The following is a 56745-nucleotide window of genomic DNA, read 5'->3' as shown; positions in this document are numbered from 1 at the left end:
TCCGGCTGCGCCGCGTCGGGTGCCCCGAGCCACGCGGTGAACCGCGGGGTCGGCGAGACCAGCCCGGACAGCTCGTCGACCCGGGTCGCCGTCGCCGGGTCGGGAGCGGCGGCACGGGCGGCGGCCAGGTCGACGGTCCCGGTGTAGCGCACCGCGGGCACGCCCTCGACGTCCTCGGCGCCGGGCTGCGCGACGACGTCACGCAGGCCCGCGGTCGCGTGCAGCGCCCCGGTCACGGCACCGACCGGGAGCAGTCCGGTGGACAGCGCCTGCCAGCCCGGCGATCCGCCGAAGCGCACCCAGGCGTCGTCACCGAGGACCCGCACCTGCGCCCCGCGGGTGCCGAGATCGACGGTGAGGTCGGCGGCGAAGGGCTCGAAGCGCGCGGGCCCGGTGGCCCGCAACGGCCCGGTCGGCCCGTCCAGCCCGACGGTGGCCCGGGCCGAGCCGGCGTCGGCGAGTGCCCGCGCCGCCGCCGTCACGGTGTCCTGCGGCGACGGCGCGGGTGCCGCGGACGGTCCGGGCGCGGTGGGACCGCCACCGGTGCACGCGGTCAGTGCCAGTGACAGTGCCAGGACGAACCCGAGCAGGGCGGCGAGCGGCCGTCCACGGCCGCGCCGCGCGGTCACGCCCGTCACGCCTCGTCGGCCTGCTGGCGGCGCCAGCGGATCCCGGCCTCGATGAAGTCGTCGATCTCGCCGTCGAGCACCTGGGAGGGGTTGCCCTCCTCGTGCTCGGTGCGGAGGTCCTTCACCAGCTGGTACGGGTGCAGGACGTAGTTGCGCATCTGGTTGCCCCAGGACGAGCCGGAGTCCTTGAAGGAGTCCATGAGCTCGCGCTCCTCCTGTCGCCGCCGGTCCAGCAGCTTGGCCTGCAGCACGACCATCGCGGACGCCTTGTTCTGCAGCTGCGAGCGCTCGTTCTGGCAGGCCACCACGATCCCGGTGGGGATGTGGGTCAGCCGGACCGCCGAGTCCGTCGTGTTGACGCCCTGGCCGCCCGGCCCCGACGCGCGGAACACGTCGGCGCGCAGGTCCTTCTCGTCGATCTCGACATGGTCGGACGACTCCACGACGGGCGCCACCTCGACCCCGGCGAACGACGTCTGGCGGCGGCCCTGGTTGTCGAACGGCGAGATCCGCACGAGCCGGTGGGTGCCCGCCTCGACCGAGAGCGTGCCGAACGCGTACGGCGCGTGGACGGCGAAGGTGGCCGACTTGATGCCAGCCTCCTCGGCGTAGGACGTCTCGAAGACGTCGGTGCCGTAGCCGTGCCGCTCGGCCCAGCGCAGGTACATGCGCAGCAGCATCTCGGCGAAGTCGGCGGCGTCGATGCCCCCGGCCTCCGAGCGGATGGTCACCAGCGCCTCGCGCTCGTCGTACTCGCCGGACAGCAGGGTCCGGACCTCGAGCGACGCGATCTCGCTGCGCAGCCGGGCGCGGTCGGCGTCGGCGACGGCGACGGCGGCCTGGTCGCCCTCGTCCTCGGCGAGCTCGTAGAGCACCGGGAGGTCGTCGAGCCTGCGGCGCAGGTCGTCGAGCCGGCGCAGGTCACCCTGCGCGTAGGCGAGCCGGCTGGTGATCTTCTGGGCCGCCTCGACGTCGTCCCAGAGGTCCGGCCGGCCCGCCTGCTCGGAGAGCTCCTCGATCTCCTGGCGCAGCCGGGGCACGTCGGCGACGGCCTCGATGCTGGACAGCGTGGTGTCGAGGTCCTTCAGGTCGGCCTGGACGTCGGGGTTCACGTCGACCGAGGGTACGCGGGGTGTGACGCGCACCCGGCGGCTCCCCCGCCGACCCGCACCGGGGCCTCAGTCCACCGGGACGGCGTCGATCAGCTTGATCATCGCCCGGGTGTGCGCGACGGCGAAGTCGGCGACCGGACGTTCGTAGGGGTCGTCGGTCGCGCGGGCGGCGGCGCGCGCCTCGGCCAGGCGCTCGGTGTAGGCCTCCCGGGCCGACCGCAGGAGCTCGGTGCGCTGCTTCACCGTCAGCGACCCGGCGTGCAGCAGGCGCAGCACCATCGGGCTGCGCACCGCGTCGGCTTCGCCGCCGGACGCGAGCCAGCCCTTGAACGCACGCTTGCCCGCCGCCGTGATGACGTACTGCTGGCTGGCCCGCGGCCCCTGCTTGCCCAGCCGGAGCAGGCCCTCCTCGGTGAGCACGGGGAGCTCCCGGTAGACCTGGCTGCGGGTGACCGAGAAGTACAGCCCGAAACGCTCGCCGGCGGCCGCGACGAGCTGCCCGCCGGTCATCGGGCCACCGTGGAGGAGGCCGAGCAGGGCGGCGGCGGTCGCGTTGACCGCTGTGACGGGGGCCATCGTGCGACGGTCCCACGCGCGGGCCCCGCGCGCGAGTCCACTCAGCACATCTGTGCAGGGCACGCGGCGTCCGGGGGATCCACTGTGCGCAGTTCGGCCCCCCCCCGGGCCGCGCCGCCGGACGCCGCCTGCGCTCAGACCGTCAGCGTCGCGATCCGCTCGCGGTGGACGGCGACGTCGCCGTACTGCCCGGCGAGCCGCTTGGCGCGCTTGTAGAAGAAGTGCGCCTCGTGCTCCCAGGTGTAGCCGATGCCGCCGTGGTACTGGATCATCGCCGCGGTCGCCTGCAGCGCCACCTCGCTCGCCTTCGCCTTCGCGACGGAGACCGCGAGATCGGCCTCGGCGGGATCCAGCACGCCGGCCGCGGCGCTGTCGGCCGCGTGTGCGGCGTAGAGCGACGCGTGCTCGGCCATCGTCACGCCGACGTGCAGGTCGGCCAGCGCGTGCTTGATCGCCTGGAACGACCCGACCGGCACGCCGAACTGCTCGCGGTCGCGGTCGTAGGCGACCGTGCGGGTCAGCGCCTCCCGGGCGATCCCGACGAGATCGGCGGCGACCAGCACGGTGGCCCGGTCGGTCAGCTGCTTCTGCAGCTCGACCGTCGCGCCGGGCAGCGCCTCGGCGGTCCCGCCGGACAGCGCCGCGAGCCGGGTGGTGCCGTCGTAGCTGCCCACCGGCGTCGCGGTCGCGCCGGTCAGCAGGGACAGGCCGGCCAGGTCCGGATCGGACGGCCCGACGACGACGTCGGCCTCGGCCCCGTACTCGACGGCGGGCAGCCCGCCGGCGACGTCCCCGCGGTGGGAGACGGCGCCGACCGCCTCGCCCGCCGCGAGCTTCGGCAGCCAGGCGCGGCGCTGCTCGTCGGACCCGGCGAGCCGGATCGCCTCGGCGGCGAGCACGGTGCCCCGCCACGGCCCCGGCGCGACGCCTGCGCCGAGCGCACGGGCGATGACCTGGGCCTCGACCAGGCCGAGCCCGAGCCCGTCGTGCTCCTCGCCGACGGTGACGGCGAGCCAGCCCTGCTCGCCGGCGGCCGCCCACAGCGACGCCGGGTTGCCGTCGGCCACGCCGCCCTCGACGACCTCCCGGACGGCGGCCAGGTCGAACCGCTCGGCCAGGTAGTCGCGGACGGCCTTGCCGAACTCCTGCTGGTCCTCGGTGAGTGCGAAGAACATGCCGGTGCCCCCTACCGCGGCAGGCCGAGCACGCGCTCGGCGGTGATGTTGCGCTGGACCTGGGACGAGCCGCCCCAGATGGTGACCGACCGGGACCACATCGCCTGGCCGTGCAGCGGCCGCAGGTCGGTGCCGTCCGGCAGGGTGTCGAGCGTCGCGTGCTCGCCGAGGATCCGGTCGTAGACCTCCCAGAGGTCCTGGAACGCCTCCGACCACTGCAACTTGGTCATCGACGCCTCGAACCCGAGGTCACGGCCCTGCTCGACCTGCGTGAGCACGTGCATCGAGTGGAGCTTCAGGCACTCCAGCTCGGTGAGGACGCGTGCGAGGTCGTCGCGGACGACCGGGTCCGTGTCGCGGCCGAGCGTGCGGGCGACGGCGGCGATCTCGTCGTACTGCCTGCGGAACTCGGTGTACTGCGAGATGCCCGACGCCCCGCGCTCGAACGACAGCAGCAGCATCGCCGTGCGCCAGCCGTCGCCGATCTCGCCGAGACAGTCGGCGGCCGCCACCCGGGCGTCGTCGAAGAAGACCTCGCCGAACTCGCTGGCGCCGCTCATCTGGCGCAGCGGGCGGGCGGTCACGCCCGGCTGGTCCATGTCGATCAGCAGCATCGAGATGCCGCGGTGCTTCTCCGAGCCGGCCTCGGTGCGCACCATGGTGAAGATCTTGTCGCCGTGCACGGCGTTGGTCGTCCACACCTTCTGCCCGTTGACGACGAAGTCGTCGCCGTCGCGGACGCCCTTGGTGGACAGCGCCGCGAGGTCGGACCCGGCGCCGGGCTCGGAGAAGCCCTGGCACCACACGACCTCGTTGCGCAGCAGCGGGCCGATGATCTCCTTCTTCTGCGCGTCGGTGCCGATCGCCATGACGGTCGGCGCGAGGAAGGTCAGGCCCAGCGGGTTGACGGTGCGCGGTGCGTGGGCGCGGACCATCTCCTCGTCGTAGATGGCCTTCATGCCGGGCGTCCCGCCGCGGCCGCCGTACTCGGTGGGCCACTGGATGCCGGCGAAGCCCGCGTCGGCCTTGTCGCGTTCCCAGTCACGGCGCAGCCGGAAGCTCTCGTCGTCGTCGAGGGACTCCCAGAACCCGGGCCGGGTCCATTCCTGCGGGATGTTCGCCGAGAGCCAGGAGCGCAGCTCCGAACGGAACTCCTCCTCGGCCGCGGTGAAGGTCAGGTCCATGCGTTGCACCCGTTCTGCGTGAGGTCGGCACTGTCCCTCTCCGCAGCCTTGCATACTGGCCGGTAACCTGCCTACCCGGCGTGGCGCGTGGCCGGACCGGTATGCAGGGAGTAGCATTCGGGTATGCGCAGCGAGCGAGTCACGGTGACGCTGCCGGCCGAGCTGGTAGCGGAAGCACGGGACGCGGTGTCCCGCGGATCGGCGGCGAGCCTGTCCGCCTATGTGGCGGAGGCCGTCCAGGCCAGACAGGACAGGGACCGTTCCCTGTCCGCACTGGCCGACCTCTACGGCGGCCCACCCCCGGCCGACGAGCTGGACGCGGCCCGGCGCTCCCTGCGCCCGGGCACGCCCGTGGCCGTCGGCGCACGATGATCGGCGGGCGGGTCCTCGACTCCTCGGCCCTGGCGGCGTTCGCCACCGGCCGCCCCGTCTACATGCGCGCCCTGGTCTGGGCCGCGGTGGAGGAGCACATCGTGCTCGCGGTGCCCAGCGCCGCCCTCGGCCGCGCCTGGTCGATGGTCGAGCCCGAGCACCACGCGGCACTCCAGGTGCTGCTCGGCCTGCCGAACACGGTCATCCAGGAACTGTCGCCCGAGGGCGCCCAGGAGGCTGGGCTGCTGCTCGCCTCGCAGGGTCTCGACGACATCGTCACCGGCCAGGTCGTCACGACCGCACGGCGCCGGGGCTGGCCCGCGGTGACCGGCGACCCCGGCACCCTGCGCAAGCTCGACCCGATGGTGCCGATCGAGGAACTTCCCTGATCAGGACCCGTTCTCGTCACGCAGGCGGGAACGAAGGCGGGTCAGCTCGCCGTCGGTGAGACCGTGCGCCTGCAGCCAGGCGACGGGGCCGCCGTGGCGCTCGTCGAGCATCCGCAGGAACGTCTCCATCACCTCGGGCCGGGGCCGGTGCCGGTCCAGCTCGTCGGCCGGCGGCATCTCCTCACCACTGACGGAGGTCCAGCGCCGGAACAGGGCGTCGATCCGGGTCGCCGAGAGCACGTAGTCGGCCACCACGTCGGCGCGGGCGACCCCGACCGCCGAGGCGATCAGCGCGACCAGCACCCCGGTGCGGTCCTTGCCCGCCGCGCAGTGCACGACGGTCGCGCCGGCCTCCCGCTCGGCGACCCGGCGGACCCCCGACACCACGTTGGCCGCGCAGTCGCCCAGGTACGCGAGATAGTTGGCGACCATCGGGTCGGCGTCGTCGCCGAGCTCGGGGAGCCCGCGGCCGGTCTCGGGGATGAAACTCAGCCGGTGCACCTCCACCCCCGCACCCGCGAGCGCGCCCGCCCCGAAGACGAGGAGCTCCTCGTCCTTGCGCAGGTCCAGTACCTGGACGACGCCGTACTCGCCGGTGAGGCGGGCGACGTCGGCCTCGCTGAGCCCTTCCAGGGATTCGGTCCGGAGCAGGACCCCGGACCGCACCCGGCCACCGCCGTCCAGCGGGAGCCCACCCACGTCCCGGGCATTGGCGAGGCCGTCGAAGGTCAACCAGCGGTCCGGCACGAGATCCGTCACGCCCGTCAGCCTAGGTCGCCCCGCCCGACGACCGGACCGGCCGCGACGAGATTCACCGGGTGTGCACCGGAGGTCTGCGCAGGGCCGGGGGCAGGCGACGGGCGCCGTCGCCCTGGACCGAGGCCGCGTCGCCGGGGTTGACCAGCCGGCACGACGTCATGGACAGGCATCCGCAGCCGATGCAGCCGTCGAGCCCGTCGCGCAGCGCCGTCAGGGCCTCGATCTGCTCGTCGAGGCGGCTGCGCCAGGCCCGGGACAACCGCGACCAGTCGTGCTTGGTGGGCGTCCGCTCGGCGGGCAGCGCGTCGAGCGCCGACCGCACCTCGTCGAGCCCGACGCCGATCGACCGGGCCGCCCGGACGAACGCCAGCCTGCGGAGCACGCTGCGCCGGTAGCGGCGCTGCCCGCCGGAGGTCCGGCTCGCCGAGATCAGGCCCTCGCGTTCGTAGTAGCGCAGCGCGGAGTGCGGGAACCCGCTCCGCTCGACGATCTCGCCGATCGTCAGGAGATCGCTCGACTCCATCCCCTCCGCCACCTCTCCGGCCCCGTCGCGGCGCCGCCGGACGTCCCGGCGGCCGTCCTCCGACACTGAAGCTCGCTTCAGTATCAGCCGTTCGTCGCGGGTCCGCCACCTGCGGCGACCGCCGTCCGCCGTTGTGGATCAGCCGTTGATCGGGTTGCCTCCCCCCGGCCCTTCAAGATCGATTTCTCGGTGAGCGGTGCCTGCCGCGCGCCGACCGACACCCCCGGGGCTGGACCCGTCCGGCGGGGCCCTCTACGGTGCTTCACAAGTCATCACGGCCCGATCACGAGCGGGCCAGGAGCCGGAATCCCCGACCGGCTCGCCCGGGACCCCCGACCCGGCCGCTCGTACCGGAGCCGTCCGTTGATCGCGAAAGGGCCATACCCTTGTCAGGACACCGCTCCCCCGGTGGCCGCCGCGTGTTCCCCCGACCCGTGGCGACCGCACCCGCAGCGAAGGCCGCTGCCCGAGCCACCCGTCCGACGGCGCACGCCGTGGACGGCGCCCGCGGCAGTGCCGCGCGGCGCGCCGGAACCCGCACCGCGGCGGCCGGCGCGACCTTCGGCGTCCTCGCCTCCGGCGCGTTCGCCGCCGTCGTCCCGACCACGCTGGACGGGACGAACACCGCGGCCGACGCCGAGGAGACCACCCAGCCGACCACGCTGGCCGCCTTCGAGACCGGCATCCCGTCGTCGGCCCCCGCGGTCGACGGCAGCCCCTCGGGCTACTTCAGCCCGGTGTCCTTCGAGCACTCCGGTGCCGCCACGGGCGCCCTCCAGGCCGCGGCCCCCGCCGACGACGCCGACCTGGCCTCGCTGGGCAAGGCCCACGAGATCGCCGGGAAGATCGCCGAGGAGCACCGCAAGGCGGCCGAGGCCGAGGCGAAGAAGAAGGCCGAGCGCGCCGAGATCGAGAAGCTCATCTCGAAGGGCGGCCTCGACAGCTGGATCGCCGAGGCCCTCGACCACATGGGGATGTCCCAGTCGTACGCGACGGGGCTGAAGCAGATCATCCTCAAGGAGTCGAACGGCAACCCCGACGCCATCAACAACTGGGACTCGAACGCTCTGGCGGGCAACCCGTCCGAGGGCCTGATGCAGGTCATCCCCTCGACCTTCGAGGCGTACGTGCACCCCGACTTCGCCGACCGCTCGGTCACCGACCCGGTCGCGAACATCACCGCGGGCGTCCGCTACATGATCGACCGCTACGGCCTGGACACCCTCGACGCCGGGGGCCGGACCGGCTCGCACGGCGGCTACATCGGATACTGACTCCGGTCATCCACGACACGGCGACGGCGGTCGGCAGGTGAACCTGCCGGCCGCCGTCGTCGTCGTGGTACTGCCGGGAAAGTAATATCGGCCTTTACTTTCCCGCCCGAGAGGAGCGCGTAGCTCGTGACGTCCCCCGGTGGAGCCGGCCCCGCCCGTACCGAGACGGCCACGCGGTCCCGCTTCCGGCCCGAACTGCAGGGCCTGCGGGCACTCGCGGTGGTGCTGGTGGTCGTCTACCACGTGTGGGTCGGCCGTGTCTCCGGTGGCGTCGACGTGTTCTTCCTGATCACGGGCTTCCTGATCGTCGGCGGGCTGTACCGGGCGGGCCTGCGCGGCGGGGTCGACGTCCTGGCCACCTGGAAACGCCAGCTCTCCCGGCTGCTGCCCGCGATCACCGTGGTACTCGCGGCGGGCGCGTTCCTGCTGCCGGAGAGCCGGTGGATCCCGACGGTCCGCGAGACCGTCGCCTCGCTGCTGTTCGTCCAGAACTGGGAACTGGCCGCGAACGCGGTCGACTACGCGGCCCGCAACGACGCCGCGAGCATCGTCCAGCACTTCTGGTCGCTGTCGATCCAGGGGCAGTTCTACCTGGTCGCACCGCTGCTCGTGGCCGGCGTCGTGATCGCCTCGCAGCGGGACCGCGCGGACCTGCACACCCGGCTCACCGGCACGTTGCTGGTGGTCGGCGGCGCGTCGCTGGCGTACTCGGTGTACCTGACCGTGGTGAACCAGCCGCTCGCTTACTTCCACTCCCTGACCCGGGTGTGGGAGTTCGCGCTCGGCGGCCTGCTCGCGCTGTGGATCTCCCGGATCGAGGGGCGTCCCGAGCTCACCGCCGGGGCCCGGATGGCGCTGGGCTGGCTCGGCGTCCTGGCGCTCGTGTCGTGCGGGGTGCTGCTGCAGGTCGACCGGGCGTTCCCCGGCTGGGCCGCGCTCTGGCCCACGGTCGCGGCCGCGCTGGTGATCGTCGCCGGACGGTCGGGGCACCCGCTGGGCGCCGACCGCCTCCTGGCCGGCCCGCTGCTGCGCTCGATCGGGGACCTGTCGTTCCCGCTGTACCTGTGGCACTGGCCGATCCTGGTGCTGGCGCTGGTGTACACCGGCGACGAGCGGCTCTCGCTCGGTGCCGGGGCCGTCGTGATCGGTGTGTCGTTCGTGCTGGCCTGGCTCACGCACCGGTTCGTCAAGCGGCCGATCGCGGCCCTCGACGTCCGGCACTCGCTGCGCACCGGCCTGGCGCTGGCGCTGGTCGTGCTGGTCGGTGCGGCCGGCTAGTTCGGCGTCGCCACCGCGCGGGCGTCGGTGCAGGTGGAGGCGGGCTCGCCCACCCATCCCGGGGCGGCCGCACTCGCTCCGGGCTTCGAGTACGCCGGCCTGGCCGACACCGATCCAGCCACCGCCCCGGCCGCCGAGGTCGACCTCGCACCGTCGCTGGTCGGCGCCCCGGACGACTGGAGCTACCACCGCGGCACCTGGGACTGCGGCCCGCTCCAGCGCGACGGCGTCGAGATGCAGTTCTGCACGATCCCGCCGCCCGGTGACGCACCCCCCGAGCGCCGGATCGTGGTGATCGGCGACTCGCACATCCAGCAGTACGTGGCCTCGCTGATGCCGGTCGCCGCACAGCGGCACTGGGAGATCATCGGGATGTTCCGCGGGGCCTGCCCGTTCTCGACCGGCTCCGAGACCGATCCCGCGGACGAGGGCTGCACCGCCTTCAACGCCGCGGCCGCCGCGGAGACGGCGGAGCTGAGGCCGGACGCCCTACTGACGCTGGCCACCCGCGACGTCCGCCCGGGGCTCACCGAGTCGACGCCGCACGGGTTCGTCGACGCCTGGTGGCGGATGCACGACGCCGGGGTGCCGGTCGTCGCGGTCCGGGACAACCCGCGCCCGCCGTTCTTCGTCCCGGAGTGCATCAGCACCCAGGGCCGGCACGCGGAGGGCTGCGCCCTCGACCGGCACGACGTCTACCCGACGCTGCCGCCCTACGCCGCGCTGCCGGACGTCCCGCCGAACGTGTCCTTCATCGACACCGCTCCCGCGATCTGCGAGCAGGACCGGTGTCCCGCCGAGATCGGCAACGTGCTGGTCTACATGGACGACAACCACCTGACGGCGACCTACGCCGAGACGATGGCCCCGGTGTTCGCCGACCACTTCGAGAGCAGGCTGGGCTGGTGACCCGCGGCTAGGACGGCCGTGCGCGGTGCCCGTCGACGGAGACGACGTCGCCGCGCTGCAACTGCGCGCCGCGACGGTACTCGGGTTCGCCGTTCACGGTGACGAGGCCGGCCTCGAGCAGCTCGCGCGCGTGCCCGCCGTCCTCGGCCAGGTTCGCGAGCTTGAGGAACTGCCCGATGCGGATCGGCTCCTCACGGATCGGCACGTCCTGCGGGGTGGTCATGGGCCCATTCTGCGCGCCGTAGCATCCTGCGGCGTGGGTGACCACTACTTCAGCGCCACGCCGTCCGTCGCGAGCCGTCCCGGTTCGGTCCGGCTGCACACCGCCGGTGTCGATCTCGAACTGTCGACCGACACCGGCGTGTTCTCGCACGGCCGCATCGACCGGGGGACGAAGGTGCTGCTCGACGCGGCCCCCATGCCCGAGGTCCGCGGACCGCTGCTGGACGTCGGGTGCGGGTACGGCCCCGTCGCCCTCACGATCGCCGCACGGCGCCGCAGGCTGCCGGTGTGGGCCGTGGACCTCAACGAGCGCGCGCTGGGCCTCACACGGGCCAATGCGGGCGCCGCGGGGCTGGGGAACGTGACGGCCTGCGTGCCCGACGACGTCCCCGGCGACCTGTCGTTCGCCGGCATCTACTCGAACCCGCCGATCCGCTCGGGGAAGCCCGCCCTGCACGAGCTGCTGCTGCGGTGGCTGCCACGGCTGATGCCGGGCGGCCGCGCGTACCTCGTGGTCGCGAAGAACCTCGGCTCGGACTCGCTGCACCGGTGGCTGGAGGCCGAGCAGGGGTTCCCGACGACCCGGCTGGTCTCTGACAGGGGCTACCGGGTGCTGGAGGTCGCGCCGCGCGAGGCATGAGCGCCACGGCCGATCCGGCCCGCACACGACGAAGGGCCCCGGGAGATCCCGGGGCCCTTCGCCTGCGTAGTAGCGGGGGCAGGATTCGAACCTGCGACCTCTGGGTTATGAGCCCAGCGAGCTACCGAGCTGCTCCACCCCGCGCCGTCCGGAACCTCAGCGGCTCCGTCTGTGTTGTAGGAACAACTCTACCCCGACCCCCGAACGCCCCCGCAGGCACCCCCTCCGGGCCGGCGCACCCCGCCGAGATGCGGCTCAGCGCGAATCGTCGATCTCCGGAGAACGCTCGGCTGCATCTCGGCGAGGTCCGCCCGGGCACGACCGGGGCCGGACACGACGATGGCCCCCGGGATCTCCCGGGGGCCATCGTCTGCGTGGTAGCGGGGGCAGGATTCGAACCTGCGACCTCTGGGTTATGAGCCCAGCGAGCTACCGAGCTGCTCCACCCCGCGCCGTCCGGAACCTCAGCGGTTCCGTCTGTGTTGTGTCACCACAGTACCCCTGCGGTTCCGGCACCCCGCGAGGGGGGTGCCGGAACCGGACCGGTCAGCCGCCGGCGTTCTGGAACGCCGACACCGCGCGGTCGAGCTCGGCCAGTGCCTCGCCCTGCTTGGCGAAGTCACCGCTCTGCTGGGCCGCCTTGAGTTCGTTCAGCGCCGTGCGGATCTCCTGCGCCGCGCCGGCCTGGGCCGCGTTCGGCGCTCCCGGGGTGGCGGGAGTACCGGGCGTCGCACCCTGTGCCGGTGTCTGCGGAGCCGGCTGGCCCGGTGTGGCCGCCGCACCACCGGCGCCCGCACCGGCACCGGCACCGAACACCTGGTCCAGTGCGGCGGACAGGCTGGCGTCGTAGCCGACCCGGCCGCCGTAGCTCACCAGCACGCGGGCCAGCTGCGGGTAGGACGAGTCCTGCCCGGCCCGCTCGATGTAGACCGGCTCGACGTAGAGCAGGCCACCGGCCACCGGGAGGGTGAGCAGGTTGCCGTAGTCGATCGTGGTCTGGTTCTGCCGGAGCAGGTTCAGCTCCTGCGAGACCTCGGGCGACCCGAGGAACTGCGCCTGGACCTGCTGCGGGCCGAGCGTCTGTGTCTCGTTCGGCAGCTGGAGCACGGTGATCTGGCCGTAGGTGTCCGGATCCGAGCTGGCGGAGACGTAGGACGCCAGAAACTGCCGTCGCAGGCTCACCAGCGCGCTGGTGAGCTGGAACGACGCGCCGTCCTGACCGGGCAGCCCCGCGTAGAGGTAGTACGGCGGTTGCGCGTCCTGCGCCCCACCGTTGCCGCCGCCCTGCACGGTCGGGTCGGACGGGACGTCCCAGAACGAGACCGTCGAGAAGAACTCGCCAGGGTTGTCGACGTGGTAGCGGGTCAGCAGCTCACGCTGGACCTTGAACTGGTCCTCCGGGTACCGCAGGTGCGCCTGCAGGTCCGGGGTGATCGCCGACCGCGGCTCGACGGTGCCGGGGAACGCCTTCTGCCAGGTCTGCAGGACCGGGTCCTGCTCGTCGAAGGCGTAGAGCTTCACGGTGCCGTCGTAGGCGTCGACCGTGGCCTTCACCGAGTTCCGCAGGTAGCTGACCGTCTCGTTCGGCAGCTGCTGGCCGCCCGGGCCGATCCGCGAGTCGGACGTCGCGTCGCCCAGCTGGACGCGCTCGGCGTACGGGTAGTCCTGCAGCGTGGTGTAGCCGTCGACGATCCACTGGATCCGGCCGTCGACGACGGCCGGGTACGGGTCGTTGTCCAGCTTCAGCCACGGCGCCACGGCCTGGACGCGGTCCCGCGGGTTCCGGACGTACATGATCTTCGACTGGTCGTTGATCGAGCTGTTGAACAGGATGTTCCGCTCGCCGTAGGCCAGTGCGAACACCACCCGGTCGAAGATCCCGCCGATCGGGACGCCGCCCGCGCCGGTGTAGGTGTACTGCGCCTCGTCGGAGTCGTACTCGCGCGGTGCGGTGCCCTGCTCGGCGCCGACGATCGAGTACTGGTTGTCGAGCAGCTCGCCGTAGTAGATGCGCGGCTGGTCGACCGGGATCCGGCCCTCGGTCTGGGTGTCGCTGACGCTGAACAGCGGCAGGCCGCCCTGGCCGCCCGTGTCCTCCAGGGCCGCGTTGACCTGGTTCGCCGGCGCCGAGACGAAGCCGTTGCCGTGCGTGTAGACGAGGTGCCGGTTGATCCAGTCCTGCTGGTTGCCGACCAGGGCGTTCGCGTCCATCTCGCGGGCCGCCACGACGTAGTCGCGGGTCTCGCCGCCGACCGTGTACCGGTCGATGTCGAGGTTCGGTGCGAAGCCGTAGAAGTTCCGGCGCTGCTGCAGCTGGGTGAACGTGCGGTTCAGCTTGCCCGGGTCGAGCAGCCGGATGTTCTCGACGGTGTCGGTGTCCTGGCGGACCTGCGCGGGCGTCGCCTCCGATTCCCCGGCGTAGGGCTGGATGTCGACCTTGTCCGGCCCGATGCCGAACGCGTTCCGGGTGGCCTCGATGTTCCGCTCGATCGACGGCGCCTCGCGCTCGTTGGCGTTCGGGGCGACGACGAACTGCTGCAGGACCAGCGGGAACGCGGTGCCGACCAGGATCGACGAGATCACCAGCATCACGACGGCGACCGCCGGGATCTGCAGGTTCTGCCGGAACGCGGCGACGAAGAACGCCAGCGCACAGATCACCGCGATGATCAGCAGGATCAGCTTCGCCGGGAGCACCGCGTTGAGGTCGGTGTACGTGGCCCCGAAGAACGTCTGGGAGTTGCGGTTCGACCAGAGCAGGTCGTACCGGTCGAACCAGTAGGCGACCGCCTTGAGCAGCACGAACACACCGGCGAGGACGGCCAGCTGGGCCCGTGCCGCGGTGGAGACGAACCCGGAGCGGCCGGACAGCCGGATGCCGCCGAACACGTAGTGCGTGACCAGCGCCAGCACGAAGCAGATCGCGACGGCGACGAACAGCCAGTTCAGCGACATGCGCAGGAACGGCAGGGTGAAGGCGTAGAACGAGATGTCGTTGCCGAACTCGGGATCGGCCTGCCCGAACGGCGTCCCGTACAGGAACATCTGCACGGTCTGCCACTGCACGGGCGCCGCGAGGCCCGCCACGACGCCGATCACCACGGGCACGCCGACGGCGAACAGCCGCAGCCGCTGGATGATCGTCGTCCGGTAGCGGGCGACCGGGTCCTCCGGACCGGAGACCGGCACGAAGACCGGCCGGTACCGGTAGGCCAGCCACAGCGTCAGGGCGACGAGGCCGCCGACGACGAGACCGACGACGCCGAACAGGACGATCTGGGTGAACAGCCGGGTGAGCTGCACGCTCCGGAACCCGACCTCCCCGAACCACAGGTAGTCGACATAGAAGTTCAGCAGCCGCGAACCGCCGAGCAGAAGCACTACGAGGACGCCCGCGGCGACCAGCAGGATCCGGGTTCGGCGGGTCAACGACGGCGCTCCCACAGGGGGCCGCATGGACGACACGGGCACGCTCCACAGCTCGGTGACGACTCGGAAGACACGGCCGGCGGGGAGCGACGGCGCGGTTCTCCGCGTCCAACTCTACGGAGCGCGCGTGAGTTCCCGGTTGAGCCCCGGCGTGTCGGTCGTTTTCGTGCTGGAAACGACATATCGGGCAGACCGCCACGTCCCTCGCGGACGGCGTCGATGCAGGCCCGGGCCGGGGTCGCCCGCGCCGGACGGCGCTCCCGACCGTAGGCTGCCGCGCGTGGGCGTTCGATCTTCGACGTGGGTGACGGCACTGCTGGTGCTGCTGGGACTCACCGTCGTCGGCTCGGTGGTGCCCGCCCCCGTCGTGGCGCTCGGGCCCGGCCCGACCTTCGACACCCTCGGCGACGCCAACGGCACACCCGTCGTGTCCGCCCAGGGGCTGCCGACCTACCCCACCGAGGGCCACCTCAACATGACGACCGTCGGCGTCACCGACGGCATCTCGACGATGACCGCGCTCGGGATGTGGGCGTCGGGCACCTACCGGCTGGCCCCGCGGTCGTCGCTCTACCCGCCCGGCGAGAGCACCGAGCAGGTCACGGCACAGAACCAGCAGGAGTTCGACGGGTCGATCGCGAACGCCGAGGCCGCCGCGCTGACCCATCTCGGCCTGCCGACCCGGGTGACGGTCGGTGCGCTGACCGACGGGTCGCCGTCGTCCGGGGTGCTGGAGGCCGGCGACGAGATCCGCGCGGTGTCCGGGACGCCGATCCCGTCGGTGCAGGCGCTGCTCGACGCACTCTGTGCGGCCCGGCCCGGTGAGCCCGTGACCCTGTCGGTCGTGCGCGGGCGCGCGGCCCCGCGCGACGTGACGGTGACGCCGTCGGCCCATCCCGAGGACCCGGCCCGGGCCTTCCTCGGGATCACCCCGGCCACGTCGCCCGCGGAGGGCCAGCGGCTCTCGATCACCCTCGGCGACGTCGGGGGCCCCTCCGCCGGGCTGATGTTCAGCCTCGCCCTCGTCGACAAGCTGACCCCCGGCCCGCTCACCGGCGGCCGGTTCGTGGCCGGCACCGGCACCATCGACGCGGAGGGCCGGGTCGGCCCGATCAGCGGCATCCGATTCAAGATGATCAAGGCGCAGGAGGTCGGTGCGCAGACGTTCCTGGTACCGGCCGCGAACTGTGCGGAGGCGGCCGCCGAGGGGCCCGACGACCTGCAGCTCGTGAGGGTCGGGACCCTCGACGAGGCCGTCGGCGCACTGGAGACCCTGAACGACGGCGGAACGCCGCAGGGCTGCTCCTAGTTCCCGTCTCCGCCCGTGGCGAACTCGCCCGCGACCAGCGGCATCGGGTCCGCCGACCCGCGTACGGTAGGGCGCATGAGTGACATCCCGTTCGGATTCGGCCCCGCCGACCGCGACCGCGACAAGGACGACGCGTCCGGCCCGGGCGACGGTACGGGCGGTCAGGACGGTGGCCGCGGCGGCGAGCCCGACGGCCCGCAGGATCCGTTCGGCTTCGGCTCGCACCCGCAGTCGTCCGACCCGGCGGGCGGGCAGTCCGGGGGCCAGCAGAACCCGTTCGCGGCGTTCGGCATGCCCGGGATGCCGGGCATGCCCGGGATGCCGGGCGGGGCCGGCGGCCAGTTCGACATGAGCCAGCTCGGGCAGATGCTGTCCCAGCTCGGCCAGATGCTCAGTCACGCCGGCACCGGCTCCGGCGACGGCGGCCCGGTCAACTACGACCTCGCCGCCCAGCTGGCGACCCAGCAGCTCGCGCAGACGACGTCGTCGCTCACCGACGACCAGCGCCGCGCCGTCTCCGAGGCGGTCCGGCTCGCCGAGCTGTGGCTGGACCCGGCGACGTCGTTCCCGTCCGCGGGCGGCGAGGTGAAGGCGTGGACGCCCAGCGACTGGGTGCGCGCCGGCATGCCGACCTGGAAGCGGCTGTGCGACCCGGTCGCCAACCGGCTGTCGTCGGCGTGGGTCGAGGGGCTGCCCGACGAGGTGCGCAACGCGGCCGGTCCGATGCTCGGCATGCTCGGGCAGATGGGCGGCATGGCGTTCGGCAGCCAGCTCGGGCAGGGACTGGCCCAGCTCGGCAAGGAGGTGCTGACCTCCACCGAGCTCGGCATCCCGGTCGGCCCGGAGCGCACGACGGCGCTGCTGCCCGAGGCGATCGCGCGGTTCACCGAGGGCCTCGACCGCCCGGCCGGCGAGGTCACGCTGTACCTGGCCGCCCGCGAGGCGGCACACCAGCGACTGTTCACCCACGTGCACTGGCTGCGGGAGCGGCTGCTCGGCGCGGTGGAGGACTACGCGCGCGGCATCACCGTCGACACCTCCCGGATCGAGGAGCTGGCCCGCGGCATCGACCCGTCGAACCCGGAGTCGATCCAGGAGGCCATGCAGTCCGGCATGTTCGAGCCGGAGGACACCCCGGAGCAGAAGGCCGCGCTGGCCCGGTTGGAGACGCTGCTCGCGCTCATCGAGGGCTGGGTGGACGCCGTCGTCGCCGAGGCGCTGGCCGACCGGCTGCCCGGCGCGGAGGCGATGCGCGAGACGATGCGCCGCCGGCGCGCGTCCGGCGGGCCCGCCGAGCAGGCGTTCGCCACGATCGTCGGCCTGGAGCTGCGGCCGCGGCGGCTGCGCGCCGCCGCGGAGCTGTGGAAGCTCCTCTCCGAGGAGCGGGGCACCGAGGGCCGGGACGCCGTGTGGGCGCACCCGGACCTGATCCCGTCCGCAGACGACCTGGACGACCCGGCCGCGTTCGTCCGTGGCACCTCCGGCGAGGGCGTCCCGGACGACCCGATCGCCGAGCTGGAGCGGCAGATGGCCGCCGACGCCGAGAAGGAGTCCGGTGCCCGGGGCGACGACACCGGTACACCGGGCTCCGAGGACCCGGACGCCGACGGCCCCGGCGAGGGCCGTCGCGAGTCCTGACCCCGCCCGGCCGGCGGCTCCCGGTCGCCGCGACCTGGTCGTCCGGGATCTCCGGGGCGGGCGCCTCGTCCTCGGTGGCGGGATCGCCGTCCACCCCGCTGATGCCCAGCGCCGCCGCCGCGTTCAGGCCCTCGAGGTAGCCGATGGCCCGCTCGGTGCGGGGATAGCGGTACACCCAGGACCAGAAGACGTCGTCGTGCGCGGCGGACAGCAGGTGCGCGAGCTCGTGCACCAGGACGTAGTCGACGACCCAGCCGGGCGCGTCCCGGAGCCGTTCGCTGACCCGGATCGTGCGGTCGTCCGGCGTGCACGACGCCCACCGGGTCCGCATCGTCGGCACCCAGCGGATCGACACCGGTTCCGCGCGCCCCTCCAGCCAGCGCTTCGACAGCTCCCGGCCCCGGGTCATCAGCGCGTCGTCGCCGCTGCGGCCCGGCGACCGGCGCCGGGCCTCGCTGGCCTCTATACGCTTGACCATCTCGGCGACCCAGTCGCGTTCCTGCTCGGCCGTCATCCAGCCGGGGATGAACACGACGACGCGGTCGCCCTCGCGCCGCGCACTGACCATCCGCTTCCGGCGGGCACTGCGACGGACCTCGACCGGGGGGCTAGCCATGCCCCCAGGGTAGGCCGCCGGAGCCACCGGGGTGAGCCGCCGGTCGGGCGCGGCGCTCCCGCCGGTCACGGCGCCGCCGGTGGCTTCCGCGCACCACCGTTGCTCCTGCGAACCTCCGTGTGGATCCCGTCCGGGCGCTCGCCGGATGCGTCACCGTGACGCGATGACCGCACCGCCCGGATCACCCGGCCTGCCCGGGAGGCTCGTCCTCGCGCCGCACCTCGGGGCGGTCGCGACCGGCCCACGTACCCGACGGATCGGCTCCGGTGCCCGCGGCCGCGTCCTCGACGACCTCTCCCCCGCCGCCGTCGCCGCGCTCGACCGGCTCGCGGACGGTCCCTGCGCCACCGGCGACCTGCTGGCCGGTGCACCGCCGGGCCCGCACCGCAGCGCGCTGGCAGGGCTGCTCGGTGTGCTGTGGCGGGCCGGGCTCCTGGCCGACCCCGATGCCGCCGACCGTGTCCGGCGGCACCGCGGGACCACGCTGGTCGAGGTCCGCGGGGACTCGGCGACGGCAGTCGCCGTCGTCGCCGGGCTGACCGCGACCGGGATCGGGCAGGTGCATCCACGGGTGACGGGCCCGGTCGGGCCGGATGACGCCGCAGCCGGGTTGCCCCGGGCCGATCTCGGCCGGGCGCGCGACGAGGCGCTGCACGATCTGCTCCGGACGGCGGGGGTGCGTACCGGGCCGCCGGGCCGGGTGCCGCCGGACCTCGTCGTGCTGGCGGGCGCGCCGGAGCCCGGGCCGGACGGCGCCGTCGAACACCTCGTCGTCACGCTCCGCGACGGCCACGGCGTCGTCGGGCCGCTGGTGCTGCCCGGCCGCGGGCCCTGCCTGCGCTGCGCGGGCGCGGCCGCAGGCGTCCCCGGTCCCGGCCCGCGGACGGCCGAGCCGCACGTCGTCGCCGCGACGGGGGCGCTGGCCGTCGGGCAGGTGCTGGCCGCGCTGGACGGTCCGCTGCTCGGCGGTGCGCCGCCGGCGTCGTGGGCCGCCGAGCTCGAGATCGACCCCGCCACGGCGGCGATCACCGCCCGTGCGCTCCATCGGCAGCCGGACTGCCCGTGCGGCGGCACCACCGCGGCGTGCGAACCCCCCGCCGTGGGGTGGACAATCATGGTGTGAGCGACATTCCCCGACGCACGGCCGCACGGACCGTCAAGCTCGCCGGCCTGCCGCTCGGCGTCGCCGGCCGGGCGGCCGCCGGCTTCGGGCGCCGGCTCACCGGTGGCGACCGCGACGAGATCTCCGCCCAGCTCGCCGCGAAGAGCGCCGAGCAGCTGTTCGCCGTCCTCGGTGAGCTCAAGGGCGGCGCGATGAAGTTCGGGCAGGCACTGTCCGTGTTCGAGGCCGCCATCCCGGACGAGTACGCCGAGCCGTACCGCGAGGCGCTGACGAAGCTGCAGGCCGCCGCCCCGCCGATGCCGATGGACGACGTCGACTACATGCTGACCCAGCAGTTCGGCCGGTCCTGGCGGTCCCGCTTCTCAGAGTTCGACGAGGACCCGGCCGCCTCGGCCAGCATCGGGCAGGTGCACCGCGCGGTCTGGAAGCGCGACGGCCGCGAGGTCGCCGTCAAGGTGCAGTACCCGGGCGCGGAGGAGGCACTCCGCTCGGACCTGCGCCAGCTCGGCCGGATGAGCCGCATCCTCCAGCCACTGGTACCCGGGATGGAGATCAAGCCGCTCGTCGAGGAGCTCCGCAGCCGGATGGAGGAGGAACTCGACTACCGCGACGAGGCGACCTACCAGCGGGAGTTCGCCGCAATCTACGAGGACGACCCCGAGGTGAAGATCCCCCGGGTCGTCGGCTCGGCACCGAAGGCCGTCATCACCGAGTGGGTGCAGGGCCGTCCGCTGGCGTCGGTCATCCGCGAGGGCTCGGTCGAGGAGCGTGACCACGCCGGCGGCCGGCTGGCCCGGTTCCACTACTCCGCGCCGGACCGGGCGCACCTGCTGCACGCCGACCCGCACCCGGGCAACTTCGGCATCCTCGACGACGGCAGGCTGCTCGTCCTCGACTTCGGCGCGGTCGCCCGGATGCCCGACGGCATGCCGCCCGAGCTGGTCGCGATGACCAAGTACGCCCTGGAGGGCCGGGACGGCGACCTGATGGCGCTGATGCAGTCGGCGGGTTTCGTCCGCAGCGGTGCCCGGATCGACCAGCAGCAGGTCCTCGACTACCTGGCGCCCTTCACCGAGCCGCTGGAGACAGAGGAGTTCCACTTCAGCCGCCGCTGGATCCAGCGTCAGGCCGAGCGGGTCGGCGACCTGCGCAGCCCGGACGCCGCCATCGGCCGGGCGCTCAACCTGCCGCCGCGGTTCCTCCTGGTCCATCGGGTGACGATGGGGACGCTGGGCATCCTCTGCCAGCTCGACACCCGGGTGCGGCTGCGCGAGATCGTCGCCGAGTGGCAGCCGGAGATGTTCCGGCCGGACGCCCCGACGGGCTGACCTGCCGGGGCGCACCTCACCCGCGCCGGCGCAGGCCGTCGAGGGTCCGTTCCAGGGCCGCCCGCGCGGCGGCCCGGTCGGCGGTGGTCGTGCCCGGCCCGGCCAGCCACATCGCGAGCTCGTTCATCGCCCCCGACAGCAGGCGGGCCAGCGGCTCCACCGGCTGCGGTTCCAGCTCGCCGAGCCCGACCAGCCCGGCCAGCGCCTCGGCGAGGTGCCGGCCGGACGTGCGCTCGTCGATCTCCCGCCAGACGGGCCAGCCGAGCACGGCGGGCCCGTCGACCAGCATCACGCGCGCGGTGCCGGGCGCGGTGCTGGCATCGAGGAAGGCCCGGCACCCGGCGACGAGCCGGTCCCACGGGTCCTGTTCGGCCCGCGCCGCCTCCACCACGCGCTCGGCGACCCGGGCCTGCACCCGTTCCAGCACCGCCCCGAACAGGGCGACCTTGCCGTCGAACTGGTGGTAGAGCGCGCCCTTGGTCACCCCGGCGCCCGCCACGACCGCCGGGAGCCCGACGGCGCCATAGCCCTGCCGGGCGAACAGCCGCTCCGCCTCGTCGAGCAGAGCGTCACGCGTCCGCGCACGCTGCTCGGCCCGCACCCCCACCACACACCTCCGGTTCACGGATCCTCGATTGACGTACCGAGGGTACGCCAGCACCTTTTCGCATACCGTGAGTATGTGAACTCGAGGAGGGATCATGCTGACCAGCTGCTACCCGGTGCTCGCCACCGACGACGTCGCCACCGCCCGCGCGTTCTGGACCGGCCCGCTCGGCTTCGAGATCGTCTTCGACGCCGGGTGGTACGTCAGCCTGAGCCGGGAGGGCCACGAGCTCGCGCTCCTGCACCGCGACCACCCGACGATCCCCGCGGACTTCCGCGGACGCTCCGCGACCGGGGTGCTGGTGAACCTGGAGGTCGACGACGTCGACGCCGAATGGGATCGCCTCGCCGTCCGCGCCGGGCTGCCGGTCGCCCTGGAGCTGCGGGACGAGGACTTCGGGCAGCGCCACTTCATCCTGGCCGGGCCCGACGGGGTCCTGGTGGACGTGATCACCGAGATCCCGCCGTCGGCGGAGTTCGCCGCCGCCTTCACCGGAACGGCAACGGACTGACGCCGGTGCACACCCGCGGCTCCGGGGGCGCGGCCCCGGCCCCGGCCCCGGCGCGCCGAGGTGAGCAGAGCAAAGGGGACTCCGGACCACCTGGTCAGAACCGGTGGGTGGACGTGGTGCAGACGCGGCGGCGCCCCGCCCGGAAGGATCCGGACGGGGCACCTGTGATCGACGCGCGGCTCAGCCGGCGCGGCTCAGCCGGCGGTGCTGAAAACGCGGCTCAGCCGGCGGTGCTGAAAGCGCGGCTCAGCCGGCGCGGTGGCCCGCCCGCTCGGCCCGGGCCGCGGCCCAGGACGCGAGCCGGGCCCAGCCACGGCCTGCGGTGAGCCGGCGGGCGAGCCGATGCTGTTCGGCCACCCGTTGCGCCTCCTGCTGATGGGATCTCGCCAGGGCTTCCTGGATGAGCGTCATCGCGTTCTCCTGGTTCACGAGATGGGTGGTGACATCGCGGTGGACGATCGGGTGCTGGATCGGTGCGCTCGGCACCGTGCTCAGGTCGTTCATGTCGGGTTCTCCTTCGTCGGTCAGGGGTGCGGGCTCGTGACCCGGTGTCAGTTGCCGGCGGCCAGGGCGTAGGCCCGGTCGCGCTCCAGGTCGGCCTTGCGGGGGCGGCCCCTCGGACGCTTGCGCGGGATCACCCGGCCGCGCTCGAAGATCTCGCCGCCCCAGACCCCCCACGGCTCGCCGCGGTCCAGGGCGCCGGTCAGGCAGGCGTTCCTCAGCGGGCAGCCGCCGCAGAGCGCCTTGGCCTGCTCCAGCTCACCGGGCGTCTCCGCGAACCACAGGTCGGCGTCGCCGTTACGGCACGGCAGTGCCGACCACTGCTCGGCGGGCGGGCCGGTCTCCACGGCCCGCAGCCGCGTCTCGTCGGAACCGGCGCAGCCGCCACCGGTCGCATTCCGGATCACTCCGCCGTCACACGGAGCGGACCTCACGTACACGATCGACCTCCTCGATCGAACTTCTTCTTCTCGTCAGGACCGGAGCTGTGCTCTCAGCGCGGTGCTCTCTCTCGGGACGGATGGACGGATGGACGGATGGACGGACAAAAAAATCGGGGCCGCAGAACCCGTGTGCGTGGGTTCCGCGGCCCCGATGGACTGGGCGCGAGCGCTGAGGGGGTCAGGTACCCCCTCGGCGCCCGGGAACGGACGCACCTGTGGACTTGTGGAACCACGCGATCGGGCCGGAGATCATCGGGACGGCGGTCCCACCGCTCTCCGGGGACACGTCTCCCCCGGCGCGGAACGAGGTCGCAGCGGTCAGCCGGACCCCCTGCGGACGACGGCGCACCCCGGAGCCGACCAGGTCGGCGAGGGCAGCGTGGGCGACCGCGTGCGGCACGACGGTCAGCGGCTCGCAGGCCACGGCGGTATCGATCGACGCGACGCCGACCGTCATCTCGGTCGTGCCCATGTCGATCACCTCCTCCGTGGTCCCGCCGCGCGGTCTCCCGCGCGACGCATGCGTGAGCGGAGCGCTGCCCCACTCGGTGCCGATGACACTAGAAGCGCAGCGCAGACCGCTGCAACCGATTATTCGAAAGTCTCCCCGGAAGTTCACCCACGGCGGACCGAAGGTGGGTCCGGCGAGGGTCAGCGCTCCTCGTCGTGGTCGGCGAGCAGCCGCAGGACGTCGTCGCCGTACCGGTCGAGCTTGGCCGCACCGATGCCGGGGATCCCGACCAGCGCCGACGGCCCGGACGGCCGCTGCTCGGCGATCGCGGTGAGCGTCGCGTCGGTGAGGACGACGAAGGCCGGCACGTCCTGCTGCTTCGCCTCGCCCGCGCGCCACTGCTTGAGCCGGTCCAGCAGCTCCAGGTCCACGTCGGACGGGCAGTCGTCGCAGCGCAGGAGCTTGGTCGCGGTGCTCCCGAACAGCGGGGACCCGCAGACCCGGCACTTCGGGCGGGCGGCGCCGGGCCGGCGCTCGCCGGCGACCCGGGACGCGGGGTGTGAGTCCGGGATCAGTCCGTAGAGGAACCGGGACCGGCGCCGTTTCGGGCCGCGCCCCGACGCCCGCGACAGCGACCAGGACATCGACAGCACCCGGCGGGCGCGCGTGACGCCGACGTAGAACAGCCGCCGCTCCTCCTCGACGGCGTGCTCGTCGTCGCCGGCGTGCCCGATCGGGAGCGTCCCGTCGGCGAGGCCGACGAGGAACACCGCGTCCCACTCCAGGCCCTTCGCCGCGTGCAGCGACGCGAGCGTCACCCCCTGCACCACCGGGGCCTGCGCCGAGTCGGCCCGGGTGTCGAGCTCGGCACACAGCCGGGTCAGGTCGGCCTGCGGCTCGATCGCGGCGAGCTCCTCGGCCACCCCGACCAGTGCGAGCAGCGACTCCCACTGGGCACGCAGGGTGGCGCCCTTCGGCGGCTCGTCGGTGAGCCCGGCGCGGGCGCCGAGCACGGCGCGCGTCACGTCGACGAGATCGGTGCCCGGCCGCTGGTCGGGCGCGGCGCAGCGCAGCGCGATCATCGCCCGGCGGACCTCCGGGCGGGCGAAGAACCGCTCACCGCCGCGCACCTGGTACGGCACGCCCGCATCGGAGAGCGCCTGCTCGTACGCCTCGGACTGGGCGTTGATCCGGAACAGCACCGCGATCTCGGACGGCTCCGTCCCGTCCTTGAGGAGCGTCAGGATCCGGCCGGCGACGGCGGCGGCCTCGGCCGGCTCGTCGTCGTGCTCGGAGAAGTCCGGATCGGGCCCGGGCGGGAGCTGCCCGACGAGCTGCAGCCGCGACCCGGCGGGCTGGTGCCGCGCGGCCCCGATCAGCTGGTTGGCGCAGCCGACGATCTGCGGGGTGGACCGGTAGTCGCGCTGCAGCCGGACGACGGCCGCGCCGGGGAACCGGCGCGGGAACTCCAGCAGGTAGCGCGGGGAGGCGCCGGCGAAGGTGTAGATCGTCTGGTTCGCGTCGCCGACGACGGTGAGGTCGTCCCGCTCGCCGAGCCAGGCGTCGAGCAGCCGCTGCTGCAGCGGCGTGACGTCCTGGTACTCGTCGACGACGAAGCAGCGGTACCGCGAGCGGAACTCCTCGGCGACCCCGGCGTGCTCTTCGAGCGCGACGGCCGTGTGCAGCAGCAGGTCGTCGAAGTCGAGCACCTCGGCCGCGTTCTTGAGCTCCTCGTAGGCGGCGTAGACCTGGGCGACCTGGTCGGCGGGGCCGGGGGTGTCCCGCTTGCGGCGGGCGGCCTCGGCCGCGTAGTCGACCGGGGCGACCAGCGACGACTTCGCCCACTCGATCTCGGAGCTCAGGTCGCGCAGTGCGTCGGAGTCGGTGCCGACCCTGGCCCGGGCGGCGGCCTGGCCGACCAGCCGGAACTTGCCGTCTAGCAGTGGCCACGGGGACCCGCCGATCACCTGCGGCCAGAAGTAGCGGAGCTGGCGCAGGGCCGCCGCGTGGAAGGTCCGTGCCTGCACCCCACCGGCGTCGAGCTGCCGGAGCCGGGTCCGGAGCTCGCCGGCCGCGCGCGCGGTGAAGGTGACGGCGAGGACCTGCCCGGCGACGACGTGGCCCTGCCCCACCAGGTGCGCGATCCGGCGGGTGATCGTGCGGGTCTTGCCGGTGCCGGCACCGGCCAGCACGCAGACCGGGCCCCGTGGCGCGGTGACGGCCTCGCGCTGCTCGGGATCCAGCCCGTCCGCCCCCGTGGGGCTCTCCGGTCCCGGTGCCGCCCCGGTCCGGGTCGCACGAGCGGGACGGGGAGCAGAGGTTCGGGACGGCACCCACCCATCCTGACACCCGCCACCGACGCTTCCGGGGCGACCACCGGCCACGACGTGTCGCGGCCCACGGAAGATCGGGGGGGTCCCCGGTCGTTGTGCACGGTATGGCGGACCTGACGATGTACACGACCGGCTGGTGCGGCTTCTGCCGCCGGCTCAAGCTGCAGCTCGACGAGGCCGGGATCGGCTACCGCGAGATCGACATCGAGCGCGAGCCCGACGCGGTCGCGTTCGTCGAGAAGGCCAACGGCGGCAATCGCACCGTCCCCACCGTCGTCTTCCCCGACGAGTCGGTGGCGACCAACCCCAGCTTCGCGGAGGTCCAGCGGCGTCTCGCCGCCTGACCCCCTACGGAACTCCCACCACGGAGCGCGGCGGCCCGGGCGTGTGCCCGGGCCGCCGCCGTGTTCCTGGCCGGGGTCCGCTCAGCCGCCCGCGGCGGCCCAGGACTCCAGCATCGTGCGCGCGATCGAGACAGTCCCCGGGAGCATGACGACCGGGTCGGTCCGATCAGGGGCGCCGGCATCGTCACGGGTGTCGTCACGGGAACCCCAGTCCCCGCGGGCCAGTGCCTCCCGCAGCCGGTCGCGGGTGATCCAGAGCGCGTCGGCGATCTCGCCGTCCTGCGGGCGCAGCGGCACGTCCGGGTCGCCGACCGCGTGGAAGCCGACCATCAGCGAACGCGGGAACGGCCAGGCCTGGCTGCCCAGGTACCGGACGTCGGTCACGTCGATGCCGACCTCCTCGCCGATCTCGCGGTGCACGCAGGCCTCCAGGGACTCGCCGGACTCGACGAACCCGGCGAGCACCGAGTAGCGCCCGACCGGCCACACCGGCTGGCGGGCGAGCAGCACGCGGTCGGCGCCGTCGTGCACCAGGCAGATGATCGCCGGATCGGTGCGCGGGTACTCCTCGTGCCCGTTCTCGCAGATCCGGGCCCAGCCGGCGGCGTGCGGACGCGTGCGGGTGCCGTCGACCGCGCAGAACCGGGCACGGTCGTGCCAGTTCAGGGTGGCCACGGCACCGGTGAGCAGCCCGGCCCCGAGCGGGTCGAGGAACGCGCCCGCGGCCCGCAGGTCCGCCCACTCCCCCGGGTCGTCCACGGCGATCCAGGCCGGGCCGCCGCGCGCCGCCCAGTACGGGACGCCGTCGCGCTCGCCGAGCAGGACGGCCTCGGCCGGGGGCTCGGCGGCGAGGTCGGCACCCGCACGGGTGCGGACCTGCCCGTTCCGGCCGGCGGCGTCGTCCCAGGCGGCGGCGTCCGTCTCGCGGAACGACCGGCCCGGCCCGACCTCCCAGTCGACGGGCGTGCGCCCCGCCTCGTCGACCACGACGACGCGGGCCTTCGCCCAGGTCTCCTGCAGCCAGGCCGGATCGGCACGCCGGTTCTCGTCGCGGTCCAGCGCGTTGCGGGACAGGACCGGCTGCTCGGTCAGGTCGAAGTCACCGGGGCTCACGCGTCCGCCTCCGCCCGCCGGACCCCGCCGAGCGCGGTCAGCCCCGGTCCGACGACGTCCGCGTCACCGACGATCACGCCGGTGAACCGGGGCGGCGCGAACATCTCCGCCGCGACCTCGGCGACCTCGTCCACGGTGACCTCCTCCAGGCGTCGCGGACGGTCGCGGAGCCACTCGACGTCCAGTCCCGCCGCGTCGAGCGCGGACAGCGTCCCCGCCAGCGCGGACTGGCTGTCCAGCGACACGAGCAGCGAGCCGATCGCGTACCGGCGGGCCGAGGTGACCTCCTGCTCCGTCGGCGGGACGGCGACCATCCGGCCCAGCTCGTAGCGGGTCTCGAGCAGGGCGGCCGCGGTGACGTCCGAGGCGACGTCGGCGTCGAGGCCGAGCACCGCCCCGCCGGGGACGAACTCCTGCCCCGAGTGCGCCCCGTAGGTGTAGCCCTTGTCCTCGCGGATGTTCTCCATCCAGCGCGACGAGAAGTACCCGCCGAACACCAGGTTCGCGATCTGGAAGGCGGTGTAGCGCTCGTCGGTGCGGTCCAGGCCGGGCGCGGTGAGCCGCAACTGGGACTGGACCGACCCGGGCCGGTGCACGAGCTGGACGCCACCGACCGGCGGCACCGGCGGCTCGTCCAGCCGCCGTGCGGGATGGTCGCCGGTCCAGCCGCCGAGCCGGCGGGCGACCTCGTCGATCGCGGCCTCGGGGTCGATGTCGCCGACGAGCACCAGTCGCGCACCGTCGGGGACGACGACGTCGGTGTGCAGGGCGCGCACCCGCTCCGGGGTGATCCCGGCGACGGCCTCGGCGGTGGGCATCTCGGAGACGATCGGGTGGTCGCCGAAACGGCGGCGCATCAGCGCCTCGCGGGCGACGGTGCGTGGCTGGGCGCGGGCGACCGCGATCCGCTCGACGAGCCGGGCACGTTCGCGGAGCACCTCGTCGTCGGCGTGGGTGGCGCCGGTGAGCACGTCGGCCAGCACGTCGAGCACGACGGGGAGGCCGGACGCCAGCGCGGACCCGCCGGCCTGCAGCCACTCGGGATCGACACCGACACCCAGCTCGGCACCGACGGCGGCGAGGTCGTCGTCGAGCCCGACCCGGGCCCGGCCCGCGGTGCCGGTCAGCAGCGTCTCGGCGAGGACCTCGGTGCCCGCCGTCCAGCCGGCGTCGGCGGTGGGCCCGGCGGAGGCGGCCGGGATCCGGAGCAGGGTCTCGACCATCGGCACGCCCGGCCGGCGGGCGGCGAGCACCGTCAGCCCGTTCGGCAGCGTCCGGGTGACGACCTCGGGCAGCGGCACCTGCTCGGTGTGGCCGAGATCGGGCAGCGCGCGCGGGCCGCGCTCGGTGCGACCGATCTCCTCGGCGCTGCGGTGGGTGCGGGTGGCGCTCACGCGGCACTCCCCTCTTCCCGGTCGTCGCCGGCGGCGGGCTCGACCGTCAGCACCGCGCGGCCCGCGGAACACAGCCGGGCCGCGGCGGCGGCGACGTCGGACGTGGTCAGGGCGGCCAGCCGGGCGGGCAGCTCGAGGGTCAGCTCGGCGCGGCCGTAGAGCAGCTCCCGGGCGCCGAGGCCGAGCATCCGGTACATCACCCGGTCGTCCTCCCGGTGCAGGGCCGCGGACCAGCGCGCGGACTGGCGCGCGAGCTCGTCGGTGCCGGGGCCCTGCTCGGCGAGCCGGTCCAGCTCCTCGTCGACCGCGGTGATCACCCGGTCCGCGGGGACGTCTGCCGGGTGCACGGCGGTGATGGTGAAGGTGTCGGGGTCGCGGGCGTCGAAGGGACCACCCATCAGTCCGTTCGACGCCGAGACGTCGGTGACCAGGCCCGTCCCGTCGGCGCCGCCGTGCACGAGGCGCCGCTGCAGCCGGGCCGCCTCGCCGTCGGTGAGGACGGAGGCGAGCATCGCGTGCGCGACGTAGCCGTCGGGGTCGGCCGCCGGGTCGGGGACCCGGTGGCCGAGCGCGAGCGCGGGCAGCGGGGCGTGCGCGTCGGTCACGCTCTGCCGGCGCTCGGTGCCGGGGGACGGCTCGGCGAACGACGGGCGGGACGGCACCGGCCGGGCCGGGATGTCGCCGAAGTGGCGCTCCACCAGGGCGAGGGTGCCGTCGACGCCGTGCCCGCCGAGGTCGCCGTGCACGGTGACCAGCGCGTTGCCGGGGGCGTAGAAGGTGTCGAAGAACGCGGCCGCGTCGTCCAGGCTCGCCTGCTCGAGCTCGGAGAAGTCGCCGTAGCCGTTGTGCGCGTTCGGGAAGGTGTCGTAGAGGACCGGCGGCAGCAGGATCCACGGGAACCCGCCGTAGGGGCGGTTGTGGACGTTGAGCCGGATCTCCTCCTTGACGACGTCGACCTGGTTGCGCAGGTTCTCCACCGTCAGCCGGGGGGCGCGGAGCCGGTCGGCCTCCAGGAACAGGGCGCGCTCCAGCGCCGCGCCGGGCAGCACCTGGAAGTAGTCGGTGTAGTCCTGGTGGGTCGAGCCGTTGAAGATCCCGCCCGCGGTCTGGACCTGGCGGAAGTGCTCCAGCTTGTCCAGGCTCTCACTGCCCTGGAACATCAGGTGCTCGAACAGGTGCGCGAACCCGGTGCGACCCTCGGGCTCGGAGCGGAAGCCGACGTCGACGTGCACCGAGACCCCGACCACCGGGGTGGCCGGGTCGGGGACGACGAGCACGCGCAGCCCGTTCGGCAGCGTCGCCCGATGCAGTGCGAGTGCGGGTCTCTCGGCGATCACGGACACGGGGGCGAGGCTATCCCCGCCCCCGGCCGGGTGCCCGGTCAGGCGGGGGGCAGCACCACGAACTGGCGCAGGCCCAGGTCCCGGTAGGTGACGGGGCCGCGCGGACCGGGCGTGTGGTCGACGTTGATCCCCGTCTCCGGCAGGCCGAGCAGCTTGTAGCCGTCGAGCAGCCGGGACGGCGCGTTCCAGAACACACCGGTGCCGGTGTAGCGGTCGATGAACCGCCGGGCGACCTCCTCGTCGGAGGCGCAGATCGTCGCCGCCAGCCCGGAGGTCTCGCGGGCGGCGGTGTCGGCGGCGTCGTCCGGCCCGTCGACGGGGGCGACGGTCACGTGCGCCTCGGCGCCGGAGTCGAGCGCCCACTCGTGGCCCAGCCGGTGCGCGTGCGGCGGCTCGGACAGCGCGACGCCGCGGGCGTCCAGCGCGGCCCTGGCGACCGGGAGCAGCGTGTCGTAGGCGGGCCGATCGATGAGCAGCAGGTTCAGCCGGTTGCAGACGCCGAGCCGGTCCGTGGAGTCGGTGACCAGGCGCGTCACGTCCGCCTCGGACGCCGACGAGTCCAGGTACAGCACCCCGCCGCCGTCGGCGTGCGCGAGGATCCGGGTCCCCGCGGTCGCGCCGAGCAGCGACAGCTTGCGCGTCACCTCGCCCGACCCGCGGACGACGACCAGCGGCACCAGGTCCGGCAGCCCGACGAGTGCCTCGGCACCGGCGTGTCCGGGCAACGGGACGAGCTGCACGGCCGCCTCGGGGAGCCCGGCCTCGGCCAGCGCCGGCCGGAGGATCGTCTCGACGAGCGCGGTGGCGCTGCCGAGCGCGGCCGACCCGGTGCGCAGGACGGCGGCGCTGCGGGCCTTGAGCACCTGCGAGGCGACGTCGACGGTCACGTTCGGCCGGGCCTCGAACACCGCGCCGATGACGCCGACCGGGATCCGCCGCTCGAACACACGCTCACCGGTCTCGAGGGTGCGGACCGGCCACTCGGCAGGCGGCTCCGGCGTCGCGGCGAGCACCTCCAGCTGGGTGGCGATCCCGGCGAGGCGCTCCTCGGTCAGCCGCAGCCGGTCCAGCAGCCCGGCGGCCATGCCGTTCGCCTCGGCCGCCTCGACGTCGGCTGCGTTGATCTCGAGCAGCTCGGGACCGCGGTCGCGGATCAGCGCGGCGGCCGCCCGGAGCGCGTCGTCGATCCTCCCCTCGCCGGCGGCGCGGACGGCCGGGGCGGCGGCACGGGCGCGCTGCGCGGCCTCGCGGACGGCGGCGTGCTCCGGCGCCTCGGCGGTGGACTGCCCGGGATCGGTGACGGTGCTGCTCACGCGGTCAGGGTAGGCGTCGACCCCGCGACGCCGTCAGAGCGGCTCCGGGACCGCGTAGACGACGATGTTCGACTCGTAGCTCCCGGTCGCCGGGTCGAAGACCCCGCCGCACGTGACGAGCACGAGCTGCGGGCTGCCGTCGCGCCGGAAGACGTCACGGGGCAGGTCGTGCTTGCCGTACTCCCGCCGGGCGGCGACCCGGAAGGTCGCGGCGCGGCCGTCGGCGCCCCGGACGACGACGGGCTCCCCCGCGGTGAGCTGCGGCAGCACCGCGAGCACGCCGACGCCCTGGGTCCGCGAGTCGACGTGCCCGGCGATCACCGAGCTGCCGGCGGCCCCGCCGGGGAGGACGCCGGGGGCCCACCAGCCGACCGTCCGGACCTCCTCCGGGACGACCATCCCGCCGTTCGGGCCGGTGCCGACGGCGTCGACCGGCGCGGTGACACCGCGCGCCGGGAGTTCCAGGGTCGCCGGGACGACCGGGGACGGCCGCTCGCCGGGACCGGGCCCGGTGGGCGGGTAGATCGGCGAGACCGTCCACGGCTGCTGCGCGGCGATCGCCGGCGGGCCGGCCCGGCGCGGGGTCTCGGCGGCCGGGACGCCCGGGCCGGGGAGCGGGCGGGCCGGGTCACCGGCGGGCGCAGCGGGATTCCCCGGTCCGGCGGGAACGTCCGGGGACAGGGCTGCGGCCGGCGCAGGAGGGGCGGGCCGGGCGGCGGCCGGGTCCGGGCCGAGCGGCACGGTGGGCGCGGCCGGCGCGGCGGGAGTGCCCTGGGCAGCCGGCGCGGGTGGGACTGCAGGATCGGACGGGGTGGCCGGCGCGGGAGGGGGCGAGCCCGGCAGGTCCGCGACATCCGGTGCCCCGACGACGGGGTCGGGCCGGGCGAGCACCGGTAGCGCCTCCGAGGCGGGCACCGCCCGCACCCCGCCGGACATCGGTGCGGGCACCGACCCCAGGTCCTCGGCGACGATCCGCGGATCGTCGCCGAGGGCGAGTCCGGCACCGGCACCCAGCAGGGCGACGCCGGAGAGCAGCAGGGCCGCCGCTCCCCGGACACCGCCGCGCGGGTGCCGGTGCCGGGCTGTCACGCGCGGGAGCGGCGCAGCCGGATCAGACCGGCGCCGAGCAGCAACAGACCGGCACCACCGAGGGCGGCCGGCAGCACCGCGTCGGACGCCGACGCGGCCTGGCCGCCGGTACCGGCGTCGACCGCCGGGGCGCCGCCCTGGCCCGCTCCGTTGCCCGAGCCGTTGCCCGAGCCCTCCTGGCCGGAGCCGTCACCGGAGCCCGAACCACCTGCGCCGGCACCCGCGTCCGGTCCGGCGGCCTGGCCGTCCTGACCCGCGCCGTCGCCGGCACCGTCACCGGAGCCACCGGCCGCGTCGCCGGAGCCGTCGGCACCCGGGGTCGCGGCACCGGCCGCGGCGGCGGCCTCGTCCAGCTTGGTCTTCAGCGCACCGAGGTTGGTCAGCTGCGCGCGGGCCTGGTCCAGCTGCTCCGGCGGCAGGCCGGGCACGTTCAGCAGGCCCTGGGCCTGGTCGTTGAGCTGGCCGACCTGCTCCTGGGCGGCCTGCAGCCAGCCCTGGTCGAACTGCTCACCGGTGCGGGCCTTCAGGTCGTCGACCTGGGCCTGGATCTCCGGCGAGACCTGGTCGGGCAGCGAGACGCCGACCGAGGACGCCAGGCCACGCAGCTTGTCGTTGAGCTGCTGGCCCTCGCCCTGCACCTGCGGCGCGAGGTCCTTGACCTGCTGGCCGACGCCCTGCTCCAGGCCGACGCCACCCAGCGCGGCGAGGCCGAGCGCCTTCTGGTGCGCGTCCCCGAAGGCCTGGCGCGGGTCCCCGACGCCGGGAACCTGCGGCAGCTCGGTCGGGATGTTCGGGACCTGCGGCGTCTCGCCACCGCAGGCGGTCAGGCCGACGAGTGCGATCGCGGCGACGGACGCCCCGACGGTCCGGGTCATGCGCTTCGACGAAGTTGTCACGATCTTCCCCCGAGAGTAGCGGTCCACATGCGGTGGGCTACCAGCGATACTCCGAACGTTGCAACTCGAACCACTCCATCGGCAGTAATCGTCCGGCGAGCGGCTATCTGCGCCCGCCCAGCGGGGCGGGCGCGGACGGCGGCGGGACGACGGGACCGGTGTCGCCGTCCGGGGCGGAGTCCAGGTCCAGGACGACGGGTGCGTGGTCGCTCGGCGACCTACCCTTCCGTGCCTTCCGGTCCACCCACACCGCCGCCCGGCGGCCCGCGGGATCCTCCCCGGCGAGCACGAGGTCGATCCGCATGCCCTGGTCCTGGTGGAAGCGCCCGGCGCGGTAGTCCCAGTAGGTGAACACCCGCTCGTCCGGCCAGCGGTCGCGCAGCACGTCGTGCAGCCCGGCCCCGACGAGACCCGCGAGCGCCTCGCGCTCGGCCGGCGTGACGTGGGTGGCGCCGTCGAACTGCGAACGGTCCCAGACGTCGTCGTCGGTGGGGGCGATGTTCACGTCCCCGGCGACGACGGTCGTCGCCGGGTCGCCCGCCACGACCTGGTCGCGCAGGGCCGCCAGCCAGCGCAGCTTGTAGGCGTAGTGCGGGTCGGACGGTTCGCGCCCGTTCGGGACGTACACCGACGTCACCCGCAGGCCGCCGCAGGTGGCGGTGACCGCGCGGGCGTCGGGCACGTCGAGCCCGCCCTCGCTGAAGACGGGCTCGCCGGGCAGGCCCCGCACGACGTCGTCGAGGCCCACCCGGGACAGCACCGCGACGCCGTTCCACCGGCCCTGGCCGTGGTGCGCGACCGCGTAGCCGCGTGCGGCCAGCTCGTCGTCGAAGGTGGCGGCGAAGTCGTCGTCGGACAGCTTCGTCTCCTGCAGGCAGACGACGTCCGGATCCCGCTCGTCGAGCCACGGCAGCAGCCGCGGCAGCCGGGATTTCGCCGAGTTCACGTTCCAGGTGGCGAGGCGCACGGGACCGGACCCTACGAGAGGAACCGCTGCACCGAACGCCGGATGCCCGCGACGTCGAGCCCGTGCGCCGCGTCGTGGTCGGCCGGGTCGCCGTAGCGCCGCAGCTCGGCACGGGACACGCCGAGACCGAGCAGCCGGTGCCGCACCCCGTCCAGGGCGTCGGCGACGACCCGCGACGAGGTGCCCGCCAGGTAGGGCTCGACGAGCACGACGTCCGGCTCGGAGAGCGTCGCCCGCAGCGTCGCGCCGTCGAACGGCCGGACGGTCGGCGCGTAGAGCACCGTGACGTCGAGGTCCGCGACGGCGGCGAGGGTGCGGTCCGCGAGCGGGCCCACCGCGACGACCGTGCCGCGGCTCCCCCGCCGCAGTACCGTCATACCCGGGCCGGTGCTCAGCGCGGCCGCGTTCGACGCGCCGGAGAGCCGGACGTAGACGCGGTCGTCGCCGGGCAGCGCGGCCCGCAGCTGCGCCTCGGCCTCGTCGGCGTGGCCGGGGACGTGCACCGTCCAGCCGTCGAGGGTGTCGAGCAGCGCGACGTCACGGGAGCCGAAGTGGGTCTCCCCCGCGCCCGCCATGTCGTACGACGCACCCGCCGAGACCAGCAGCGCGCCGGTGTCCTGGTGCCCGAGGTCGAGCTTGAGCTGCTCGTACGGCCGCTCGACGAGGAACGGCGCGAACGTGTGCACGATCGGCCGCATCCCGGTGAGCGCGAGCCCGCCGGCGGCCGACACGAGCAGCTGCTCGCGGATCCCGAGGTTGACCACGCGCCGCGCGAGCCGGTCCGGGAGGTCGACGTAGCCGGCCCCGATGTCGGCGAGCAGGGCCACCGCCCGCGGTTCGGCGTCGAGGAGCTCCGGGAGGAGCGCGTAGAAGCGTTCCCGCTGGTCGGCGGGCCGGTGCGCCACGGTGTGCAGAGCAAAGGCGGTCATGAGGGGGTCCCCCTTCGGCTCGACGTGGGCGACGACGGCGAGCGGCCGGTCGTCGTGCGGCGTGCCGAACGCACGCTCCAGGTCGTCGTGGTCACGGCCGTCGGCGTCGGCGGTCACCCAGCCCTCGACGGCGAAGCGCGCGGCGATCCCGCCCGGCCCCCCGTGCGACGCGGAGCGGTTGTCGATCACGACAGCGGTCAGCCCGGCGAGCCCCGCCCGCCCGGCGTACTGGATCGCCTCGGCGTTCGAGCCCTCGTCGAGCTCGGCGTCGCCGACGAGGACGACCGTCCGCGCCGCCCGGCCCTGCAACCGGAGCCCGAGCGCGGTGCCCACGGCCAGCCCGAGCCCGTGCCCGAGGAGATCTCCACTCCCGGCACGAGCGTGCGGTCCGGGTGGTGGCCGAGGTCCGAGTCGTAGGTCGCGAACCCGTCCAGCGCAGCCGGGTCGAGGAACCCCCGCGCGGCCAGGACGGCGTAGAGCGCCATCGGCCCGTGCCCCTTGGAGAGCAGGAACCGGTCCCGGTCCGGGTCGCCCGGGTGCACGGGGTCGACCCGCAGGACGCGGTCGTAGAGGACGCGGAGCACGTCCAGGGTCGAGGTGGCGGCGGGCTCGTGCTTCTCGTCGCCGGTCATCCGGGTCATCAGCCCCGTGATCCCGGCGGTGGTCCCGGAGGTTCCGGTGGTCGCTGTCGTCATGCGGACCACCGTGCGACCTGAAGCTCGGTTCAGGTCAAGGATTTCCGATCAGTCGTCCTCGGGCGGGGTCGCCTTGCGGACGTAGAGCAGCTGGTCACCGCGCTCGAGCGCGTCGACGGCGGCGGAGTCGACCCGGTAGAGCTGGTCGCCGCGGACGACGCCGAGCACGATGTCGGGCAGGTGCCGCGGCGACCCGCCCACCTCGGCCGGCTCGACCTGGCGCTGGGTGATGGCGAACCCGGCGTCCGGGGTGAGCAGGTCCTCGACCACCTCGACGACGGCCGGGGACCGGGTCGCGACGCCGAGCAGCCGGCCCGCCGTCTCGTCGGAGACGATCACCGAGCTCGCCCCGGACTGCCGCAGCAGGTGCACGTTCTCCGCCTCGCGCACCGCCGCGACGATCGAGATCGAGCGGGACAGCTCGCGGGCGGTGAGCGTGACCAGCACCGCGGTGTCGTCCCGGTCCAGCGCGACGACCAGCCTCGTCGCCAGCTGCACCCCGGCGATCCGGAGCACCGCCGACCGGGTCGCGTTCCCGGACACGGTCACCAGCCCCAGCCCGGACGCGACGTCGAGCCGGGCCCGGTCGGTGTCGACGACGACGATCTTCTCGGGCTCGACGCCGTCGCCCAGCAGCGTCTCCACGGCAGCCCGGCCCTTGGTGCCGTAGCCGACGACGACGGTGTGCTCGCGCACGCGCGACCTCCAGCGCTGGATCCGGAACGACTGGCGCGAGCGCTCGGTGAGCAGCTCGACGGTCGTCCCGACGAGAACGATCAGGAACAGCACCCGCAGCGGGGTGACGACGGCGATGTTGATCGCCCGCGCACTCGGGCTGACCGGGACGATGTCGCCGTAGCCGGTCGTCGACAGCGACACCGTCGCGTAGTACAGCGCGTCCATCAGCGAGATCTCGCCCGCGCCGTTGTTGTCGAGGTAGCCGTCGCGACCGAAGTAGACGATCAACGTCGTCGCGCCCAGCGCGAACAACGCGATCACCAGCCGGGTCACCAGGGAGCGGACCGGGCTCGACCGCGCGTCCGGCATCCGCAGCGCGCCCTCGGCGTGCGGATCGAGCGCGGCGAGGCGGGAGGAGCCGATCACGTGCGGCAGGCTAGCCCCGTGTCCCGCGGGACGGGCCCCGCGGGCCCTATCCTGACCGGGTGCCGGCCGACGAGGACTCCGATCGTGGCGCGCGTGTGCCCGGCGGGCGCACCTCCCTGCGCCCCCGGCTCACCGGGCGGTTCCGGTCCGCGACGACTCCCCCGTCGGACCCGGCCGAGGTGCTCGAGGCCGGTGTCGCGGTCGCGGCGGGGCTGCGCGAACCCGCCGGCTCACCGGCCGCGACCGACGCGCTGCGCCGGCTCGCCGGGCTGTGCGGCGCCCGCTCCGCCGGCCTGCTCCTCCCCGGACGTGCGCCCACCTGGTGCGGCCCCGACCGCGAGGCGGGCATCGCACTCGGGCACCGGGCGGGCGCCCGGCGGGCCACCGACGGCGAGCTGACGGCGACGGCGCTGGGCACCGATCCCGAGCCACCGGTGCTCGTCCTCGGTGGGGTCACCACGGCCGCCGCCCGGCGGATCTCCGCGTTCGTCGCCGACGCGCTGGAACGTGCCCGCCTCGACGACGGCGCCGCCGAGGCCGAGGCCGCCCGGCTGCGCGAGCTGCGTGCCCAGATCTCGCCGCACTTCGTCTACAACGCGCTCACCACGATCGCCTCGTTCGTGCGCTCGGACCCGGCACGTGCGCGGGACCTGCTGGAGACCTTCGCCGACTTCATCCGGCACTCGCTCGCGGCCCGCGGTGACTACACCCCGCTGGCCGGGGAGTTCCGCTCGGTGGAGGCCTACCTGACGCTCGCACGTGCGGTCCTCGGCGACCGGCTCCGGGTGCAGGTACGGGTGGCGCCGGAGGTGCTGCCGATGCCGATCCCGGTGCTGGCGCTGCAACCGCTGGTGGAGAACGCCGTGCAGCACGGCGTCGAGCGGACCCAGGACGGCGGGCTGGTCCAGGTCAGCGGCGAGGCCGAGGGGGACGTCTGCGTGATCGCCGTCGAGGACGACGGGCCCGGGATGGCACCCGAGCACGCCCGTGCGGTGCTGGCTGGCACCGCGGAGGGCGCCGGGCTGGCGCTGGTGAACGTCGACCGTCGCCTGCGGGCGGTGTACGGCCCCGAGCACGGCCTGGTCATCGAGACCGCCCCCGGCGCGGGGACCCGGATCGTCCTGCGCGTCCCGCGCTTCCAACCGGGGGTGGTCGTGTGACCGAGACGCCGCTGCGGGTGCTGGCCGTCGACGACGTCGCGCCCGCGCTCGACGAGATCTGCGCGCTGCTCGCCGACGCCCCCGATGTCGGCGAGGTCGCGCGGGCCGGCGACGCCGTCGAGGCGCTGCGCACCATCCCCACCGGCCGGTTCGACGCCGTCTTCCTCGACATCACGATGCCGGGGATGGACGGCCTGGAGCTGGGCGGCGTGCTGGCCGCGATGGCGTCCCCGCCGGAGATCGTGTTCGTCACCGCGTTCGAGGAGCACGCGGTCGCCGCCTACGGCCTCGGTGCCGTCGACTACCTGCTGAAGCCCGTGGGTGCCGACCGGCTCGCCGAGGCGCTGGCCCGGGTGCACCGGGCGCGCGCGGGCCGCACCGTCGCGGGGCCGCCTCCCGCCGAGGACCGGACGGGCGTCACCGGCGGCGGGCCGGCCGTCCCCCGGGTCGACGAGCTCGCGGTGCTGCCGGTGGAGCTGGCCGGGCGGACCCGGTACGTGCGTCGCGAGGACGTGCGGTTCGTCGAGGCGCACGGCGACTACGTCCGGCTGCACACCCCGTCCGGCTCGCACCTGGTCCGCATCCCGCTCTCCCGGCTGGAGGAGCACTGGGACGCCCACCACTTCGTCCGGGTGCACCGCAGCTTCCTGCTGCACCTGCCCGCGGTCCTCGAGCTGCGCAGCGACGCCGGCGGTGGGCTGCTCGCGCACACCGACGCCGGGGACGTCCCGGTCAGCCGCCGGCACGCCCGCGAGCTGCGCGACCAGCTGCTGGCGGCGGCGACCTCGGGGGCGCTGGACGTCCCGGGCCGGGAGCGGGGCCGGGGATGAGCCGCCCGCGCCGGGTCGCCGTGACCGCGCCGCCGGAGCCCGGCGCGCGGGCCGTCGCGGCGCGGCCGGCCCCGGAGCCGGTGCTCGACCCGGAGCTCGCCGCCCGCGCCCGGCGGGTGCGGCGGGCCCAGCTCCGCCGGGCCGGGGTGACGCTGCTGTGCGGGGCGGTGCTGCTGCTCGGGCTGCCGGTGCTGCTGCGGTACGCCCCCGGGCTGGCGCAGTGGCGCGGCGCCGGACTTCCACTGGGCTGGATCGCCGTGGCGTGGCTGCCCTACCCGCTGCTCGCGGTGCTCGCGTGGTGGCACCTGCGCCTGGCGGAGCGGGCCGAGCGGGCCCACTCGTCGTGACCGGGGCCGCCGTCGTCGCGCTGTTGCTGGTCACGGTCCTGATCGGGGCCCGTGGCGTGGCCGCCATGCGCACCACGTCGGACTTCCTGGTGGCGTCGCGGCAGACGTCGCCGATGCTGAACGCGGCGGCGGTCTCCGGCGAGTACCTGTCGGCGGCGTCGTTCCTCGGTGTCGCCGGTCTGGTGATCAAGGAGGGCACCGGGGCGCTCTGGTACCCGGTCGGGTTCACCGCGGGCTACCTGCTGATGCTGGCGCTGGTGGCGGCGCCGATGCGGCGCAGCGGCGCGCTGACCGTGCCCGGGTTCGCCGAGGCACGGCTGGGGTCGCGGTCGCTGCGCCGGTTCTGCGCGGTGGTCGTCGTCGTGATCGCGGTGCTCTACCTGGTGCCGCAGATCGTCGCGGCCGGCCAGCTCCTGACACTGGTGTCCGGTGTGGACTACTGGGTGGGCGTGGTCGTCTCCGGCCTGGCGGTCGGGATCACGCTGGCCCTGGGCGGGATGCGGGCGGCGACCTACGTGCAGGCGTTCCAGTTCGCCCTCAAGCTGCTCCTGTTCGCCGGACCCGCGATCTGGCTGCTGCTGCTCGCCGGGCCCCAGCTGCGCGACGAGCTGGCCGCCCCGCCGGAGTTCACGCACTTCACCCGGGAGACCCCGGTCGACTTCCGCCTCGACACCGATCTCGTGGTCACCGAGCCGGTCACCGTCGCCGTCGACGGGATCCCTGTCGAACTGACGCCGGGTACCCACCACGCACGCGCCGACCAGGTGTGGCTGTTCCCGGAGGGCGCCCCGGTCCCCGGGCTCGGTGGCGACCGGGCGTCGCTGCCGGTGCCCGGTGGGGAGGACTGGGCGCTGCCGCTGCTCGGCACGGGTGCGACCGCGCCGTTGCTGGCGACCTGGTCGGTGCTGGTCGCGACGGCACTCGGGACGATGGGGCTGCCGCACATCATCGTCCGGTTCCACACCAGCCCGGACGGGCGCGGCGCCCGCCGGACGGCCGCGATCACCGTCGCGCTGCTGGGCACGTTCTACCTGTTCACCATCGTCTACGGGCTGCTGGGGACCGTGCTCACCCCGGAGCTGTACCTCTCGCAGGGCACCGACACGGCGATCGTCACCCTGCCCGGGCGGGTGACCGGCGGTGGGACGGCCGCGGTGCTGACCTCGTTGCTCACCGCCGGTGCGTTCGCCGCGTTCCTGGCCACCTCCCTCGGACTGCTCCTCGCGCTGTCCGGCGCGCTGTCGCACGACCTGATGCCGTCCGGGCTGCGCCGGCTCCGGCTCACCGCCCTGGCCGCCTCGGCAGCTGTCGTCCCGGCCGCGCTGCTGATGGTCCGGGTCGACGTCAGCGCGGCCGTGACCTCGGCGTTCACCGTCGCGGCGTCGACGTTCTGCCCGCTGCTCGTGCTCGGCCTGTGGTGGAAGGGCTTGACCGCGCGCGGCGCGTACGCGGGAATGGTGGCGGGGCTGGTCTGCTCGGCCGGGGCGATGGGACTGGGCGCCACCCTCGGACTGGGCGGAACGGCGGGCATCCTGCTCACCCAACCGGCCCTGTGGTCCGTCCCCCTGTCGTTCGTACTGATGATCGCGGTGTCGCTGGGCGATCACGTTCCGTCGTGGGCGGAAGATACGATGCTCCGGCTCCATCTGGCGGACCGCGAGTAGCGAGGGGGCCGATCCGGCCGATGTCAAGACCGTCGGTCGAATTCTGGTGCGCCCGGCCTGCCGATCGTCGGCCACTCGCCTCACTGTCCGAATCGAGACCGTGTGTGGGGTTCCGCACACGCCCGCGAGGAACTTTCCTGGGCGCACCCCGAGTCCGGTGCCCGGGAGATGCAAGGAGGCATACGTGAGTACCACCGAGTCCGAGAACAGTACGGGCGGTCCTCCGCCCGGGACGCCCGACTGGGGCACCGTACAGGCGAGCGACGACTTCCAGCAGCTGCGTCGGCGTCTCCGCGGGTTCGTCTTCCCGGTCACCGCGGCGTTCCTGGCCTGGTACCTGCTCTACGTGCTGCTGGCGAGCTTCGCCGCCGACTTCATGGCGACGCCCGTGCTCGGCAACATCAACCTGGGGCTGATCCTGGGCCTGCTCCAGTTCGTGTCCACGTTCGCGATCACCGTCGCGTACGTCCGGTTCGCGGGGAACACCCTCGACCCGCTGTCGTCGAAGATCCGTGACGAGATCGAAGGGGGCACGAAGTGAACGCCGTGCTGGCCCAGGGGGTCGCGGGCGCGAGCCCGATCCTCAACATCTCGATCTTCCTCGTGTTCGTCATCGGCACGCTGGGGATCGTCTTCTACGTGAACAACCGGCACGCGAAGAAGACGGCGTCCGACTTCTTCACCGCGGGCGGCGGGTTCTCGGGGACCCAGAACGGCTTCGCGATCGCCGGCGACTACCTGTCGGCGGCCTCGTTCCTGGGCATCGCGGGTGCCATCGCGATCAACGGCTACGACGGGTTCCTCTACTCGATCGGCTTCCTGGTCGCCTGGCTGGTGGCGCTGCTGCTGGTCGCGGAGCTGCTGCGGAACACCGGCCGGTTCACGATGGGCGACGTGCTGGCGTTCCGGATGCGTCAGCGCCCGGTCCGCGCGGCCGCCGCCACCTCGACGCTGGCCGTGTCCTTCTTCTACCTGCTGGCGCAGATGGCCGGTGCCGGCGCGCTCGTCTCGCTGCTGCTCGGCATCTCGGGCGCGTTCGCACAGGGCGTCGTCATCGCGATCGTCGGCGTCGTGATGATCGCCTACGTGCTGATCGGCGGCATGCGCGGCACCACCTGGGTCCAGATGATCAAGGCGGTGCTGCTGATCGCCGGTGCGCTGGTCATGACGATCTGGGCGCTCGCGCTGTTCGGCTTCAACTTCTCCGCGCTGCTGCAGGGCGCCGCCGACGCCTCGGAGAAGGGCGTCGGACTGTTCGCCCCGGGCGAGCAGTACGGCACGTCGACCACGTCGAAGATCGACTTCATCTCGCTGGGCATCGCGCTGGTGCTCGGCACCGCGGGCCTGCCCCACGTGCTGATGCGCTTCTACACCGTGCCGACCGCCAAGGAGGCCCGGAAGTCGGTCGAGTGGGCGATCTGGCTGATCGGCCTCTTCTACCTGTTCACCCTGGTCATCGGCTACGCGGCCGGTGCGCTGGTGGGCCCGGAGACGATCCAGAACGCTCCCGGCAAGGTCAACTCGGCGGCGCCGCTGCTGGCCTTCGAGCTCGGCGGCCCGGTGCTGCTGGGCATCATCGCCGCAGTCGCGTTCGCGACGATCCTCGCGGTCGTCGCCGGCCTGACGATCACCGCGTCGGCGTCGTTCGCGCACGACGTCTACATCAACGTGATCAAGCGCGGGAACGTGGCCGACACCGAGGCCACCCAGGTCCGCGTCGCCCGCCGCACCGCGATCGTGATCGGTGTCGTGGCGATCGTCGGCGGCCTCCTGGCCCGCAACCAGAACGTCGCGTTCCTCGTGGCGCTGGCGTTCGCGGTGGCGGCCTCGGCGAACCTGCCGACGATCCTCTACTCGCTGTTCTGGAAGCGGTTCAACACCACCGGCGCGCTGTACTCGATCTACGGCGGTCTGGCGAGCACGCTGATCCTGATCGTCTTCTCGCCGGTCGTCTCCGGGAAGCTGGCGACGGCGTCCAGCCCGTCGATCATCCAGGGCGCGGACTTCGCCTGGTTCCCGCTGGAGAACCCGGGCCTGGTGTCGATCCCGCTGTCGTTCCTGCTGGGTGTCATCGGCACCTACGTCGGCGAGAAGCGGGCCGACGGCGGCAAGTACGCCGAGATGGAGGTCCGGTCGCTGACCGGTGCCCACATCGCCAAGGCCGAGTCGCACTAGCGATCCGTCCGGGCCGCGAGCCCGTGTCCCGCAGCTGCGGGGCACGGGCTCGCGTCGTCTCCGGGGTCAGCGGCCGGCGGTCCCCACGGCGTCGACCGCGATGTCCACGCTCGGGCGCAGCGCCGCGGCCGCGGCCAGTGCCGCGTGCACCGGGTGGTCGGCGAATCCCTCGACCGGTCCGGGGCCCGTCCTGTGGTCCTGGGCGGCGGGGAGCGCGAGCTGCTCGTAGGCGGCCTGGAACCGCGGTCCCCAGCGCCGGGCGCCGAGCCGGGCCGTCATCGAGCAGTTGTCCACCATGTACGCGACGTCGCGGGCGTGCATGTAGGGCAGGAGCGAGTCGACCGCTTCGATGATCGACTCGTTGACGATCTCCGACCACGCATGTCCCCGGGCGGCGAGCTCGTCGACCTGGGCCAGCATCGTGCCCACGAACAGACCGGCGGTGAGCGGCTCGACCGCCCCGCCGGCGTCGCCCCGGGAGGCACGGACGGCGGAGCCGTGGTCCCACATCGGCGAGCCGCCGATCGGTGCCATCGGGTGCCGCCGCAGCCGCTGCTCGGCGAGCAGGACGCTGCGCAGCTCGGCGCCCTCGGCGACCTCGTCGTAGATCTCCGCGACCAGCTCGCGGGACGGTGCGTAGGCCGCGGCGAGTGCCCGGTCGAACAGCGCGGTGTCGGCGACGGCCTCGCGGACCGCGCCCAGCCCGCCGCGGGAGATCGTCGTCGCGATCGGGCCGGTCACGGCCTCGCAGGAGCGCCGGTAGGCGGCGACCGGTTCGTCGCCGCCGATCCGGAAGTGCCGGAACAGCGCCTCGACCAGGCCGTGCACCGCGCCCAGCAGGATGGCCCGTTCCCCGACCACGTCGGAGAGGTACTCGCTCTCCAGCGTCGTCGCGAAGGTGTACGGCGCACCGAGTGCGACCGACCAGGCCAGCGCCCGGTCCGTGGCGTGACCGTCCGGGTCGGCGTGCACGGCGATGCTGGCGTTGATCCCGGCACCGTCGACGGACGCGCCCTGCTCGTAGAGCCGGCGGACCGAGTCCCCCATCCCCTTCGGACAGACCGCGATCACGGGGTGCCCCGGCGGGAACCCACCACCGGTGGCACGCAGGTGCCCGAGCAGGAAGCCGTGCGAGAGCCCGATGGTCGCGCCCGGCTTCAGCGCGGCGAACAGCTCCTCGTGGTGGGCGGCGAGCGCAGCGTCGGCGATCAGGAGGATCACCATGTCCGAGGTCCCGGCGACGGCGATCCAGTCCCCGAGCGTGCCGTCGTCCTCGGTGAAACCGTGCGCCCGGGCGTCCGCGGCCGACGCCGAACCGGGCCGCAGGCCGACCGTCACGACGATGCCGGTACCGGCGAGCGAGTCGCGCAGGTTGCGGGCCTGGGCCCGGCCCTGAGGGCCCCAGCCGAGCACCCCGATCCGCTGCACCCCGTGCAGTGTCTCCGGCAGCAGGCCGAACAGGTGCCGCCCACCGCGGACGACCGTCTCGGGCTCACCGGGCATGTCCAGCGTCTCGGTCGCGAAGACCGACGAGTCGATGTGCATGGACGCTGTTGTAGGTTCCCGCCGTCCCTTCCGACCAGCGCAAGAGTCGTAGCGCAGCGTTGCAGGAGGTGAAAGATGCAGCTCCGCGACCTCGAGTTGTTCGTGCATCTCGCGCGGACCCTGAACTTCGGGCGCACCAGCCTGGAGTGCCACGTCAGCCCGGCGACCCTGACCCGGACCGTGCAGCGGCTGGAGACCGAGGCCGGGACGCGGCTGCTCGACCGGGGACCACGCGGGACCGTCCTCACCGCCGACGGCCGTCGGTTCCTCGACTGGGCGGGTGGCGCGCTCGGCTCGTGGGCAGAGTTCCGGGCCGGGACCGACGGCGGTGCCGAACTCACCGGGGAGCTGCGGCTGTTCGCCACCGTCACCGCCTGTCAGTCGCTGCTCCCGGCACTGCTCGCCCCGTTCCGCGAGGAACATCCCCACGTCCGGCCGGTACTCCGCACCGGCGGGGCGGCTGCCGCACTGGCCCGGCTCGACGACGGCGAGGTGGACGCCGCCGTCGCCGGTGTGCCGGACCGGCTACCGCAGTCGCTCGTCGGCCTCACCCTGCACACCACCGACCTGGTCCTGGTCACGGCCTGCGGGAAGGAGGAGGGGGCCCTCGACGGACCGTTCGTCGTCCCGGACCGGGGCCTGGTGCGCGACGGCGCCGACCGCTGGTTCCGGTCACGCGACGCCACCCCGGAGATCGTGGCCGAGCCGGACACCCACGAGGCGCTGCTCGCCCTCGTCGTCCTCGGGTACGGGACCGGTGTGGTCCCCCGCCTGGTGGTGCGGACGAGCGCGACGGCCGACCGGCTCGGCGTCGTCGAGGCCGGGCTGGGCGAGTTCCCGGTCGCGCTCTGCGTGCGTCGTGACGACATGCGGCGCCCGCTCGTCGCCGCCCTGTGGGACGCCGCGGGACGTGCCGCGACGGAGCTGCTCAGCCCGCCGGTACCCCCGCCACCAGCGCCCGCAGCCCGTCGGCGTCCAGCAGGTCCGCCGGCCGCAGGGTGACGCCGTCGCGGACGTAGTGGAACGCGGCCCGCACCCGCTCGGCCGGTACCTCCTGCAGCGCCGCCCAGGCCAGCCGGTACGCCGCCAGCTGCACCGCGACGGCGTGCTCCCGCTCCGGGGCGGCCGGCCCGCCGGTCTTCCAGTCGACGACGGTCCAGCCGCCGTCGGGATCGGCGAAGACGGCGTCCATCCGCCCACGCACGGCGACCCCGGCGAGGACGGTCTCGAACGACACCTCGACGTCGACCGGCTTGCGGTCCGCCCACTCCGACGCCTCGAACGCGGCCTGCAGCTCCGCCAGCTCCGCAGCGTCGGACTCCGAGGTGACGGACTCGTCGGCGGCGCCGGGCAGCTCGTCGATGTCGAGCAGCCGTTCCGCACCGAACCGCTGCTCCAGCCAGGCGTGGAACGCGGTCCCGCGTCGCGCGTGCGGGTTCGGCGGCAGCGGCACCGGGCGGCGCAGCCGCACGGCGAGCGCGTCCGGATCGTCGGCGAGCTCGATCAGCCGGCTCACCGACAGCCGCCCCGGCAGCGCGACGGTGGGGCGCTCCTTGGCGGCGGCCCGCTCGGCGAGCAGGACGTCGACGTCGGCGGCCCAGCTCTCCGGGTCACCCTCCGCGTCGGGTACGTCCGGGGCCGGTTCCGCCGGGCCGGGCTCGGGCAGCTCCAGCGCGAGCTGGTCGGTGGACGACCGCCGGGACCGCCGCGGCCGTCGCGGTGCCCGGGCCCGCAACTCCGCCCGGACCAGGTCGGCACCGGCCCGCACGTCGTCCGCCCGGTCGCCGAACGGGTCCAGCGGCCACTGCGCGGTGCGCTCCACGCCGAGCGCCGGGTTCCCGGTGTCGGCCTCCGGCGGCGGCGCCCACACCTCCAGCGCGCCGACCTCGGAGCCACCGGGCCCCTCCAGGATCTCGGCGAGCTCGGTGAGGAACACCGACGGGTCCTTCGGGCGCTCCCCGGTCGCCGGCCACCGGTGCCCGGAGACGAGCAGGGTGTGCTCGGCACGGGTGAGCGCGACGTAGAACAGCCGGCGCTCCTCGGCGAGGCGGCGCTCATCGAGGGCGTCGTCGTGGTCGTCGAGGGCCTGCTCGACCTGCTTGCGGTCCGCGCCGGGCGGCGGGAGGTCGAGACCGGGGAGGTCGTCGGCGTCGCCGCGCAGCGGGACCGGCAGGTCGGACGGGTCCTTCAGCCAGCTGCCGGACATCTTGCGGCCCGGGAAGACCTGCGCCACCAGGTGCGGGACGGCGACGATCTCCCACTCCAGCCCCTTCGCCGCGTGCACGGTGAGGATCTGCACCCGGTCCGGGGAGACCTCGACCTCACCCGGGGTCAGGCCCTCCTCGGCCTGCTCCGCCGTGTCGAGGTAGTCGAGCAGCGCGGGCAGCGACGGCACGTCGGCACCGGCGGCGAAGTCGGCGACGACGTCGGCGAACGCGTCCAGGTGTGCCCGGCCGGTGGGGCCGGGGCGGGCCATCGTCTCGACGTCGAGCAGCAGGGTCCGCTCGACGTCGGCGACGAGGTCGGTCAGCGGGGCCGCGGCGCGGGCCCGCAGGTGGGACAGTTCGCGGCCGATCCGGCGGATCCGGTCGAACCCGGCCTGGGAGTAGCGGTCCGGCTCGCCCGGGTCGTCGAGGGCGTCGGCGAGCCCGGCCTGCTCGGCCTCGTCACCGGGGAGCGCCCCCAGGGCCAGCTCCTCGGGTCCGAGCGGGCCGGGGCGGGCCGGCCGGGACGGGACGAGCTCGCGGGCCCGCTGCCACAGCGCGGCGAGGTCGGCGATGCCGAGCCGCCAGCGGGGCCCGGTCAGCAGCCGTACCGCCGAGGGCCCGGCCAGCGGGTCGGTCACCACCCGTAGCGCTGACACCAGGTCACGGACCTCGGGGGTCGACAGCAGCCCGCCGAGCCCGACGACCTCGACCGGGACCCGACGGTCGCGCAGCGCGGCGGCGAGCGCGTCCATGTCGGAGCGGCGGCGGACCAGCACCGCGGCGGTGGGCGGCTCGCCCTCGTCGGCGCCGGCGTGCCAGCGGGACGCGATGCCGTCGGCCGCCCAGGCGATCTCGGCGGCGACGTCGGGCAACAACGCGGCCCGGACGTCGCCGGGACCGGCGCCGTCGAGCGGGCGGAGCTCACCGACGCGGACGGCGCCGGGCGCGGTGCGCAGCGGCTCGGACACCCGGTTCGCGAGCGCGAGCACCTCGGCCGGGTTGCGGAAGCTGGTGAGCAGCCCGTGCACGGGAGCAGGGCCACCGGACGGCGTCGGGAAGTCGGTGCGGAACCGGGCCAGGTTCCCGGCGCTCGCGCCGCGCCAGCCGTAGATCGATTGGCAGGGGTCACCGACGGCGGTCACCGACCGGTGCTCGGGCTCCTCCGGCTCCGGGGCGAGTCCCGGCGGGACACCGAACAGGGCCCGCAGCAGCACCCGCTGGGCGTGCCCGGTGTCCTGGTACTCGTCGAGCAGCACGGCCCGGTACTGACCCCGCTCGATCCGCCCGACCTCCGGGTCGGCCTCGGCGATGCGCGCGGCGAGCGCCATCTGGTCGGAGAAGTCCATCGCCTGTTCGGCCTGCTTGCGGCGGGCGAACTCCTCGATCAGCGGCAGCAGCTCCAGCCGCATCCGCTGCCCGGCGATCCGGGCCTTGTACCCCGCCGACGGCTCCGCGCGCTGCCGCTTGCCCGGCGGGGCGTGCTCCAGCACCGGCAGCATCCGGGCGGTGAGCCGCTCGACGTCGGCCGGTTCGACGAGGTGCTCCCCCAGCTCACCGGCCAGCGAGAGCAGGTACCCGGTCACGGTCGCCGGGACCCGGTCGATCTCCAGGTCGGCCGCCCAGGTGGAGACGACCCGGTGCGCGAGCTGCCAGGTCGCGGTCGGGCCGAGCAGCCGGTTCGCCGGCTCGGCGGGCAGCCGCAGCGCGTGCTCGCCGACCAGGCGCCCGGCGTAGGCGTGGTAGGTGGAGACGGTGGGCTCGCCCGCGAGCAGCGCGGCCCTGCGGGCGCCGGTGGGGTCGAGGTCGTCGAGCATGCGGGACCCGGCGAGCCGGCGGAGCCGGGACCGGACGCGGGTGCCGAGCTGCTGGGCCGCCTTGCGGGTGAAGGTGAGGCCGAGGACCTGCTCGGGCAGCACCCGTCCGGTCGCGACGAGCCAGACCACCCGGGCCGCCATCGTCTCCGTCTTGCCGGCGCCCGCCCCGGCGACGACGAGTGCCGGCCCGGCCGGGGCGGCGATCACCGCGGCCTGCTCCGCGGTCGGCGGGTGCAGGCCGAGCGCCGTGGCGAGCTCGACCGGGGTGGGGTCCATGGTGACGATTTCTACCCCGGACCCCCGACGGTCCTATCCGACGGGCTCGGAGACCCGGGCCCAGTCCACCTGCAGCCGGACCTCGTCCGGGGTGGTCGCGTCCGGCGCGGGGATCCACTTCTCGGCCGGGCCCTGGTCGAGCTGGATGCACAGGTGCATGGGCGTCGTAGGGATGGTGCGCCGGTCGGTGACCTCCCACTTCTTCTCGCCGTCGACGTACCAGGTGATCCGGTCCGGCAGCCACTCCAGCGCGAACGTGTGCCACTGCGTGAAGTCGCCCGGCGTCTCGGTGGAGACGATGTGGTTCTCCGCGCCGTAGTGGACGAACGCGGTCGCCGCGCTCCGGTCCCCGTAGGGGATCTCCATCATGTCCAGCTCGCCGTCGTCGGGGAACCGCTCGGAGTCCGGCCAGAGCAGGATCGCCGGGCTGTAGCCGGTGCCGGCGTCGGTGCGCGCCCGGAACTCCCAGCGCCCGTACAGCTGCCCGGAGTGCATGGCCATGCCGCCGGACACGCCGCCGCCCGCGGCCCGCGGGCGCGCGGTGACGGTGAGCAGCCCGTCGTCCAGGGAGAGCGCCGACGGCCGGCGCAGCCCGTTCCCGAACCCGCCCGGCGAGTTGTAGACGGTCCAGACGGACCGGTCGATGCGGGAACCGTCGAACTCGTCGCCGCCGACCGGACGCCACTGCTGCGGCGGTGGCGGGGGCGGCGGGGGCGGCAGCTGGTTGTCCAGTGCCGACGTGGCCGTGGCGCCGTCGCCACCGTCACCGTCCGGCGGGACGAGGATCGTCCACGTCAGCCCGGCGATCGCGACGGCGGCCAGGCCGAGTGCGACCGAGCCGTGCAGGACCCGGCGACCGATCCCGGATCCACCGGCCCCGGCGCGGCGACGCCCGGCAGGCTCCCGGCGGCGGGACGCGCGAGCGCCGGATCGGGGCGCACGGGCGGCGGCCCGGGTGTCCCACCCCGCGCGGGGCCGCGGCGCCGGTCCCGGGACGCCCCGCGGCGCACCGGCCTGCGGCTGCCGGGGCACGGGAGCGGGCCCGCGCGGACCGGCCGGGGCGCTCCGGCCCTCGCCGAGATGCAGCTCAGCGTTGCGCGGAGATCCACTATTCGCGCTGGTCCGCATCTCGGCGGGATCGGCCCTGCCGCGGAAGGGACGGCCGTCGCGCGGCACCACCGGGAGCTCACCCGGCCGGTAGCCGGGCGCACCCCTCCCCGTTCCGTCCACGCAGAGACAGACGCCCGGTGCGGCACCGGGGTTGCCCGCCCGGCTGTCGCGACCGTCACCCCGGGTGCGGGACACCCGGCCGGACGACGATCAGGCGGGCGGCGTGCCGACGGTCGCGGGCGCCCCGTGACGCTGCAACACCTCGGGGACGGCGACGGTGCCGCGCTCGTCCTGGAAGTTCTCCATGACCGCGAGCATCGCGCGGGCGGTGGCGCCGGTCCCGTTGAGCGTGTGGACGTTCTCGGTGGGGGCGCCGGGCTCGCGGCGGAACCGGACGTTCAGGCGTCGTGCCTGGTAGTCGGTGGTGTTCGAGCAGGAGGTGATCTCGCGGTATCGCTGCTGCACCGGGAACCAGGCCTCGATGTCGTACTTCTTCGCGGCCGGGTTGCCGAGGTCGCCGACGGCGATGTTCTGCACCCGGTACGGCAGGCCCAGCTCCTGCACGATCGACTCCTCGTGCGCGAGCAGCTGCTCGTGGAACTCCTGGGACTGCTCGGGGCGGCAGTAGACGTACATCTCGACCTTGTCGAACTGGTGCACCCGGAACATGCCCTTGGTATCCTTGCCCGCGGCGCCTGCCTCGCGCCGGAAGTTCGTCGAGAACGCGACGTAGCGGGCCGGGAGATCGTCGAGCTCGACGATCTCGTCCATGTGGATGCCCGCGAGCGCGACCTCGGACGTCCCCGTCAGGTACAGGCCGTCCTTCTCCAGCTGGTAGAGGTTCGACTCCTCGGTGGGGAGGAACCCGGTGCCGTACATCGCCTTCTCGTTCGCCAGGACCGGGCCGAGCACCGGGACGAAACCCTCGCCGGACAGCTTGTCGATGACGTAGCGGAACAGCGCCATCTCGAGCAGGGCGACGTCGCCGAACCGGTAGGCGAACCGGGAGCCGGACAGCCGCGCACCGCGGACCATGTCGACCCGGCCGGTCGACGACGCCAGGTCCAGGTGGTCGCGGGGCTCGAAGTCGAACGACGGCCGCTCGCCCCAGGTCCGGACGGTGACGGCGTCCTCCTCGGCCATGCCGTCGGCGGCCGTCGGGTCGGGCAGGTTCGGGATCCGGGCGAGGAGCTCGGCGCGCTCGGCGTCGGCGGCGGCGAGCTCGTCCTCGGCCTCGCGCAGCTCCTCCTTCTCCTTCTTGAACTGCTCGACCTGCTCCGGGGTCGGCTTGCCCTTCGGGCGCTGCTTCTGCGCGGCGCGCAGGCCACCGACACGGTCGGTCAGCTCGCGCCACCGGACGTCGACCGCGAGCAGCGCGTCGAAGTCCGCGGACGCACCGCGACGGGACAGCGCCGTGCGGAAGGTGTCCGGGTCCTGTCGGGCCGCCTTGAGGTCGATCACTTCTGCGTCCAGCCTCTCGCGTCGTACGCACTACGGGAGTCGTCATCGTAGAGCCGGGAATGATCGGGCCCGCGCGGTGGTAGACCAGGGACATGAGCATCTCACTCGGCCGGTACGGCGTCTGGCGACACGAGACGGGCCTCTCGCCCGAGTTGGCGGCACGGATCGAGTCCCTCGGGTTCGGGACCGTGTGGATCGGTGGGTCCCCTCCCGGTGACCTCGCACTCGCGGAGTCGATGCTGGACGCGACGACCTCGCTGACCGTCGCGACCGGCATCGTCAACATGTGGTCGACCCCGGCCGACGAGGTCGCGCCGTCCTACCACCGGATCGCGGCGAAGCACCCGGACCGCTTCCTGCTCGGCGTCGGCGTCGGGCACCCGGAGGCCACCAGCGACTACACCCGCCCGTACGCCACCGTCGTCGAGTACCTGGACCGGCTCGACGAGCTGGACGTGCCCGTCGCCGGTCGTGCCCTCGCCGCACTCGGGCCGAAGGTGCTGGACCTCGCCCGGGACCGCTCCGCGGGCGCGCACCCCTACCTGACGACGCCCGACCACACCCGGACCGCGCGGGAGCGGCTCGGCGACGGCGTGCTGCTCGCCCCCGAGCACAAGGTCGTCCTGGACACCGACCCGGAGGCCGCCCGCGCGGTCGGGCGGCCCCGGGTGCAGCAGCCCTACCTGGGCCTGCGGAACTACCGGAACAACCTGGCCCGTCTCGGCTGGGCGACCGAGGACATGGACGACGGCGGCAGCGACGCCCTGATCGACGCGCTCGTCGCGCACGGCACGCCGGAGCAGGTCGCGGCGCGGCTCGACGAGCACCTCGCCGCAGGGGCCGACCACGTCTGCGCGCAGGTCCTCACGGCGGACATGCAGGCCCCGGAGAAGGACCTGGAACGGCTCGCCGGCGCGCTCGGGATCGCCTGAGCCGCACGGCACACCGGGTGCCGGCGGTGGCTAGTCTCGGACCGGTGCGCGACGCCACCGATCCGCCGAGCCTGCTCGGCCCGCTGCGCCGACCGGCCCCGGTGATCGTCGCCGTCGCGACGGTCGTGTTCGCCGTGCTCGCCTGGCGCTACGCCGGCGAGGCCCAGGCCGGCCGGGTCGACAGCAGCGCCGACGCGGCGGTGGAGGCGCTGCCCGGTGTGCTCGCCCGGCTGACCGGGTTCGGCTCGCCCCCGTCGGTGGTGCTGTGGGCGCTGCTCCTCGCCGGGGCCGCCCTGCTGCTCCGCCGACGGCGGCTCGCCGTGCTGGCGATCGTCGGGCCCGGCCTGACCGGCGTCGCGACGACCGTGCTCAAGCCGCTGATCGGCCGCACGATCGGTGGCGAGGGCACCGCCGGATTCGCGTACCCGAGCGGGCACACCGGTGGCGCCGTGTCGATCGGCCTGCTCGTCGCGTTGCTGCTGGTCGCGCTGCTACCGGTCGCCCGGGCCGGTCCGGCGGTCGCGACGCTCGCGGCGGTCGCCCTGCTCGCCGGCGGCACCGTCGGCGCCGGGATGGTGCGGATCGGCGCGCACTACGCGACCGACACGATCGGCGGGTTCTGCATCGCGGTCGCGATCGGGCTCGGTGCGGGGCTGGTCATCGACCGGGTCGCGGACCATCGGGCACGGGACCGGCCGGTGCCCCGCACCGGCTGATCCGCGTCCCGCACCCGCACCCCGGCTGCTCACCCGTCCACGACGGTCCGCCCGGTCTCGACGGCCGGGCAGCTCGTCCGCACCGGGCACCGGTCGCAGTCGGGCCCGGCCCGCGCCACGAACACCGCACCGGCCGAGTCCTCGGCGCAGGTCATCAGCACGTCGCGCCAGTGCCCCATCTCCTCCGGCTGCAGCGGCGACTGCGCCGGTTCCTTGGCCTCCCCACTCGCCTTCCGGTCGGCCAGGAACAGCAGCCGGCCACCACCCGGACCGGTTCCGGCACCGACCAGCTCGGAGAACGCACCCAGCGACGCCGCGAGCTGGTAGACCGCCAGCTGGTGGTGCTCGGCCGTCGCCCGGCCCGACGTCGCCGTCTTGCCGGTCTTGACGTCGATCACCACCGGGCGGCCCTGGTCGTCGCGCTCGAGGCGGTCCACCCGGCCGCGCAGCCGCACCCGGCGGGCGGACCGCGCGGCGCCACCACCGGGACCGTCCGCGGGTTCGGGCGCGAGCAGATCGGGGTTGTCGTCGCCGGACGGCCCCGGGCCCTCCGGCGGGGGGTCGCCCTCCAGGTCGAGCTGCACCGGCTGCTCGACGGCAACGAGCTCCAGCCCCTCGGCCCGGCTGCGGCGCACCCAGTCGTCGAACGCGGTGAGCATGTCCCGCACCCGCGACAGCTCCCGGCGGCCGAACCACGGGGCCCCCGCGTCGAGCCGCCGCCAGGCCGAGCGCAGCGCCGACTCCAGCTCCGCGGCGTCGGCACCGGCGGCGCGCGCCTGGACCAGGGCGTGCACCAGCGATCCGGTCACCGCCGACAACGCCCCGCTCTCATCGCCGCCGTGCCGGGAGAGCACCCAGCGCAGCGGACACCCGGCGATGGTCTCGACGTCCGACGGGGAGATCGGCACCAGCTCGCCGTCGGCACGCAGCGGGGCGTGGTCGGAGAGCTCGGCGAGGCCATACCAGTCGTCGGGACGGGCGCCGGGCACCCCGTCGGCGGCGAGCCGGGCCAGCTGCGTCGCCGCCCGCCTCCGGCGCGCGGCCTGCGCCGGGTCGCCGTGGTCGGGGGCCGTGACGGCCCGCCGCAGCTCACCGACCAGCTCCGCCATGACCAGGGACCGTTCCGGCCGGTGGACAGGCCGGGCCTCGGTGGCGTCGGCGGGACGGGGGTCGAGCTCGTCGAGGAAGCGCGACGGCTGCTCGTCCTCCCCCTGGACCGCGCTGACCAGCAGCGCCGACCGGGCGCGCGTGCACGCGACGTGGAACAGCCTGCGCTCCTCGGCGAGCAGCGGGGCCGACCGTGAGACCGCCGAGCCGGGTTCGGCGACCCCGGCGACGAGATCGACGAGCTGCTCGTGCCCGAGCAGGCTGCCCCGCAGGCGCAGGTCCGGCCACAGCCCCTCCTGCACACCGGGCACCGCGACGACCGTCCACTCCCGACCGCGCGAGCCGTGCGCGGAGAGCAGCTCGACGGCGCCGCCGCGGGGGGCCTGCGGGGCGCGCGTCTCGCCGGGCAGCTGCTGGTCGGCGAGGTACTCGAGGAACCCGCCGACGTCGGCGCCCGGCAGCCGGTCGGTGTACCGGGCGGCGGCGTCGAACAGGGCGAGCACGGCGTCGAGGTCCCGGTCGGCGGCCGCGCCACCGGGCCCGCCCCGGGCGCTCGCGTCGCTCCAGCGCTTCGCCAGCCCGGTCCGCCGCCACACCAGCCACAGCGTGTCCTCGACCGAGTCGCCGGACGCGATCGACCGCGCCGCGGTGTCGAGGAGCCGCCCCACGTCGCGCATCGGGGCCGCCTCGGCCGGCGAGAGCATCACCAGCGGGTCCGGACGCCCCCCGACGGCCTCGCGCAGCATCGCGACCAGCAGCGGATCGCTGCTCGCGACCGCCGGGTCGACCTCCCCCGGATCCGGGTGGTCGTCGTCGGGGACGACGCGGACGTCGTGCCCTGCCGCGGCGTGCATCCGCAGCAGGCCGCGCCGCAGCCGGCGCATCCGCAGCGGGTCACCACCGCCGAGCGGCGAGGTGAGCAGTGACGTCGCCAGGTCGGCGTCGATCGCGGACGGGCGCGACGCCGCCCGTAGCACCAGCAGCAGCGGGACGACCGCGGGCTGGCGCGGGAGCGGCACCTCGTCCGGCGGTGCCGCGATCGGGACGCCGGCCGCCGCCAGGGCGCGCCGCAGAGCGGGCAGGGTGCGGCGGGCCGATCGGGACAGCACCGCCATCTCCGACCACGGGACGCCGTCGACGAGGTGCGCGCGGCGGAGCCGGTCGGCGATCCACCCGGCCTCCGCCGACGGGGAGCCGAACACGCGGACCTGCACCGCATCACCGGCGTCCTCCGCCGTCGGGCGGGCCTCCATTCCGCCCCCGCCCACCGGCCGACCGGCACCTGCTCCATCCCCGTCCACCGGCCGACCGGCACCTGCTCCGGTCCCGTCCGCCGCGCCACCGGCGCCTGCCCGGGACCCGTCCGCCGGTGCACCGTCGGCCTGCTCGTCGGGGCGGTCGTCGGTGCGGGCCCCGTCCGGGCGCTGGTCGCCGGCAGCGCGGCCGGGGCGGTTCCGTGCCGGGCCGGCGCCGGGCAGCTTCTCCGCGAGCCGCAGACCCGCCGCACGGACACCGGGCTGCCGGCGGTGGTCGACCGTGAGCACCTCCGTGGGGGCGTCGATCGCGTTCATGCCCTGCGGGTCCGCGCCACGGAACGTCAGCACCGCCTGGTCCGGGTCCCCGGCGAGGAGGGTGGACTCCGCGTCCGCCGCCAGTGTCGCGACCAGCTCCATCTGCTGCGGGTCGAGATCCTGCGCGTCGTCGACGAGGAGGTGGCGCACCCGCTCGCGCTCCTGGTCGCGCAGGCCCGGATCGGCGGCGAGCGCGTCCAGCGCCGCCGCGACCAGCTCCGCCGAGTCGAGCGCGGGAGCGGTCGCCTGCGGGGCACTGCGACCCGCGGCCCCGCGCAGCAGGGTGACCTCCTCGTAGGTGCGGAAGAACCGCGCCGCGGCCACCCACTCGTCGCGGCCGTGGGCCGTGCCGAGCCCGGCGAGCTCCGCGGGCCCGAGCCCCCGCTCGGCGGCCCGCAGGAGCAGCTCGCGCAGCTCCGCGGCGAACCCGGGCAGCCCGAGCGCCGGAGCCAGCCGTTCCGGCCACGACGATCCCGGCACGCTGCCGTTCCAGCTCTCGATCTCACCGGCGAGCAGCTCGCGCACCACCACGTCCTGCTCGGCGGACGCCAGCAGCCGCGGGGGCGGGTCCTCGTGCCGGGCCGCGTGCAGCCGCAGCACCCCGAACGCGTACGCGTGCACCGTGCGGACCAGCAGCTCGCGCGTGGTGCGGACGCCGAAGTCGCCCGCGATCTCGTCGCCGCCCTGGGTGAGCAGCGCCGTCAGCCTGCCGCGCAGCTCCTCCGCGGCCCGCCGGCTGCCGACGAGCAGCAGCAGCGAACCGGGCGGGGCACCGGCCCGCACCCGGCGGACGACGGCGTCGAGCAGCAGGCTGGTCTTCCCGGTTCCCGGCCCGCCGAGCACGCGCAACGGCCCCCGCTCGTGCGCGAGGACCCGCGCGGCCGCGCCCGACCACGTCCGGTCCGGGGCGGGCGGTGGGGCCGCGCGCACCAACCGCGGGGACGGCTGCTCGGCGGCTGCTCGGGTCATGCACCGATTCGACCACGTGCCCCCGACAGTGACGCGCCACCCCGGCAGGCGGGAGGATCGGGGATGTGGACGAGGAGACCGTGGAACGGGTCCGGGACGTCGTGACGTCGATCCCGCCGGGCCAGACCCTCAGCTACGGCGAGGTCGCCGAGCTGGCCGGGTTACGGTCGGCACGGCTGGTCGGGCGGATCCTCGCGGAGGACGGCCACGACCTCCCCTGGCACCGAGTGCTCCGGGCGGACGGCCGGTCGGCCCCGCACATCGCGGCCGAACAGGCGGCCCGGCTACGGGCGGAGGGGATCCTGATGGTGGACGGCCGCCTGCCCCCCCCCCCCCCCCCCCC

General features: G+C 74.5%; 50 protein-coding genes, 2 tRNA genes and 2 pseudogenes (1 of these 54 only partly in view). 22 read left to right on the top strand and 32 right to left on the bottom strand.

Annotated elements, in window-relative coordinates; translation table 11 throughout:
• The 5 genes from Ae150APs1_RS20590 to Ae150APs1_RS20570 all read right to left on the bottom strand — a co-directional run.
• Positions 1 to 638, bottom strand: partial view of a hypothetical protein gene (locus Ae150APs1_RS20590; protein ID WP_075299696.1) — the 5' portion only. 139 nt of this gene lie to the left of the window's left edge; only the first 638 of its 777 coding nucleotides appear in the window; the start codon lies at positions 636 to 638; its stop codon lies off the left edge, out of view.
• A complete protein-coding gene (gene prfB, locus Ae150APs1_RS20585; RefSeq protein WP_075302343.1) occupies positions 635 to 1741 on the bottom strand; it encodes a peptide chain release factor 2 in 1107 nt (368 codons plus the stop codon). Before prfB ends, Ae150APs1_RS20590 begins: the two co-directional genes overlap by 4 nt.
• A gap of 66 nt (positions 1742 to 1807) precedes the next feature.
• On the bottom strand, positions 1808 to 2317 hold the full coding sequence (locus Ae150APs1_RS20580; RefSeq protein WP_010225095.1) for a helix-turn-helix transcriptional regulator: 510 nt from the start codon (positions 2315 to 2317) through the stop codon (positions 1808 to 1810).
• A 134-nt stretch (positions 2318 to 2451) separates the two neighbouring features.
• The gene (locus Ae150APs1_RS20575) at positions 2452 to 3492 is read right to left on the bottom strand and encodes an acyl-CoA dehydrogenase family protein (protein WP_075299694.1); all 1041 of its coding nucleotides are present in this window, start codon (positions 3490 to 3492) and stop codon (positions 2452 to 2454) included.
• Positions 3493 to 3503: 11 nt separating this feature from the next.
• Positions 3504 to 4676 carry an acyl-CoA dehydrogenase family protein gene (locus tag Ae150APs1_RS20570; RefSeq protein WP_060573851.1) on the bottom strand — a complete coding sequence of 391 codons (1173 nt, stop codon included), beginning with the start codon at positions 4674 to 4676 and terminating at the stop codon, positions 3504 to 3506.
• 123 nt (positions 4677 to 4799) lie between these two features.
• Between Ae150APs1_RS20570 and Ae150APs1_RS20565 the strand changes: the two genes are divergently transcribed.
• Positions 4800 to 5048 (top strand): hypothetical protein, encoded by a 249-nt coding sequence (locus Ae150APs1_RS20565; RefSeq protein WP_010225088.1) that lies wholly within the window; start codon positions 4800 to 4802, stop codon positions 5046 to 5048.
• Positions 5045 to 5437, top strand: coding sequence for a hypothetical protein (locus Ae150APs1_RS20560; RefSeq protein WP_010225087.1), 393 nt, complete (start codon positions 5045 to 5047; stop codon positions 5435 to 5437). Before Ae150APs1_RS20565 ends, Ae150APs1_RS20560 begins: the two co-directional genes overlap by 4 nt.
• Here Ae150APs1_RS20560 and Ae150APs1_RS20555 read toward each other — a convergent pair whose 3' ends face one another.
• On the bottom strand, positions 5438 to 6196 hold the full coding sequence (locus Ae150APs1_RS20555; RefSeq protein WP_075299692.1) for a tyrosine-protein phosphatase: 759 nt from the start codon (positions 6194 to 6196) through the stop codon (positions 5438 to 5440). It abuts the gene before it with no gap.
• Positions 6197 to 6248: 52 nt separating this feature from the next.
• Complete coding sequence (gene soxR, locus Ae150APs1_RS20550) at positions 6249 to 6719, bottom strand: redox-sensitive transcriptional activator SoxR (protein WP_029239221.1); 471 nt, start codon at positions 6717 to 6719, stop codon at positions 6249 to 6251.
• Between the two features lie 494 nt (positions 6720 to 7213).
• Here soxR and Ae150APs1_RS33800 point away from each other — a divergent pair, with 494 nt between their 5' ends.
• The 3 genes from Ae150APs1_RS33800 to Ae150APs1_RS33790 all read left to right on the top strand — a co-directional run bounded on the left by Ae150APs1_RS33800 (position 7214) and on the right by Ae150APs1_RS33790 (position 10180).
• Positions 7214 to 7993: a transglycosylase SLT domain-containing protein gene (locus Ae150APs1_RS33800; RefSeq protein WP_010225076.1), complete on the top strand. Its 780-nt coding sequence runs from the start codon at positions 7214 to 7216 to the stop codon at positions 7991 to 7993.
• A 126-nt stretch (positions 7994 to 8119) separates the two neighbouring features.
• Positions 8120 to 9271: an acyltransferase gene (locus Ae150APs1_RS33795; protein WP_249266408.1), complete on the top strand. Its 1152-nt coding sequence runs from the start codon at positions 8120 to 8122 to the stop codon at positions 9269 to 9271.
• A gap of 27 nt (positions 9272 to 9298) precedes the next feature.
• Positions 9299 to 10180 (top strand): SGNH hydrolase domain-containing protein, encoded by an 882-nt coding sequence (locus tag Ae150APs1_RS33790; RefSeq protein WP_249266407.1) that lies wholly within the window; start codon positions 9299 to 9301, stop codon positions 10178 to 10180.
• 7 nt (positions 10181 to 10187) lie between these two features.
• On the opposite strand, the gene Ae150APs1_RS20535 is transcribed toward Ae150APs1_RS33790, so the two are convergent.
• Positions 10188 to 10403, bottom strand: a complete 216-nt coding sequence (locus Ae150APs1_RS20535) for an RNA-binding S4 domain-containing protein (protein ID WP_010225072.1) — start codon at positions 10401 to 10403, stop codon at positions 10188 to 10190.
• Between the two features lie 33 nt (positions 10404 to 10436).
• Here Ae150APs1_RS20535 and Ae150APs1_RS20530 point away from each other — a divergent pair, with 33 nt between their 5' ends.
• Positions 10437 to 11042: a methyltransferase gene (locus Ae150APs1_RS20530; RefSeq protein WP_075299690.1), complete on the top strand. Its 606-nt coding sequence runs from the start codon at positions 10437 to 10439 to the stop codon at positions 11040 to 11042.
• Between the two features lie 70 nt (positions 11043 to 11112).
• On the opposite strand, the gene Ae150APs1_RS20525 is transcribed toward Ae150APs1_RS20530, so the two are convergent.
• The 3 genes from Ae150APs1_RS20525 to Ae150APs1_RS20515 form a co-directional block, all read right to left on the bottom strand.
• Positions 11113 to 11186: transfer RNA gene (locus Ae150APs1_RS20525), tRNA-Met, on the bottom strand.
• A gap of 231 nt (positions 11187 to 11417) precedes the next feature.
• Positions 11418 to 11494: transfer RNA gene (locus Ae150APs1_RS20520), tRNA-Met, on the bottom strand.
• A 94-nt stretch (positions 11495 to 11588) separates the two neighbouring features.
• Positions 11589 to 14498 (bottom strand): UPF0182 family protein, encoded by a 2910-nt coding sequence (locus Ae150APs1_RS20515; RefSeq protein WP_075302341.1) that lies wholly within the window; start codon positions 14496 to 14498, stop codon positions 11589 to 11591.
• Between the two features lie 277 nt (positions 14499 to 14775).
• Here Ae150APs1_RS20515 and Ae150APs1_RS20510 point away from each other — a divergent pair, with 277 nt between their 5' ends.
• A complete protein-coding gene (locus Ae150APs1_RS20510) occupies positions 14776 to 15780 on the top strand; it encodes a S16 family serine protease (protein ID WP_083680262.1) in 1005 nt (334 codons plus the stop codon).
• A 75-nt stretch (positions 15781 to 15855) separates the two neighbouring features.
• Positions 15856 to 17418, top strand: a complete 1563-nt coding sequence (locus Ae150APs1_RS20505) for a zinc-dependent metalloprotease (protein WP_075299688.1) — start codon at positions 15856 to 15858, stop codon at positions 17416 to 17418.
• 175 nt (positions 17419 to 17593) lie between these two features.
• On the opposite strand, the pseudogene Ae150APs1_RS34685 reads toward Ae150APs1_RS20505, so the two are convergent.
• Positions 17594 to 17749: pseudogene (locus Ae150APs1_RS34685) on the bottom strand (M48 family metallopeptidase); the annotation flags it as partial.
• A 448-nt stretch (positions 17750 to 18197) separates the two neighbouring features.
• Here Ae150APs1_RS34685 and Ae150APs1_RS20495 point away from each other — a divergent pair.
• Both Ae150APs1_RS20495 and Ae150APs1_RS20490 read left to right on the top strand, forming a co-directional pair.
• Complete coding sequence (locus tag Ae150APs1_RS20495; protein WP_075299686.1) at positions 18198 to 19157, top strand: hypothetical protein; 960 nt, start codon at positions 18198 to 18200, stop codon at positions 19155 to 19157.
• Positions 19154 to 20485, top strand: coding sequence for an AarF/UbiB family protein (locus Ae150APs1_RS20490; protein WP_075299684.1), 1332 nt, complete (start codon positions 19154 to 19156; stop codon positions 20483 to 20485). The genes Ae150APs1_RS20495 and Ae150APs1_RS20490 overlap by 4 nt, the downstream gene beginning before the upstream one ends.
• A gap of 16 nt (positions 20486 to 20501) precedes the next feature.
• On the opposite strand, the gene Ae150APs1_RS20485 is transcribed toward Ae150APs1_RS20490, so the two are convergent.
• Positions 20502 to 21110 (bottom strand): TetR/AcrR family transcriptional regulator, encoded by a 609-nt coding sequence (locus Ae150APs1_RS20485; protein WP_249266405.1) that lies wholly within the window; start codon positions 21108 to 21110, stop codon positions 20502 to 20504.
• Between the two features lie 76 nt (positions 21111 to 21186).
• Between Ae150APs1_RS20485 and Ae150APs1_RS20480 the strand changes: the two genes are divergently transcribed.
• Positions 21187 to 21603, top strand: a complete 417-nt coding sequence (locus Ae150APs1_RS20480; protein WP_010229470.1) for a VOC family protein — start codon at positions 21187 to 21189, stop codon at positions 21601 to 21603.
• A gap of 246 nt (positions 21604 to 21849) precedes the next feature.
• Here Ae150APs1_RS20480 and Ae150APs1_RS20475 read toward each other — a convergent pair whose 3' ends face one another.
• From Ae150APs1_RS20475 to Ae150APs1_RS20460, 4 genes are all read right to left on the bottom strand, one after another.
• Positions 21850 to 22107 carry a hypothetical protein gene (locus Ae150APs1_RS20475; protein ID WP_075299681.1) on the bottom strand — a complete coding sequence of 86 codons (258 nt, stop codon included), beginning with the start codon at positions 22105 to 22107 and terminating at the stop codon, positions 21850 to 21852.
• Positions 22108 to 22154: 47 nt separating this feature from the next.
• Entirely contained in the window at positions 22155 to 22460 is a 306-nt protein-coding gene (locus Ae150APs1_RS20470; RefSeq protein WP_050802353.1) for a WhiB family transcriptional regulator, read from the bottom strand.
• Positions 22461 to 22725: 265 nt separating this feature from the next.
• A complete protein-coding gene (locus Ae150APs1_RS20465; protein ID WP_139316999.1) occupies positions 22726 to 23019 on the bottom strand; it encodes a hypothetical protein in 294 nt (97 codons plus the stop codon).
• 179 nt (positions 23020 to 23198) lie between these two features.
• The gene (locus tag Ae150APs1_RS20460) at positions 23199 to 25241 is read right to left on the bottom strand and encodes an ATP-dependent DNA helicase UvrD2 (RefSeq protein ID WP_075302337.1); all 2043 of its coding nucleotides are present in this window, start codon (positions 25239 to 25241) and stop codon (positions 23199 to 23201) included.
• Positions 25242 to 25435: 194 nt separating this feature from the next.
• On the opposite strand from Ae150APs1_RS20460, the gene Ae150APs1_RS20455 reads away from it, so the two are divergent.
• Positions 25436 to 25675 carry a glutaredoxin domain-containing protein gene (locus Ae150APs1_RS20455; RefSeq protein ID WP_010229460.1) on the top strand — a complete coding sequence of 80 codons (240 nt, stop codon included), beginning with the start codon at positions 25436 to 25438 and terminating at the stop codon, positions 25673 to 25675.
• An 81-nt stretch (positions 25676 to 25756) separates the two neighbouring features.
• Here the strand turns inward: Ae150APs1_RS20455 and nudC are convergent, their stop codons facing one another.
• From nudC to Ae150APs1_RS20405, 10 genes and pseudogenes are all read right to left on the bottom strand, one after another.
• Positions 25757 to 26788, bottom strand: a complete 1032-nt coding sequence (gene nudC, locus Ae150APs1_RS20450) for an NAD(+) diphosphatase (protein ID WP_075299679.1) — start codon at positions 26786 to 26788, stop codon at positions 25757 to 25759.
• Positions 26785 to 28182 (bottom strand): pitrilysin family protein, encoded by a 1398-nt coding sequence (locus tag Ae150APs1_RS20445; RefSeq protein WP_075299677.1) that lies wholly within the window; start codon positions 28180 to 28182, stop codon positions 26785 to 26787. The genes nudC and Ae150APs1_RS20445 overlap by 4 nt, the downstream gene beginning before the upstream one ends.
• On the bottom strand, positions 28179 to 29525 hold the full coding sequence (locus Ae150APs1_RS20440) for a pitrilysin family protein (protein ID WP_170918112.1): 1347 nt from the start codon (positions 29523 to 29525) through the stop codon (positions 28179 to 28181). Before Ae150APs1_RS20440 ends, Ae150APs1_RS20445 begins: the two co-directional genes overlap by 4 nt.
• Positions 29526 to 29563: 38 nt before the next feature.
• Positions 29564 to 30838: an aldehyde dehydrogenase family protein gene (locus Ae150APs1_RS20435; protein WP_075299675.1), complete on the bottom strand. Its 1275-nt coding sequence runs from the start codon at positions 30836 to 30838 to the stop codon at positions 29564 to 29566.
• 33 nt (positions 30839 to 30871) lie between these two features.
• Positions 30872 to 31927 carry a class F sortase gene (locus tag Ae150APs1_RS20430; RefSeq protein ID WP_075299673.1) on the bottom strand — a complete coding sequence of 352 codons (1056 nt, stop codon included), beginning with the start codon at positions 31925 to 31927 and terminating at the stop codon, positions 30872 to 30874.
• Positions 31924 to 32802, bottom strand: a complete 879-nt coding sequence (locus Ae150APs1_RS20425) for a DUF4142 domain-containing protein (RefSeq protein ID WP_075299671.1) — start codon at positions 32800 to 32802, stop codon at positions 31924 to 31926. Before Ae150APs1_RS20425 ends, Ae150APs1_RS20430 begins: the two co-directional genes overlap by 4 nt.
• 124 nt (positions 32803 to 32926) lie before the next feature.
• Complete coding sequence (locus Ae150APs1_RS20420) at positions 32927 to 33790, bottom strand: exodeoxyribonuclease III (protein ID WP_010226523.1); 864 nt, start codon at positions 33788 to 33790, stop codon at positions 32927 to 32929.
• Between the two features lie 11 nt (positions 33791 to 33801).
• Positions 33802 to 34695: a transketolase gene (locus Ae150APs1_RS20415; protein WP_212567317.1), complete on the bottom strand. Its 894-nt coding sequence runs from the start codon at positions 34693 to 34695 to the stop codon at positions 33802 to 33804.
• Positions 34696 to 34731: 36 nt separating this feature from the next.
• Positions 34732 to 35414 (bottom strand): annotated as a pseudogene (locus Ae150APs1_RS20410) (transketolase); the annotation flags it as partial.
• Positions 35415 to 35462: 48 nt separating this feature from the next.
• Complete coding sequence (locus tag Ae150APs1_RS20405; RefSeq protein WP_249266580.1) at positions 35463 to 36461, bottom strand: potassium channel family protein; 999 nt, start codon at positions 36459 to 36461, stop codon at positions 35463 to 35465.
• Between the two features lie 116 nt (positions 36462 to 36577).
• Between Ae150APs1_RS20405 and Ae150APs1_RS20400 the strand changes: the two genes are divergently transcribed.
• The 6 genes from Ae150APs1_RS20400 to Ae150APs1_RS20375 all read left to right on the top strand — a co-directional run bounded on the left by Ae150APs1_RS20400 (position 36578) and on the right by Ae150APs1_RS20375 (position 42694).
• Positions 36578 to 37678, top strand: coding sequence for a histidine kinase (locus tag Ae150APs1_RS20400; protein ID WP_249266404.1), 1101 nt, complete (start codon positions 36578 to 36580; stop codon positions 37676 to 37678).
• Complete coding sequence (locus Ae150APs1_RS20395; RefSeq protein WP_060573867.1) at positions 37675 to 38508, top strand: LytTR family DNA-binding domain-containing protein; 834 nt, start codon at positions 37675 to 37677, stop codon at positions 38506 to 38508. The genes Ae150APs1_RS20400 and Ae150APs1_RS20395 overlap by 4 nt, the downstream gene beginning before the upstream one ends.
• Positions 38505 to 38855: a hypothetical protein gene (locus tag Ae150APs1_RS20390; protein WP_075299665.1), complete on the top strand. Its 351-nt coding sequence runs from the start codon at positions 38505 to 38507 to the stop codon at positions 38853 to 38855. The genes Ae150APs1_RS20395 and Ae150APs1_RS20390 overlap by 4 nt, the downstream gene beginning before the upstream one ends.
• Positions 38852 to 40519 carry a cation acetate symporter gene (locus tag Ae150APs1_RS20385; protein WP_010242278.1) on the top strand — a complete coding sequence of 556 codons (1668 nt, stop codon included), beginning with the start codon at positions 38852 to 38854 and terminating at the stop codon, positions 40517 to 40519. The genes Ae150APs1_RS20390 and Ae150APs1_RS20385 overlap by 4 nt, the downstream gene beginning before the upstream one ends.
• 184 nt (positions 40520 to 40703) lie before the next feature.
• Positions 40704 to 41060 (top strand): DUF485 domain-containing protein, encoded by a 357-nt coding sequence (locus Ae150APs1_RS20380; protein WP_075299663.1) that lies wholly within the window; start codon positions 40704 to 40706, stop codon positions 41058 to 41060.
• The gene (locus tag Ae150APs1_RS20375; protein ID WP_075299661.1) at positions 41057 to 42694 is read left to right on the top strand and encodes a cation acetate symporter; all 1638 of its coding nucleotides are present in this window, start codon (positions 41057 to 41059) and stop codon (positions 42692 to 42694) included. Before Ae150APs1_RS20380 ends, Ae150APs1_RS20375 begins: the two co-directional genes overlap by 4 nt.
• Before the next feature lie 66 nt (positions 42695 to 42760).
• Here Ae150APs1_RS20375 and Ae150APs1_RS20370 read toward each other — a convergent pair whose 3' ends face one another.
• Positions 42761 to 44239 (bottom strand): ketol-acid reductoisomerase, encoded by a 1479-nt coding sequence (locus tag Ae150APs1_RS20370; RefSeq protein WP_075299659.1) that lies wholly within the window; start codon positions 44237 to 44239, stop codon positions 42761 to 42763.
• 75 nt (positions 44240 to 44314) lie between these two features.
• On the opposite strand from Ae150APs1_RS20370, the gene Ae150APs1_RS20365 reads away from it, so the two are divergent.
• The gene (locus tag Ae150APs1_RS20365; protein WP_075299657.1) at positions 44315 to 45241 is read left to right on the top strand and encodes a LysR substrate-binding domain-containing protein; all 927 of its coding nucleotides are present in this window, start codon (positions 44315 to 44317) and stop codon (positions 45239 to 45241) included.
• Here the strand turns inward: Ae150APs1_RS20365 and Ae150APs1_RS20360 are convergent.
• The 3 genes from Ae150APs1_RS20360 to serS form a co-directional block, all read right to left on the bottom strand.
• On the bottom strand, positions 45168 to 48536 hold the full coding sequence (locus tag Ae150APs1_RS20360; protein ID WP_075299655.1) for an ATP-dependent DNA helicase: 3369 nt from the start codon (positions 48534 to 48536) through the stop codon (positions 45168 to 45170). The two genes, Ae150APs1_RS20365 and Ae150APs1_RS20360, sit on opposite strands and share 74 nt — an antisense overlap.
• 33 nt (positions 48537 to 48569) lie before the next feature.
• Positions 48570 to 49568 (bottom strand): glycoside hydrolase family 16 protein, encoded by a 999-nt coding sequence (locus Ae150APs1_RS20355; RefSeq protein WP_075299653.1) that lies wholly within the window; start codon positions 49566 to 49568, stop codon positions 48570 to 48572.
• 288 nt (positions 49569 to 49856) lie between these two features.
• A complete protein-coding gene (serS, locus tag Ae150APs1_RS20350; protein ID WP_060573871.1) occupies positions 49857 to 51107 on the bottom strand; it encodes a serine--tRNA ligase in 1251 nt (416 codons plus the stop codon).
• Between the two features lie 92 nt (positions 51108 to 51199).
• Between serS and Ae150APs1_RS20345 the strand changes: the two genes are divergently transcribed.
• The gene (locus Ae150APs1_RS20345; protein ID WP_075299651.1) at positions 51200 to 52039 is read left to right on the top strand and encodes an LLM class F420-dependent oxidoreductase; all 840 of its coding nucleotides are present in this window, start codon (positions 51200 to 51202) and stop codon (positions 52037 to 52039) included.
• 44 nt (positions 52040 to 52083) lie between these two features.
• Positions 52084 to 52755 carry a phosphatase PAP2 family protein gene (locus tag Ae150APs1_RS20340; protein WP_010233010.1) on the top strand — a complete coding sequence of 224 codons (672 nt, stop codon included), beginning with the start codon at positions 52084 to 52086 and terminating at the stop codon, positions 52753 to 52755.
• 29 nt (positions 52756 to 52784) lie between these two features.
• Here the strand turns inward: Ae150APs1_RS20340 and Ae150APs1_RS34375 are convergent, their stop codons facing one another.
• Positions 52785 to 56402: an ATP-dependent DNA helicase gene (locus Ae150APs1_RS34375; RefSeq protein WP_075299649.1), complete on the bottom strand. Its 3618-nt coding sequence runs from the start codon at positions 56400 to 56402 to the stop codon at positions 52785 to 52787.
• A gap of 65 nt (positions 56403 to 56467) precedes the next feature.
• On the opposite strand from Ae150APs1_RS34375, the gene Ae150APs1_RS20330 reads away from it, so the two are divergent.
• The coding region (locus Ae150APs1_RS20330) for an MGMT family protein (protein ID WP_075302329.1) at positions 56468 to 56745 on the top strand (278 nt) is incomplete at its 3' end.

It is taken from the genome of Pseudonocardia sp. Ae150A_Ps1 (assembly GCF_001932315.1).
GTDB lineage: Bacteria > Actinomycetota > Actinomycetes > Mycobacteriales > Pseudonocardiaceae > Pseudonocardia.
Note: the sequence above shows the minus strand (reverse complement) of the source record. Positions and strands in the feature narration are given on the sequence as shown.

Excerpts from the sequence above, each read along its gene's own strand:
- Ae150APs1_RS20580 (WP_010225095.1), bottom strand. The coding sequence starts at position 2,317 with ATGGCCCCCGTCACAGCGGTCAACGCGACCGCCGCCGCCCTGCTCGGC.
- Ae150APs1_RS20575 (WP_075299694.1), bottom strand. The coding sequence starts at position 3,492 with ATGTTCTTCGCACTCACCGAGGACCAGCAGGAGTTCGGCAAGGCCGTC.
- Ae150APs1_RS20570 (WP_060573851.1), bottom strand. The coding sequence starts at position 4,676 with ATGGACCTGACCTTCACCGCGGCCGAGGAGGAGTTCCGTTCGGAGCTG.
- Ae150APs1_RS20565 (WP_010225088.1), top strand. The coding sequence starts at position 4,800 with ATGCGCAGCGAGCGAGTCACGGTGACGCTGCCGGCCGAGCTGGTAGCG.
- Ae150APs1_RS20560 (WP_010225087.1), top strand. The coding sequence starts at position 5,045 with ATGATCGGCGGGCGGGTCCTCGACTCCTCGGCCCTGGCGGCGTTCGCC.
- soxR (WP_029239221.1), bottom strand. The coding sequence starts at position 6,719 with ATGGAGTCGAGCGATCTCCTGACGATCGGCGAGATCGTCGAGCGGAGC.
- Ae150APs1_RS20535 (WP_010225072.1), bottom strand. The coding sequence starts at position 10,403 with ATGACCACCCCGCAGGACGTGCCGATCCGTGAGGAGCCGATCCGCATC.
- Ae150APs1_RS20515 (WP_075302341.1), bottom strand. The coding sequence starts at position 14,498 with ATGCGGCCCCCTGTGGGAGCGCCGTCGTTGACCCGCCGAACCCGGATC.
- Ae150APs1_RS20505 (WP_075299688.1), top strand. The coding sequence starts at position 15,856 with ATGAGTGACATCCCGTTCGGATTCGGCCCCGCCGACCGCGACCGCGAC.
- Ae150APs1_RS20495 (WP_075299686.1), top strand. The coding sequence starts at position 18,198 with ATGACCGCACCGCCCGGATCACCCGGCCTGCCCGGGAGGCTCGTCCTC.
- Ae150APs1_RS20480 (WP_010229470.1), top strand. The coding sequence starts at position 21,187 with ATGCTGACCAGCTGCTACCCGGTGCTCGCCACCGACGACGTCGCCACC.
- Ae150APs1_RS20475 (WP_075299681.1), bottom strand. The coding sequence starts at position 22,107 with ATGAACGACCTGAGCACGGTGCCGAGCGCACCGATCCAGCACCCGATC.
- Ae150APs1_RS20465 (WP_139316999.1), bottom strand. The coding sequence starts at position 23,019 with ATGGGCACGACCGAGATGACGGTCGGCGTCGCGTCGATCGATACCGCC.
- Ae150APs1_RS20455 (WP_010229460.1), top strand. The coding sequence starts at position 25,436 with ATGGCGGACCTGACGATGTACACGACCGGCTGGTGCGGCTTCTGCCGC.
- Ae150APs1_RS20425 (WP_075299671.1), bottom strand. The coding sequence starts at position 32,802 with ATGACCCGGACCGTCGGGGCGTCCGTCGCCGCGATCGCACTCGTCGGC.
- Ae150APs1_RS20405 (WP_249266580.1), bottom strand. The coding sequence starts at position 36,461 with ATGCCGGACGCGCGGTCGAGCCCGGTCCGCTCCCTGGTGACCCGGCTG.
- Ae150APs1_RS20390 (WP_075299665.1), top strand. The coding sequence starts at position 38,505 with ATGAGCCGCCCGCGCCGGGTCGCCGTGACCGCGCCGCCGGAGCCCGGC.
- Ae150APs1_RS20370 (WP_075299659.1), bottom strand. The coding sequence starts at position 44,239 with ATGCACATCGACTCGTCGGTCTTCGCGACCGAGACGCTGGACATGCCC.
- Ae150APs1_RS20365 (WP_075299657.1), top strand. The coding sequence starts at position 44,315 with ATGCAGCTCCGCGACCTCGAGTTGTTCGTGCATCTCGCGCGGACCCTG.
- Ae150APs1_RS20360 (WP_075299655.1), bottom strand. The coding sequence starts at position 48,536 with ATGGACCCCACCCCGGTCGAGCTCGCCACGGCGCTCGGCCTGCACCCG.
- Ae150APs1_RS20345 (WP_075299651.1), top strand. The coding sequence starts at position 51,200 with ATGAGCATCTCACTCGGCCGGTACGGCGTCTGGCGACACGAGACGGGC.
- Ae150APs1_RS34375 (WP_075299649.1), bottom strand. The coding sequence starts at position 56,402 with ATGACCCGAGCAGCCGCCGAGCAGCCGTCCCCGCGGTTGGTGCGCGCG.